The following is a 55,084-nucleotide window of genomic DNA, read 5'->3' on the forward strand; positions in this document are numbered from 1 at the left end:
AGTTCCGTGAAATTGTCCTCATGTTCGCCATCATCAACATAGAAAAGCTCTGTGAGCCTCTCTAACTACCATTCAGAAGCTATTCAACAAAGCAGTTCTCTTCCTGCTGAGCGAGATTGTAGTACTCTCGAATGTACTCGGTGACGTCGTCGTACAGCTTCCGCTCGGCTGGCGACATGTCTACCCCGAGCGCCTCGATGTTTTTCTCGGGAAACATGCGAGTCCCGTCGGTTTCGTACATATCGTCCTTCAGCCGACGGATCATCAGGTCGTCCAGTGCGTCGGGATTGATCTGAGATTCGTGGCTGAAGCGGTAGGGATCAAGCAGGCTAACGAGGAAGTAGAACTGGTCAGACTTCCCCTTGTGGGGTGTCCCGGTCAGCAGCAGGAGCGCGTCGGAGTTCTCGGCGACGGCCTCACCGACCATGTACCGCTGTGTGCGTTCGATCGAATCGTCGCTGGACCGCCGGGCAGTGAGATGGTGTGCTTCGTCGAACACGGCGGCATCCCAGGGAACGTCGAGGTTTCGCAGGGCCTCCAGCATGTCGTCCTGCTTGGCGAAGTCGATGGAGGTGATGATGAGGTCCTCCTGTAGCCAGACGTTCTGATTCGGGTGGGATTTTCGGTGTGAGCGGACTGTCTCGCGGTCGTAGATGACGAAGTTCCGATCGAACTTCTCGCGCATCTCCTCCTGCCACTGGACGACGAGCGGTGCAGGAGCGACGATGAGCACACGCTGTGCGCGCTCGCGGGCGATGAGTTCTTCGATGACGATGCCGGCCTCGATGGTCTTCCCGAGCCCGACTTCGTCACCGATGAGATATCTATGGTCGTACGAGTTCAGAATCTCGTAAGCCGCCTGGACCTGGTACGGTTCTATCTCAATACGGTTGTTCGTCAGCGACAGGAAGCGGTCGTATCGGTACGCGAGGTCGAGGCGGGTCGCACGTTCTCGGAGGTCGTGGTGAAGCGGGGCATCGATCTGTTTCGCTGCCAAACGGTCAGCGATGGAGTCGATCCGCTCAATGTGGGGAAGTCCACTGGGCAGTTTGCGAAGCTGTCCTTCTGTGGTGTAGACGTGGAGGAGTTGCCCTCCATTCGGGCGGTCCTCGATTTTGGTGATTTCACCCTGCCCGCCGGCGAACTTGACGTGGTCACCGACCTCGAAGCTAGTCATTTTTCATCCATGAGGGACCTGATTTTATTATGAAGTTCTCGGAAGGCTTGCTTAGACCTTGCTTTGCTACTTTCGCCCACAATATTCACCTTTCCAGACCGGAATATCATTATTGTACAATCAGCTTGGTCCGGTGTATACAAGACCGCGGCAAGGGAGTCCGGGTCATACTCAGTCCTTTCTAAGCCCAATCCCACAGAAATCGAACTTAATTCCAGCTCCATACCTAAATCGCCAGAGAGTACATAATTACAGATTTCAAACTCTTGTAGGTTCACAGAGCACTGGGTAATCTCAGACAAGATACTTATCATATTTTCCTTTGAACAATTGACTCCTTCCCTGGACTTAGAGCCAGTAACAATGAATTTGCCAGTACGGTAGAGGATTGCCAAGCCGTCATCAGTATATAAATATAGGCCAGGATGCATCTCCGGTTCATACCGAGTATTTCCAGTCAAAGAAGTAGCTAAATAGTTTAAATCAAACTCCTGTTCCAAGAGGCCAACAGCAACGATATTCACGGTTTTTAGGTTATCCATTTGGGTGGTACGTGTGATTTGGCGGTTTCCAACTTTATACGACTAAACCCCTTCTTGCACCGTCTTAATCTTGTCTTCAGAGAGCCCATAAAGCTCGTAGACTCGGTCGTTGATTTTTTGTTCTAATTTTTTAACTTCTGTTTCTAATTCCTTATATTGGCTCTTCTTCTTCCTGAAATTGCGGAAGGAGTCTTCAATATCCTCGTATTCAGGAAGGGTGAGTTTTTCAAGACGGTTGATAGGGGAATTCGTCTTAGTCGCCTTCTCACGGAACCCAGCAAACCCATCTCCTTTCTCAACGGCGTACGGGACAAATTCCTTCAGAAGATCCTCACGCTCTTGGTCAATTCCTACGAACTCTAGCGCAGCAAATTTTTCTGTTTCGGTGTATCCCCATTGATCAGTTTCGTAATCGTCGGGCTCCTCTGGCTTGTACCTCGCTGATGCGTATACAGTTGTTTTTGTGTCTGCTGAGGCGACATGAACGTCACCAATACGAAGACTGTCCTGATCTTTGCTTGTGGCGCTTAGGATTGTATCTCCGACGCCCTTAGGCGGTTGATACCCTGGAATATCTTGTAGAGATGGACCCCACGAATAACTACCTAAATAATCAGAGAGATTAACGTTGATCTCGCTCATTTTCTTTTTATTCTCTAGGATGTTATCCACAGCACGGATTATTTCTTGATCTACATCTGTCGGAACTTGGAGTTCATGTAGAAAACCCGTTTTGTAAGCCCGAAACCCTCCTCGTTTCTGAGGTGAAATACCTCTGTAAATGAACTCTAGAAGTTCAGAATTTAATAATCCAAGTAGGAATTTTAGATCATAATCCTCAGTAACGCGTATGCTCTTCACCTTCGTATTAAAGTAGTAATTTTTGTCACCTGTATCTGCAGTAAAGTTACTCTTATCGGAGATCTCGGGTGTCAAAATCTTGGGGTTCTGGTAAATGTCGGAATGCCTCTCACACCAGAGTTCATACCAATTCCGATTCGAATTCATCACATGAGTCCGACTTCGAACTTTCTCCTCATTTTCTTTTAAATACTCCCAAGTATTCGGGAACTCAGTTTTCATTCGTCTTTCTGGGATAACCTGATTATTTTCATAGGGGTAGATCGATTTTAGATCCGTTTTTGGAGGTTCGTACCGTTTGACATCTTGACCCTTCAAGACTGGTTTTAGAATTTCTTCTTCAAGATTATATTCCCCCACGGTTTCAGGGTCCACGAAATAGACTTCATCCTTAGATGTGTCAATACCTTGGGATATAGACTTAGTTACATTATCCAAGGTGACAAACTCACCGCTCATCGAGTCAAGTACATTTGCTACTGGAGCAGGAATTACGTCCCACGGCTTTTTGGAGAGTTCTGAATTCTTGAGTGTATAATTCTGCATTTCTTCTCGATCAAGAGTTTCGTAATTATTTGAATCAGGGGTATAAACTACAAACTCATCATCATTAGCTGAATTAGATAAAGAAATTATACATACGTAGTTTGTCGCTTCACCGAACACCTGAACATCGGATAGTTCAACAATTTCGGTTACGTGGGAGTGTTCGCTGATGACCTTTCTGAGACCTTCCCCGTAGGGCCTTCTCAAGAACATGGATGGCTGTATGTATGAGATTGAACCATTACAGATCTCGATTCCCATTTCTGTGAATAGGCAATAAATATCCCAACGTCCAGTCGTCGAATCATACTTTGTCTTAAAGTATGATTTTTGGAAGTCATTGAGAGACCGAGAACGAATGTAAGGGGGGTTTCCAATTACTGCGTCAAATCCGGATTTGTCCTTTTGACTACCATCGGTACCATAGAATACCTCAGGATACTCAAGCTTCCAGTGGAAGTAGTAGTCCTGTGATGCCCATTTCTGAGCCGTACGGAACCATTGCATCCCTTCAATTTCTTTCCATTTTTCATCCTCATCCAAAGCAGCAGCCATTCTCTCGTAGGCATCACTAGGTATCTCACCTAAGCCAAAATCGGCTGCTGTAGCTACATTTGCTATCGCCTCAAGTCGCTGCCGAAGCTTGTTCTGTTCGAATTCGTCGTACTTGGACTCCATCTCCTTGACATCCGCGAGTTCCTGGTTCTCGATGGCGATGAAGTCCTCGTAGATTCGCATCAGCTGCTCCATCGTCCCCTTCCGGGCAATACCGAAGTCTGCGAGCGAGGCGTTCTGCCCGTCGCCACCGCTATCTGACTCCAGTTCCTCTATTTCCTCTATATCGCTCCCAACGAGTGAATTCCCGGTCTTCAGATGGTGGTCAAGGAACGCGAGCGGTTGTTCGGCTGCAAGAGTCCGAAGCCACAGTGACACCTTCGCTAGTTCCACAGCGAGTGGATTTAGATCCACACCGTAGATACAACGCTGGGCGACTTGCCGGCGTGCCCAATTGATATCGTGCTCCTCATCAACCGTCTCGATACCTTCTTGTGCTGCCTGCTTTTCTTGGGCGTCAATGATCTCACGGGCCAAGTAGTCAACCGCGCTAGTGAGGAAGTGACCGCTCCCCATCGCTGGGTCTAAGATCCTCAGTTCGAACACTCTTTCAGCGAATTCAGCAGCGAATCCCCCTTCATCGAAGGCACTTTGACCGGCAAGGTCCATTCGAATGTCTTCGACGAGCGGTCCCAGCGTGTTCTCAACGATGTACTCTACAACGTACTCGGGCGTGTAGTACGATCCAGTGGCTTTCCGTTCGCCGCTATCTGTCGTAAGGTACACTTCATCTTCCTGCACGACAACGTCGTCGTCCTCATCAGCGCTTACATACTCACCATCGTCCAGCGCCAAAGGCTCGTCAGCAACGTTTAATTGATACTCCAGTAGTCCCTCGTAGATACTTCCGAGGTGACGGACGTCAAGTGAGGAGTAATCGACGAAGATCTTTCCGCCACCGTTGCCGTTCTTGCTCCGCGTCAGGAGTTCAATGACCTTCGCCAGGTAGGCATCACCGGCCGTGTGTTCGGCGAGGAATCGAGCTTCCGGGCTGTCGTCTTCGTCGGGATCAGTCCGGAACAACCCGCCGTTGTACGCCGGAATGTAGAGATCTTCTTCTGGGATGCCTCGGGACTTGCTTCCTTGGTCAATGAGCTTGAACAGCTCGTCCAGTCGGTCCCAGAGGTTGTCTTGCCAGTCGCGGTACTTCGGATCACCACTGTCGATCTCCTCGGCGACCTCCTGCTTGAGCGAGTTCAGGCTGTATGAGTGTTCATAAATCTCGTTGTCAGTGTCGAGGAGGTCACGACCCTCGGCTTCTGCGTACAGCACGAAGATGAGCCGGTACAGGTAGATGAGCGAGGAGTCGTGAATCAAGTCGAGGTCGTCCTCACTAAGGTCGTTATCGGGGTACTGTAGGAACCCCTCCGATAAGATCTTGATCGCCTCGTAGATGTTGTCCTGTAGGTCCTCTCCCAACTCCTGAGCGAAGACGTTGGACTCGTCGTAGACGTCATCGAGAAAACTGTCCCCGCCGGCGTCTTCGAGGAACGCCTCGTGTCGGAAGAAGAGGTAGAAGTACTTAAAGTCCTCAAGATCGCCCTTCTCAATGATAGCCGGGAGATCGACCTCGTAGTAGGAGTCGAGACGGTGGCTCGTGGGACCGTAGTAGAGCCGCCACTTCTTCCCGTTGGTCAGAACGGCCCACCGAGCAGGAGTCTCCTGCAGGTAGACGTGGATCTGGTAGCTCGGGTTCTCGAAGTCGCGTTCGTGTTCGCCGCTGCCGCGCGTATCGAGCGGACGTCCCCATCGCTTCGCGTCGGCGACAGCAGTCGCGTTCTTGTAGAAGTCTCCACCCTCTTCCCGCCGCTCGAACGCTTTCCGGGCGGCATCCTCGGTTTCGAAGAACCCGTAGTCCGGGCGGCGCTGGGTGCGACTGGTACTTTCCTCGACCTCGAAGGGGATGCCCAACTTCCTGAACATCGGCCGGATGAACTTCTCTTCCAGCTGCGACTCGTTGCGCTTCGGGGCAGTCGCCTTTTCGCGCTCCCAGAGGTCTTTGATGTCTTCGTATGCAGCTTCCAGTTTTTCGTCGCTGACCTCGTCCCATTCCTCCGTTTCGGGGAGGTGCTCGTCGAGGTAGTGGTTGGAGAACAGGTCCCGGTTCGTGCGGTAGGTGAGTGCCGTTTGCATGTCTTAAACTGGGGTAACGATGAGGAATTCTTCGGAATCCTTGCTGTCGATCAGTGCGTGTGCGACTTCCTTGGCGTCAGCGACGTCCACTTCGACGTCGTCGCCGATGTCCAAGCCGAGTTTTTCCAATTCAGACCCGGAGACGTTGATCCGGCCCGAATTCCCGGTGTTTCGACCGACTTGTTTCCGGGTCATTTTGATAGCGTGACGTATCAATCGAACCCATATAGTCTTTACTTAGTCTACGAAGTGATCGTAGAACCCCTTTTGAGAGAGTAAAATCAGAAGGGGATTGATGCGTAGATAAGACGTGGAACAAAGAGGTAGAAGTGAGCTAAACACTACGTAGTCGCTGCTCGCTCGCACTGTTTCGCACTTACAACCAGTTGCTCAGAAATCTCTAGCCACTCTTCCTCCGATGCCACGTCTTCTTCTACGTTTTCCACTACCGCGTCTACTACTTCTTCCGGCTCATACCGAGCCCAATCATACAGATTGTTGATCTTCAAATCTTGTTTAATATCCTTGTATGCTCCGTTGAATGCGTCCTCCTGTTTTGGAGTGGCTTCAACAAACACATTTGCAGGAATAGCAGCCAGCAATTCGTTCACTTCCACCTTTCTACCCAGCAAGTTGTCTATCGCAGTCTCAGTAATAGCACGCGACCCCGTCCCAGTCTCAAGGAACTCGATCAGATCTAGTTGCTTCTTTGCCTCGTCTGGCACGATAGCCTCTACATCACTCCGCTCAGGTTCATACGCTGGGTCGGTGATCTCCAGTTTATATGCAGTAACGAATCCAGACTCAATCTTATTATCAGGTATGAATTTGAGAACGTCCTCAAGAAACTCGTCGGCAGAAGAAAAGTGGCGCTCAGTGAAGATGATGTGGAACGTAAGCTTGATAGCCTCAGGTAGATCAGAAACCTCACTTTCGTTGCCTTTTCTCCCGAAATCAATGTGGTTTGGGTACTTGTCTTGCAGAGTCTCTCTGAGTTCTGGACTCTGATATTTTGAGAGGACGCCTCCCCATGACATCAACAGATAGGCATCCCTATTCTCGAATTCAGAGCGTACTCGCTGCTTTTCTTTCTCAATCAAATCGTGAACGTCTTTGGCGACAGCTGATTGGTCTAATTCACCTCGATCGACCACTTCGATAATGGTGGAGAATAGTTCTTCAGAGAGCGCATGACGATCGCGGAAGGGCAGGAAGCTTTCAATGAAAGCCGAGTAATATTCATTCAGGTCGTCTTCAGGTGTGCCAGTTAATGGATCAGCATAGAGTGAGTGGTCATGATGAATCGCATCGTAAGCGTTTCCATAGGCAGTAAGAAGCCATTCAGCGGTTTCGTTCTGCTGTTCAAAATCGCAGCTTGAGGTCGATAGAGCACGAGTGATTCCTGATTTGATGTCGTGAATTGTCTCCCCGGTTTCCAGAGAATCACCTGCTTTGACGTGTTCACGACAGAAAACAAGGATGAGACGGATTTTCTCTTCATCTTTAGATTGTTCCTCAAACAAGATATTAGCGATGCGCCGGTAGCCATCTCGCTTAAATAGTGAGGTTTCTGTAGAAATCTCGTCGGCCAATTGTTCTCTAACCGCAGGACTGGGTCGGAGTTCTTCGTCCATTGCCAGTTCGTCGAACGCAATTGTTTCGAAGTCTGAAACAATCTTCTGGGCTTGTTGGATGTCTTTTGTCTCCTCCCCAAATTTAACGAGGAAGTCAAAAGCAACAATACGTTGGGCGAGATCGTGAAGAGTACACTTAGTGGCTCTGGTACCTGGTTTTACAATTCGATGCCAGATCAAGGTTCCGTGCGTAATGCCGGATTCTTCAATGCGGTTATATCCCCACCAAAATCCGAGAACGGAACAAACCACGAGAACTATGGTTTCTTCAAGTGTCAGTGATATCACGTTGTACCTGATGTTGAGATACAGTGATGTGGCGAGAGTAACTGCTGCTACTTCAGCTGAAAGGCCAGTAAGCGGATTTTCTCTCTTCATGTGTTGGTGGTGTTTTCTCAGCCCAACACGGGCATACTGACAGGTACGAAATCTGTGATTATAGGTGTTCTTCTAAAATCTGAGCTAATTGACTATTCAGTGATAGCTACAAGGATTTCTTCCCGAAATTTGTGTCCTCTGAGCATGATGCGGAAAGTTGCTATTGGCGAAGGATCGAATTATCACATTAATTCTTGTTTCAGTTTTTTCGATACAGCTCTAGAATCCCGTGTGTCCCGCGCTGATCCGGGCGATTATAGTACTTTCCCTCCAATTTATCCTCCTCTTCATCGTACTCCAGAATAGCAGACCCGTAGTGTGGATCCAAGTCCTCATTCGTCTGGCTGCCTTCATTCCAATAATTGTACGACAATGTGGGCCAAGCTTTCTCTTTTACTAAGATTGTTGCTGCTCGGCTATACGACGGTGATTCTGGCCCATCCAGTGTTACAAGGATTTTGTCCCACGTTTGGTCAATGTCGATACTGGTCTCCTGTTTCGTCAACCCATCTATCTGCTGACCCGTAGTGACAATCTGATCCTCAGGTATAAGCTCTTCATCTGCCGATGTGTAGAGATATCCTTTCCACGTCCCGTTCAAGTCTGGAACAGCAACCAGTCCGTGGTCGTGCAGTAAGTCCCACTTCCAGAGATACTTTGTGAACAAGAGATAAAGAATTGTGGATATAACACCTAACGACAACCCGAGGATAGGTCCGAAGAGTTCTATGGCACCAAGATAAATTACCGCGGTGAGAATGCCGATGAGGATGTATCGACGGTGGCGATTGGTCTGATCAGTGGAAAAGTTGTGCATTCTTTTTCTTGTCGTACCAGTCGTTCCACATCTCTCGAAGCCGGGTTATGAGTTCGTTTGCTTCGGTTGTATTCCACTGTGTGTTGCTGTCACCAAATAACGGCTCCATTTCGGAGACCTGATCAAACTCGGTGAAGTCTGCATTTTGGAGATGCGTGAGCGCTTCATCAAAACGATCTGACCGACTAGATCGTTTTAGAATGTCCTCCGGGACATTATAGATGAGGCATTCGATGCCGTACGAGTGAGCGCTGATCGTCCAAAATGTATCAAAATGGTCGTTGTAGTAGTCTCGGGCGTTCTTGAAGATTCGTACAGTCTCTTTGTAGTTGCTATGCTTGTCGCACCCGTTTTTGTAGTGTTCTGTCGGGTAGTTAATGATGATTTCGTCAGAGAAACGTGGTTCGAAGGCCATCCCGGAAATATATTCTCCCTGTTCGTAACCCGGATAACTGGTATAGTACCGGTGTTCGATACATGGGACGAGATCAACATCTACACTGAGTCGATTACTTTCACTGTTGATTTCGATGGCCTTCCCATTCCACGAGATGTAACTGCTATCGAACTGTTTCGTGAGCCACTGCCAGACGTCGTCTGCAAACTCGTCGTATCCGTAATCAGGTGTGCCATGGTGACTATGATACAGTTCTCTTTCGTCGTCATCCAATTCGGATAGATCTCGCGTCCATGCCGATGTGAGTTTAGCAATGATATCGACGTCGCTACTCCCATAGGTGTGTGTGGTATTCTTGTATGACCCCTGTCGAAGAACGGTGAAGGAGCCGTCGCTTTGCTTTACCGGGGATCGATCCATAGTAAGTAACCACTCGATTTTATCGGCGGCCTCTTTGGATCCTTTGTCAGCACCTGTTTTGTGCCAGTCGTTGAACTTTGATTCCGGAATAGGCATTATTTGTTTTCCCTCCGGGATCCAACTGTTCTCATTATCGAGACTATTAGTTTGTAACCTACTTAAATGATTTCCTACCTTTGTGGAAGTGGAAGTTGCCGCGTTGTAGCTATTCTCTTGGGTTTATCCTGTTCTTCCCTACGAAGGATAGGGCTAAAATTCGAATATATCTTTACCGGTTAGGTCAAAGTAGTCATCAGCTGATTGAATATGCGAACTGTTCTCTGAGGACTAAACCCGCAAAATCGAGGACACTACCCCACTACAAATCCGTCGATAGTTGTGCGTTGATTAGACTACCTGCATTCATGATCGCCTCATGAACTGCCGAACGAATTTTCTCGGTCGTAACCTCGTAGGCATCTTCCACATCGTTGGGTTCCCAAGTGTGCGTGCGATCGGCGTCGGTGAAGAACAACGTCACTAAAACGTCACGCTCCGGATCGGCCTGCATCAACGAGGCCGCGTATGCCATCACCTGTGGCTCATGGTGAGCAGCGCGTCGATCGAGGAACTCCTCAATAGTTTCGTCGTCCCCCTTCCGATCCGTCTTGTAATCGACGACGTGGTACTGGTCTGGTGTGACGACCAGGTGGTCGATGTATCCCTGGAGTTCGCCGTTCGGGAACGTCAGTTCGATCGGGAACTCGTCGTACGTGGCCAGCGTCTCACTCTGTTCGTGAAGATCCTCGACAAACGTGATCGCACACTCGGCCGCACCTTCGATCGCATCGAGATCACCGCTACTCGCCTGAAGTATCTCATCTGAATCGACCGATCGTTCCTCTGCGAACACCTGTTCGATAAACGATCGCCACGTCTGGCGAGGCGGTCGGACCTCACAGAGTCGATGCACTGCCTGACCGAAGAACGCTGCCGAGATGCCGGGCTGTTCGTCCGACGGCGATCGGTCACTCGTCTCTCGCGTCTCCGCTTTCTCCGTCGTAGTTGGTCGAATGCACCGCTCGACGTCGTCCACCGTTAGCTCCACGCTCCCGTCTTCGAGTCCGGTGAGGGCAGACGGAGAGAGCCTAATTTCCCAGGGAAGTTCGTACTCGTACCTGGATCGCTGCGTCTGCGGCTCGATCTGCTCGACGTCGCCGTCGTACGTTCCGGTAACGGGCGGGAGTCGAACGGTGAACTCTCCTGTTCCGGTTTCACCGTCGAGCTGGTAGTCTAACTCCGTCGTGAATCGACCGTCCTCTTCGAGTTTGGTCCAGGACTCGACGGCGTCGTCCTCGACGCCGAACAGCGTCGGCTGGATCCAGTCGCGCATCGAACCTGCCTCCGTCGGAACTGGCGGCGTGACTCCCGTCTCGCTGTCGCTATCGCTCGTGTGTTGACCGGTAAGGATGAGGTGGTCTTCGGCTCGCGTACACCCCACGTACAGGACTCGCTTCTCCTCGGCGCGCTCTTCGGCTCGACGTCGCTCTCGTGCGATGTCACGCAACAGCGTCCCCTCGTCGTCCTCACCCCAATCGCCTGGGACGTTGAGGCCGAGGACTGGTCGCCGTTCGCCGTCGATCGGGACGAGTTCGAACTCGACAGAGCCGTTGGCAATCCGGCCGCGATCCGTGAACCCCTTGCTGACTCCGGGGACCACGACGACGGGGAACTCCTGACCCTTCGCCTCGTGGATCGTCATGATTCGAACGCCGCTTCCCTCCGCAGCGACGTTCGCCTCCGCCTCGGTCCGACCCTGTTCGGATTGCTCGTTCAGCCGAGCGACGACACGGTCCAGACTCGGGACGCCGGCGACGTCGAATTCCCGGAGCTTCTCGCGGAACTTGTCCACGTTGGCGACGGCGGCGACGCCTCGCTCGTCGGCGGTGATCGACACGAGATAGCCGGTTTCCTCGACGATTCGATCGGCGAGTTCGACCCAGCTTCCGACCCGCGATCTGGTCGTGCTATCAGCCGTTCCAGCGTACTCTCTCCAGCGTTGGATGTCCTCCGCGACGCTCCGTACATCTTCCACGTCGGTGGTTCGAAGGTTCTCCCACAGCGACGTTCCGGGTTCGTGAACGCGGGCGATCGTCTCGTCCGATAACCCACACAGCGGTGATCGGAGCGCAGCGTACAACGTGACTTCGTCGGACGGGTCAGCGAGCGCACGGAATAACGAGACGAACGCCCGGATCTCCGGCGTCTCGAAAAAGCCCTCGCCTTTCACCACCGTGTAGGGGATCGAAGCCGCCCGTAACGCGCGTTCGTAATCCTTCAGATCGCTCCGCGAGCGAATCAGCACCGCAACGTCGTCGGGTTCCACCCGACGGCCACGACCGTCAGATTCGACGACGTTGGTTTTGTCACCCGAGTCGGCATCGTCAGCAGTGACTCGAACGTCCCCGTTCAGCAACTCGACGAGCCGACTGGCGATCGCGGTCGCTTCGATGTCGGCCGGCTCCGACTCCGGCAGCTCGTGAAGATCGTGATTCGGTTTCAACAGGCGATCGCGTAGATCGTCGTCCACGGGAACGGGCACGTATTCGACGATGGGATCGATTTGCTGGTTGTTCTCTCGGCCAGCTCGAAGCGGCCCTGCGACCGCTTCGAACGGCTCCTGCCCTCCGTACTCGAACACGTGGTCGAACAGGCCATTGATCGCCCCGAGGGGCTTCGGCAGCGTCCGGAAGTTCGTCGCCAGCGGTGGGCCATCGTCGGGCGTACCGTGTCGTACGTTCGCGGTTCTGAGGGTGTCTCGGGCGGTATCGAAAACGGTGACGTCGGCGTCGCGGAATCGATAGATGCTCTGTTTCGAGTCCCCGACGATGAACACGTTATCGGCGTCGAACGGACGGCCAGTAGACGAATCCCGCACAGTCGAACTGCTGACCAGTGCCTTCACCAGTCGCCACTGAAGATCGTTCGTGTCCTGGAACTCGTCCACCATCACGTAGTGCAGGTCGGATCGCAGGCGTTCGACTTCGGTTTGGTCTCCGTTTTCGAGAAAGTCGATCGTGAGTCTGATCAGGTCGTCGTAGTCCAGGACGCCACGTCGTTCCTTTCGACGATCGTATCGGTCGAGAGCCGTTCGCGTGAGAGAGGCGAGCGACCGCAGGAGTTCGTACGCCTCTCGGTCGGGCGCGATGTCCGAGTCGATCGGCTGTCCGGCAGGGCCCACCGCGGCGAGCACTGCCGTCATCGCCTCCGAGTATTGAGCCTCGACATCGCCGCTCCCGGTTCGGAAGCCCTTGTTCCCGAAGTACGTCCCCTCGGCGTACGCTTCGTTGTCACCGTTCGTGAGCGCGTCGCAGAGATCGATACACAACGAGAGTCGTTCGAACGGAGTGAGCGATTCGACGGGGACGCGGGATGCTCGGTCGAACCACTCTTGCAACGGCCGTCCAACGCTTTTCATCGATCGGGTTCCGATTCGATCACACACGGCGTCGTCTTGGAGTATCTCGCACAGCGTTTCGACGTCGCTCATCACCTCTTCGAGCATCGTCTCGGGATCGGCGGAAAACGGGTGAATCGAGACGAGGAAGGCTTCGTACTCGGTTTCGTCCTCAAACCGATCGAAGTCATCGATCCATGCCTCGGTCATTTCGCGTTCCGAGATGAGTCCGCTGAGGACCTCCCCGAGTCTCGATCGATCGAACAACGGCGCGAGCGTCCGTACTTCGGGTGGCTCCTCTTCGATCAACTCCGTGACTACCGTGGCCGCGAGCAATCCGGCGTCGTCCTCCTCGATAACCTCGAACTGGGGATCGACACCCGACGTCGAGATAGCGTATTCCTGGAGGATACGATTACAGAAGCCGTGGATCGTGTGGACGTAGCTCGATTCGACGCCGTCGGCGGCGGCGCGCCACAGTTCCCATCGATTCGGATCGTCGATCTCGTCGAGGTGATCGCGGAGTTTCGACCGGATGGACGCTTTCAGGTCCTCTGCGGCGCGCTCGGTGAACGTCGTGACGACGATTCGTTCGGGAAGCCGCCGTGCCTCCTCGGGATCCGAAATCCGTGTAATGTCGTCCGGAATTCGGTAAGAGGGTTCGCCATCGTCTACGTCTTCGGCCAGTGTTTCGGGACCATCGATGTGTGCCCGAAGAATCGTTACGTAGCGCTCGGTGAGTGTCGTCGTTTTGCCCGTCCCGGCCCCTGCCTCGACGCTCACGTTTCGGTCGAACGTCCGCGCTGCCGCCTGCTGCTCTGGTTCGAGCGTGAACGCGTCGTCGTCGCTCACTGTTCGTTCACCCCCGCTGTCGGAATATAGTTCGGAACGCCATCGTCGATGATCGTCTCGTGGATCTCGTGGCGACGGTGATGGCGAACGTCACACGCGTCGCGGTAGTCACAGTATTCGCACCCGGCCGAATCCGGACCGAGAATGGTCGGGATGAACGTCCCTTCCCGTACCGCCGTCGCAACTCGTTCGATACGGTCACTCACCTCCTCGCGGAGGAACGCGTGGAACTCCTCACGGCTCTCGAATTCGAGGGTCCGATACCGACGCAACGGATCCTCCGTCTCGTGTCGGTAGTAACTCGCGTCGTCTTCTGCACCGATCGTGCCCGCCCAGTACGAGATCGACGAGTCAGGATCCACCTGATAATATGACGCTCCCACGGCCTCCCCGTCGAGCGCCTCTTCGGCCATTAGAAGGTACGCCGTGAGCTGGAACGCGTACCCGTCGAGTGTGTCCCCTGTACTCGGCGTGCTTCCCGTCTTGTAGTCGTACGCCACGAGGCCACCGTCCGCCGTGACGTCGATACGATCGATCTTCCCGTGAAGACTGACGGAACTTCCAGGAAGCTGAATCGGATCGGGCGAGATCACGTTCGCATCGGGATCGTCGGCGTCGATCCCGACGTGCGCTTCGAAGTACGTGGGCTGTGCCCGCGTCGCCGACAGCGCCACCTCCGCATCGAGGAACCGCCGGAACAGCCCCGCGGGTCCGTCCGGATCGCCGTGAGCGTTCCCCTCTACTTCGAGTCCATCGAACAGCGATTCGATCCACGTTCCGTGGAACACTGTCGGATTCGCGTCCAGGTCGTCCAATCGCTCGACGGCGACGTCGTACAGAACGGCCTGTGCCTCCGAGAGTGTCGCGTCGGTAACCGATCGATGGCCGGCGGCGATCCACTCTCGGTAAAACGTTTCGAGCACGTCGTGGACGTAGTTCCCGGCGTCGAGCGCGTTGGCTTCGATCGTGATTTCCTCGTCGGCATCGATATCCAGAACCGAGTTCATGTAGAATTTGAACCCGCAGCCAGCGTACGTCTCCAGCCGACTCGGACTGAATGGCGCGTTCCTCTCGCGGAGCTCTCGAACGACCTCCGATGTCACGCGCCCATCGAACTTTCCGACCTCCGCTCTAGCACGTGCCGAGGCGAGTTTCACACCGCGTCGGAGACGAGACGTGACGTCGGCCTCGGGTATCTCGATGTCGAACGCATCGGCGTCGGCGTCGATCTGATCGTAATTGATCCCACCCGTTTCGAGCGCTTCCGCGAGCGATCGATGAACGTCTTCTCTGCTCGCCGGGGGAGCAACGTAGCGCTCCCTCGACTCCGTTTCAGTATCGCTCACCCGCTGGAGTTCCTTCAGAACGTCAGCCGGAACGTACGGGTCACCGTTCGCGTTTCGTTCGGGTCTGGACAGGTGGAGTTGAGCGTCACTGGCCAGTAACAGACCGAACGTGTACCGTGCCTGTCGGACGGGATCTGCGGACTGGAAATCCACGTGAGATTCGTTAAGTCTCCGCGTAAACGCGAGACGTCGAGCCGGCGACGGAGTATGATCGGTCGTCAATCCGGGGATGAACACGTGTGAATAGGGGTTCCACGCCGCCTCGGTCGGACTACACACCCGGACGCTTCCGGACGCCCTACCCACGGTGTTCTCGACCGTAACCTGTTCGAGCGCTCGTCGAAGCCCTTCAGCGTCATTTTCGCCGTCCATCGAGGCCAGAGAGTCACACACTTGCGCGGAAAGGGTGAGGGCGGACGTCTCACGGGCACGTTCTCGCTCGGAAAAGGGAAACTCGTCATCGAGTTCGAGACCACTCGTATCGATTGGAACACCGAGTGATTCGAACAATGCCGCTCGTGCGCGCCCATGATCAGAACGCTCGGCGAACCGCTCGCACGATGTTGCGACTGCCTCGACGATCTCGTCGGCAGGTGAGTCGAGATGCGATTGAAGCGCTTCGATCCGGGTCGATTCCAGTCGTCTCGCTTCCCGGATAATCTCGCTCACGCTACCATCGTCGGAAGGATTGACGAGCGGGTTTGCTAGCAGCCGGCAGAGCGGTTCCTGCCGATTCGGCTCAGTGCCGAGATCCAACGCGGCCTCGAACAGTTTCCCGGTCGTCGTCGCAAAGAACGGTCGCGGGAGATCGTAATTCACTGGGACGTCCGCTGCGTCGAGGGCTTGCCCGATCCGTTCCGCGTACGTATCTGAGTCATACACGGCGACACAGATTTCGTCGGGATCGACACCTTCGGCAATCAGCGAGCGTATCTCGCGGGCGATTCCACTCGTCTCGTGTCGAACTGTTGGGTACGATAGAGATTCGACGTCGAGTTCCGTGGTTCGTTCGGACGGTGACGGTGAGCCAAACCGATACAAACGTCTTGCGACATCGGTACTCGTGGACTCTACAGCGGTCGATGAATCATCTGATCGCTCAGGTGGCTCGAACCCGAGTGACTCGTACCACGTGTGAACCCGTGCAAGCGCTCGGTCAACGCCACTCGGAACCTCCGAGTCAGTCACCCGGGCGCAGACGACGGCGGTATCGTACGTCGAAGCGAGCGTGTCGATCAGATCCCGTTCGAGCGGCGACAATGTCTGGAATGCGCCGACGATCACGACGTCCGTGGCAGAGAGTACAGCAGAACACAACTCATCGCCATTCAGAATCACGTGCGCGTATCGTTCACTCCGAAACGATTTGCGCTGCTTCAACGAATTCTCCCGAACGAAGTGCACTTCCTCAACAAACGTAGAGAGCGGTTCGACGAGATCGTCGAGCCCGACTTCGTTCAACCGCTCCACCACTGCCTCCGGCGTGTTTAGACCAGCGAACTCCAAAAGCGAGAGGAGCTCTTCGGCTTGCTCGATGAGTCCAACGGTTGGACTGTCTTCGGTGAATAACGGATTCTCGGGTGTATCGATACGCGTGAGAGCCGTTTCGACGATCCAACGGCGTTCTTCACTCGATACGTAGGTCGATTCACCCTCGTTAGTCGATGCTTCGTACAGTCGGTCAACGATGCCGTCGAACGTCGTAAGGTCTACCGCCAATTTTGAGCCGTGTTCCATCCACGATTCGGCGACCGTCTCCCTATCCACCTCTGGCGGGCAGACATACATAACCGAATGCGGGAGCCCCGATGCTCTGTTTACGGCCCACTGAAATGCACTGCTTCTTCCTCGATGTGTGTTGGCGGAAGAGAACAGACAGCGAGTTGCCATTGCATGGAACTCGTAGATCAGATACCTGAATCTTCCGGCGATGGTGAGATACGGCCTTTGTCTAATTTGTACTCTGCCGAAAGAAGCAGATCCTAACGGAAAAGGTATACTTCAGCGTCATTCAAACTGCTGTGGGATCCCTGTTTAAGCGCTTTATCGGCAAATTTGGAGTATGGAATCTTGCATCCGGTGCCGAGAGGCAGTTTCAATGCCCGAAGCGAACTACTGCGGGAACTGCGGTTTCCCCGTTCTTGCAAATCCGAACGAAGAGGAAGTTAGAGAACTGGCGCAGCAAGAGGAAAACGGGTTCCTGGACGGATTCGATATCAGGACCATCCTCGATGAGATGAATGGAAAGCAGAAACCTCCATCAGAAGCCTATCAATGGTATCTCGAAGAGTGCATAAAGAAGGCGCTCATCGACATCGCAATTCTCCAACAGTGGGATTGGTTCGATACGGATCACATCTCAGGACTATTCTTCCAGGAAGATCTCTTTGAGGAGGACCCATCAGATGATGCAACGGAGGATTTTATCCTTTGGGCGCGTATCTCGGCGTTCTTCTATGAAGCGATGCAACCAGAAGGCCTCGAACTGAGTATTAGAATGGGAGCACTCTTTGCAGATGGGTTAGACCCTACCGATGATATTGATGTTACAATAGAAACAAATCCGGGTGACGATACAGAACAAAGCTCGTCTGGGCCGACTTCGTAGCATTTCGCCTTCTATTGGACCCGAGAAACACACGATTCTATCGATGGCCACTGTATATCATGCTCTTCAGCCAGTTTGTGATACCACTCCCGAGAATCCAAGATGTTTTTCAAGGTCCCAGTGGAATTGATCTCTGTTTGTTCGATAATATCCCGATAACTGAACCGAGGGCTCTTCGATTCTGCCATCCTGATCGCTAGTAGTGCATCCGGAAACTGATCTGGGTCCGGCACGAGATATGCATTTTCCGAGTCGTACTTTGTTCCCCAGCGAGGCCGCCCCTCATCGTATCCCTTCTCACGCCGCCGTTCCAGTGCTCGTTTCGCTTTTCGGATCTCCTCCTCTTTCGTCTCACGCTCGATGCGTCGATGAATGTCGAACGTGAGATCATCATCCGCAACATCGCCAACGTAGACGATCTCGGCGTCTCCTTGGTTACAAGAATATTGAATGATGGTCAGATAATTATCGCGGCAAATCCGACGGTCATCAAACGCGACGAGGTAATCGAATTCGCCTTGCTCCAATCGGTCAATTACGTCGAGAACGTCCGGATTTTGATCTAAGAGCCCACTGTCGTCCTTGCGCGACATCGTACTGAATCCCGTATGAACGCCGAGATCGAGGCAGACTACCTCTTCAGCTACCTCGTGTGCCAGTTCGAGAACCAGTTCGCGTTGCTCCTCCAAGCCGATATCGTCGTCAGAGCCTCTCGATTTTCGAATCCATGCCAGTGCCTTACTCATCGGTTTGACGGGATGTAATTTGAAGTTCGAGTTTGTTCCGTGAAGCGATGGACCACTCCGCATCAGCGCCGGCTAAATCCATTGCGTCACCGATTCCTTTGTCGATTGTCACCACATATTGACCGTTGGATTTGAGCTGAATCTTTGGCATCTGTCTATACCGTTATTTCTAACGGTAGAACTAAAGGTATTTCGGAGTGTTCAGGAACTCCAGGTTTCCTGAACAAATCTTCTTACAGGGCTCCCTCGTGAGTGAAGACTCCGCGGCTCTCTGCGGATATCGCATTTGGGAGATGGTCCACGCCGGAGTCATTCGAGAAACTCGTCTTGAGAGAACTGCCTATGGCTCTTCTCTACCACAGAGTCTTAATTTGCCAAGAGGTGAATAAACGAGTATGGACGAGATCGAGGCGGAGAAGATCAGGACATACGAACGGTATCGGTGTGGCGAGATCACGGAGCAAGAGGTTCGAGAAGCACTTGGCGACGAGACTATCGATGCGATGCAGGCTGATGTGGAAGCGTTCAAATCGGCGATGGAACTCGATACGAGCGTGGTTTTTGCCTGCGACGACATTGAATGACTCTTCAGCTTGAGCAGGAGACTCGACGAATTCGTTTTGAGTAGACCCTATTGAATTACGCAGATCGGAGTCCCAACCCGACTCAGGGTAGTACAGAATAGCTCGACTGCATTTGGCTGGCTATGTTCGATCTCGACCGAAAGTTTATTCGGGCCGCTAGCGTACCCTCTTCCAAGAGATCAGCAATGTCTACAAAATCCCATTCTCTCAGTGAGGCGGTTCGCATTGCTGAATCGGTGACTGACGAGTCGATCGAAGATCGACTCATTCCGACACTCCGTGATAGTCTCGATGACTCGGCCAAAGCTCGTGTACTGGGCTTGTACGAAGATGGTGAGATTTCAGAGCAAGCCGCACGTCGGTTGCTCGGTGACGATGATTTCGAGGAGAGTCAATTAATGGCGAGTGGGGCGGACTCTCTTCTATCGGGAGACACGAGTCGGTTCGTTGACTAAATCTAACACGTTACTATCTTCCCCGTTCCTATGGCTGATCGTTCTGTCCACCCGATACTCGCAGACACTGATGCACTCATAGCGTATGCGAGGCTTGATTGCTGGGACGTGATCCGGTCACAATTGTATCTCACAACAACGAATGTCTGTTATAGAGAGCTGCTCGACCACACGGATCTTTCGGGTGGAGAAAAATACGATGCTGATGCAAAGGCCAGAGCAGATGCAGCTCAGCGAGTTTTAGATGCGATCGAAGACGAGACGTCAACGATCACACGAGAATTCTGCGGACAATCGGGGATCACACTGGGTGAACATAGTCTTCCGCCGTTAGCAAAGCAACATTCGGATACGGTTGAAGCAATCCTGATGATGGACAAAGGCAACGAGGATCGCGCTGAGGGAGGCCGCGCCTACATTCAGCGAAAGCTGGACCTTGAAGAGTTAGGAATCGAATTGCCATCATTGGGCGTGCCACTTGGGATATTGGCGAAAGAAGGATATCTGACGGAAGACGAAGCGTGTTCCGAGATCAACGAGCTTGCTGAAAAAGAGGGTTGGAAGAGTCGAAGTGCATTAGAACGTATTTGGAAGAGTGTCCCGTTAGACTGCGATCAAGAACCAGACTTCTTGTAATTGCTAACTCTTTCTTAACTGAACGAAGCAATCCTACGCGAGAAGGCCGCGAACACTCGTCAGCGTACCGGTCACTAAATATACAAATAGTTTTTATACTGTATCTACTACCCAAAACCGGCTGAAATCGCCCCCCGGTGTTGCAGCACCGGGGAACAGACGCTGCCAAGGATGACAGCAAAAGACACTAATCGTGTCGGGAGTGATAACTCTGTCTCTCGGCCGGCCGAGGAGACGGAGATCGTTACCGAACACGATACACAAAGCAGACGAATTGTTCGCCACGCACGGAATAGCGGAGGCTCAACGACGCGGAGAGACCTCCTTATGAAGACCGATCTCTCCGACGATGAACTGGACGGTCTACTTAGACGGCTCGCAGATGGCGGTTACGTTGACCTGATCGGGGAAGCGGAACGCGAAGCGATCGTGTTGACGTGTAGCGGGGAGCATCTCGCCGGGGGGTTCCGATGACCGGAATCGATCACGGATACGCCATCCCCATCGACCCCAATGATGCGTTCAAAGCGGTCTCGAACAGCCGGCGACGTCGGATTCTACTCTCACTCGCCCAGTCGGAGGATCCGCTTACAGCCTCGGAGCTGGCCCTCGAAATCGCGGCCATCGAAAATCTCGTCGATCCAAGCGAAGTAACGAGCGAGCAGCGAACCCGAGTGTACATCTCGCTGATTCAATCACATTTGGAGACGTTGGATGAGTTGGGGGTTGCCGATTACGACGAACGTGCGAAGAAGGTCTCACCAACGGATGCTACACAACCGATCGCGCGCCACATCCGCGAGATCACGACCGCGTGCTACAAGCCGGAGGGTGCGTGCGAATGACGAGAATTTCGGAAGAGAGACTAACCGACGAGATGGTCGTCCGGAATCTCACGTACCAGTTCGACCGGACACTCCAGCTCCTGGAATGCCTCGCCGCTGATGGGCAGGAGGGCGATCCGGAAGTCTGCGTGATCGGATCGTACTCGAAGAAGAAACTTGAGGCCGCTGCCGAACAGGCGCTGACTGGCTGGTCGCTTCCGGAGGATACGACATGTAGTCAGTGTGACCGCGGGCTCACGGCGCACAGGCCCGTAATGATTCGCGCCAGAAGACCGCTGGAACTGCTGACGTGGTACCTCGATCAGTGCGTGTGCGACGAGTGCGACGTACCGCTCGATCCACGACCGGATGGACTGGACGTGATCGCTTCCGCGTGGATCGCTCCGTGGGATGATCCAGAGAGCAGAAGGCCACTGCTGTTGAGCGACGTCACGATTGAGGAATCGAGCGGAACCAACTACGAAACCGGTTCAAACGTGGAGGGGACCGATGGGACGCAGTGACGGATACCGTACGTTCCCCACCAGCGTTCGGAAACAGATCCTGAAACGGGACAATCATCAGTGTCAGGTCTGTGGGCGGCTCGGCCCCGAGCGCGGTGGAAACATCGACCTCGAAGCCCACCACATGCAGGAGGAACCGGAGTTGATCGATCGGGATCATCCCGACAACGGAACGACGATGTGTATCCCATGTCACCACTTGGTGACCCACCGGACGACTACGGACGATCTTCCGTTCGACATCGACGACGTCGCCGCCGAAGTCAATCTTCTCTACAAGGACATCGAGATCCTCGTGTACCTGTACGAACACGGGCCAGCGACGACGAGCGAAATACGCGAGGCCACGAGTGGGTCTGCGCGAACGTCGATCATCGAGCGGCTCTGGACGCTCATGTCGATCGATCGGGATGTGGACTCGTTGGATGGTCCGCTGATCGACAAGGATCTCGACACAGACGAGTGGGGGTATCCCGACGACATCGGAAGGACCGTCCGCGGGCGAATCCCGGATAACGAAGAGGAATTGGTGGATCGGCTGCGGGACGAGTTGCTCCGACGGCTTCTCGACGCCGGCGTGAGTCGATCGACGCTCGCGTTGTTCTTCGGTCGTTCTCGGCGAGCGACGTTCTACATCAGCAAGCGTGCGGGCGCAGTTCGCGTGCCGTTCGACGACGACGATCATCCTGGAGCGCTGATGGACGAGGACGAGTTCGAACGAGTGGTCGATGGAATGGGACGGTTGTTCGAAGAGATTGGTTCGAAATGACCGATAAGTATTCTATATTGACTTGTGTAGGAATGAGAACGAACCAATCGTGTCGGGGCCGACGGATGGGAGATGCATATGTACGTCACCAGGAACTGACGAAGCGATTAACCCTTCACGTGGGGGACGAGGAACACTTGTTCGAGCGAGCACGTTGCTGTTCACAGCCGACAGAACTCGTGGTCGCACCAGTGGAACTTCACCGACGGAACGTTCAGCGCCGGCTTCGTGAACGAAACGCACCGAAGGACGCGTTCGCGTTCGATGACCCGGAAGGGGTGAGCAAAGGAATCCTGAGTGCCGCTGGCGAACCGAACAAAGCGATCGATCGTATCGACCGTCTCGCACAGGTCCGGTCCATACTGACTGAGCTGGCTGAAGGGGATATGGACCCCCTCTCGCTCCCGCCGGGAGTGTCGTCACACGATTCACGATACATCGAACAGATCCGTACAGAGGTGGAAGCGGTCACCAACTTCCATCCAGAACGAATCGAAGTGTGGAAACACGCGGCTGACGGTCTGTACGCGCCAATCGATTCGGAAACCGGAGAGATCCTCAATCTCGCGCTCGCCGTAGAACGTAGGCTCCAGAACCGAACGGCGAAGGCGACCTCTGAGACGGACCTCGTACGGCGAGCGACACGAACCATCGTATCGTCGAGCGGCTCAGCGTGGACTGAAGCGTATCCGGAAATCGAACGCGTCACATTGCTCGGTCTGAGCGGCCTCTCCGCACCGCACGCGGACTTGTTACACGCGCTGTTAGCGACGACGTCGATCGACGTTCACGTCCACTTCCGCGAGGGTTCGGGAGCATACCTGAAGAGGCGTATGCCCGCACTACTCGACATCGAGGGGCCTGGACAGGTGGTGTTCGAATGACGATCTCAGAACGACTGAGACTCTCTCGCCCGTTCGATCCGCCAACGGTTCCGACAGTTGAACTCGTGTCGCCAACGCGGCGAGAAGAAGCTCGAAGCGCTATGGCGATCGTTGCGGAGCTGCGCGATCGGGACGTCCCGATCCGGGATATCGCAGTCGTCGCCCGAGATCTCGACTCGTACGAACAGTCGCTCTTCAGAGCAGCCATCCAATACGGAATTGCGCCCGTATTCTGGAGGCAACTCTACGTCACGAGGACGCGCCCGTACGCGCTCGTGGAATCAGTCTGTGAGGCACTCGACGCGGACGAACTCGACCGGAGAACGCTGCTTCGTCCGCTCGAACATCGATGGGCGCCATCGAACGCGCCATCCGACGACTGGCCGGTCGATCCGGCGACGCTGTACCGAGTGAAACACGCGCTTCCCCAGGGTGCACGCCCAACCGAGGAGTGGATTGAGGTGTTGGAAACGATCGACGACGCCGACGCCCGTTTCACGACGTTCGTAGAGTGGCTCGCCGACGTTCCGGAGCCGAACCCGGAGACCGTCACGTCTGTTCTCGGCGACGTCGTCGAAGCGTACGCCGATCACGGCCTCGCGGTGACGAGGGAGAGCGATTCGCCAGCGCTGCTCGATACCGAGACCGACGCACGGGCGGTCGTCCGCGGACGAACACTCGTCCAACAACTTCGCCACAAATTCGCGGATCGACTCCAAGAAGAAACGCTCGAACGATCCTGGGGCGATGTCGCCGATCTCGCCAACGTGATCGCCACCCAACGCCCGGGGCGACGCGAACACTCCAACGCTCGGGCGCTGGACATCCTCGAAGCTAACGACGTATGGATGCTTGACGTCCAGTACGTGATTGCCGTCGGGATGACCGCTGACGAGTGGCCACGAGCGACTGAATCGGTGGTTCCACCGGAGTTCCAGGAAGTCGTTCTCCGAGGCGACGATGACACCTCGAAGCTCGCTCCTCGAACGGCGTGGACGGACGGACGTGACCGCGACCAGTTCCTGGACGTGTTCCGAGCTGCTGGAACGGGCGTAATACTCACGCGCCACACCCAGACGGTCGATGGTGACGACGTCCATTCGTCGCCGTTCCTCGATCATCTCGATCTTCAGACGGTCGCCGAATCCCACCGTCAGCAACTGCTGAGCACGAATCGAGAGCTTCCCCCGGAAATACAGGACTTCCTCGAAGAACGAGCGGAGGCGACCGCCAATGAGTGAGCCCAACGACGATCCGATTCGGCTGAAGGGCGCACAACGCGAGATTCGAGGTGCCTACTTCGACAACGAGACGGGATTGTTCACTCTGAATTGCGTCCCCGGTTCGGGAAAATCGGTGGTCGCACACCACCTTGCTGCGGAGGACGTTCTTCGTCGGTACGTCGCAGGCAGTCCGACGCCGGAGCAGCACGTCGCGGTCATCTCGTTCAACCGGGACGAGGCCGCCGCGATCGTTCCCGAAATCTGTGACCGGCTTCGAACGATCGTCGAACATGAACTCGTTCCGGCGGCAACCGACGTGAGCGACGACGAACTGGAGTATTTGATCCAGCGCGTTCGTCAAGCGCCGTACGTCGGAACCATCGACAGTCTCCTTCGAGGCGTGCTCGTAGAGATCGCATCAGATGCAGGGTTCGAGGAGGTACCCGCAATCGGGAACGAGGCACTCCTGACGCAGGTCCACGTCGAGTGTTACGAGACACTTCGTGACGAACCTCAGTATTCGACTCGCCTCGAACAGTTGGAGGCTGCCTACCCCGACGGGGAGTACGACGACAGTGTCGCCGAAATGCTCGTCCGGGCCGTCGAGTACTGTCGTGACCAGCAACTTACGACGTCAGCGTTCCGGTCAGAACTCGAACTGACGCGGGAGTCGGTGTACGCGGAAGGCGAACCAGAGGCGTTCCGCGATGTCGTCGCAGCAGTCGAACGTTGCGTTGATGACGAGAGTATCGGGGAACGAGTCCGCGAGGCAGTCGAAGGTGAGGATCGAGACCGTGTCGTAGAGGCGGATCGAACCCTGTACGAAGCGTGGTGTGCGCGTATCGACGACTTCTGTACAGTACTCTCGGCGTACCGAGATGCCTATCGAGAAGCGATACGAGAGCACGGCGTCGTTTCACACACCGACGTCGCGTTTCTTGTGGCCAGGTATTTCGACGACGCTGCGGACGCAACAGCGTCTCTCGAAGTGTTCGACGAGATCGACGAACGACATCGGGAGCGTATTCTCCAAAGGCATCGTGCCCGATTGAGAAGCGTGATCATCGACGAGGCGCAGGACGTTTCTGCGATCCAACACGCAGCGCTCGCTCACCTCGTCACGCCCGAGACGCGCGTCTGTGCGGTCGGTGACGCTCTACAGGGGATCTATCTCTGGCGGCATGCAGATCCGTCCTGGTTCGAAACGGCGACGACGAGCGGAACGTACCTCGGCATTGACTGGGACACGCACGAGAATCGGACCGCGACGACGACGTACCGATGCGTTCCGGACGTCGCCACGGCGATCAACTCGATTTCCGAACCGGTGTTCTCGGACCCGTCGCGCGGTGATCTCGGTACCCTCGATACGACGTTCTCTCCGCTGGAAGCTGCGCGTGACGGGAGCGACGAGACGGCGGTGCATATCTCCTCGTTCACCGGCGTCGGTACCCCCGGATCAGCAGACTGGGCGAACCCCGGTGACGGCGTCGGCGAGGCGAATATACTGGCGACGCATCTCTCGCAGGGACTTGTCGACGGGACGTTCGCTGACGATACTGGCACCCCATTGGGGATCACTGTCCTCTTTCGGAAGCGGGCACGAATGAGCGATTATGAGGCGGCATTCGCCGCAGAGGGACTCCGCGTGCGGAACGCGAGTGAGTCACTGTTCGACTGCCCCGCAGTCAGTACGGTGTTCGACGTTTGTGACTGGCTCGTTCAACCAGGATCTCCTGACCGAACGAGAACACTCATCACCGAATCCGCTCTGGGAATCGGCACACTGGAAGGTGCCTTCTCCGATCACGACTGGCGTCTCAACGGTGTACTCGGCGACGACGACATTCAGTCGGACCTCACCGAGGCACAACGACGCACGCTAACCGGTCTCGTCCATCTTCGTGATCAGCGCGACACGTCCGAAATGCGACCTGCCGGGGCGTACGTCGAAGACGTCGTCGAGGCGCTTTCGCTCAGAGCGGATTCGAACGGCTACTTCACGGACACTGATTCCGAACAGCGCGTCGCAAACCTCGACGCCCTCGTCGAGACAATCGCTCAGTGGGTAGGTGACGATCACTCCACTCTGGACGACCTGATCGAACTGGTCGCTCCGTTTCGAGAAGAACCGGATGACGGCCCACCGCAACCGAGCACGGCGGGTTCCGAATACGACGTGGAATTCCAAACAGCGCATCGATCGAAAGGCGACCAAGACGATGTCGTCGTCATCGCAGATCCAGGATTTGACCTCTGGGCACCCGGTCCGCACAATCAGCGGTTCATCGCGCAAGGGTCCATCGTGGGCCTCGCCCCGCCGGAGAACGTAAATCTCCCTGAAGAGATCACCATCCCACCGTTCGAAGGTGGCCTGTTCGATCCGGCGAATAGCTGGGATCGTGATGCCGGACTTCGATGGGTGAGCGCATTGTGGTGCGATTTGGTCACCGATTCAGCGGGAAGAGACGGTCTCGTCGGTACCGAACGGCTCTGTCAGGTCGCCAGAAACGAGCGCGCTGAAGGATGGAGACTGCTATACGTTGCACTCACCCGTGCGCGCGATCACCTCGTTATCCCGCTTCCACGGTCAGTTCTGACTACTGACCGGCATCGTGATCGGTGGCTCGATACCATTCGAGATGAACTCAACTATCAGGGAGGGACTGACTCGTATACGCTGTCGGTTCCTGATACGGATCCGAACGGCGACTCGATCGAAATCGGCGTTAATGACGTCGATCTATTCGCGCGACGATCAGATGTGCGAGAGCCTACGCCGGACACGGACGTCGCCGTTTCTCAACCTCGTCGTGATCGACTCGACCCGTGGATTCCGAGATTCGTCAACCCTAGTACGATGTATCCGCTGACCGAGGGTCAGGATGAGTATCTCATCGCTCACCTCCTCGGAGACTCGCTTCACACCGAGACGAACGACGTTCCCGACGACCTCCCCTTAGAGTTCGATCGATTAGGTCCCGGTGAAGTCGGGACGTGTCTACACGACGTCCTCACCGAGTTAGTAGAGTGTGACGTTCCTGAAAACTCCTTACGAAGGATGAACGACGACGTTCGGCGAGTGTTCGACGAGAAGGTCAAGGAGATGGCACCCAAGATCGGGTCTGACGAACGCGAGGGATTGTGGGCGTTCTTTGCGGTGGTTCTAGACGACTTCCTCGCGTCAGACCTCTGGGAGCGAATCCGTGATCCTCAAACCATTACAACCGTCGAACAGCCGATCGACGGACTCAGCACGATCGATGGCGTCGAGATCGAAATTCATGGCGAAGCGGATTTCGTCGTCGAACTGCCCTCGGGTGAACGGCACGTGACCGACGTGAAGATTACACTGACGGACCAAACGCCGGAGACACGACATCGGTACGAACTCCAGGTGGCAGCCTACTCGTACCTCTTTGAACAGCAGGAGTGCTCGACAAAACCCGTGAATCGGGCAGTGGAGACCTTCGGGGTTGAGCGTGACACAATCAAATCAGGGTGGCCGTCGGAGATTATCGAACGGAGACTTGCCTCTCTGGTTCGACAGTAACAGTCTGCTATGCCCTGTCTCACGGCTGACCCTTTTCCCGCAGACGCTCATACAAGGGGTGCATGACGAACCCGAATGCCCTTCCATCGGCCGATAAAGCCCTCAATACGGACGCCTACTTCAGGCTCTATCAGGGCGCGCTCAGGATTGAGGATCCCAGTGCTCGGCTCGCCGCCTGCTACATCATCCTGCTCGCTGGCCGACTTGGCCTCCGCCTGCAAGAGATTCAGCACCTTCGTGAGGAGTGGATCGACTGGCGGCGCGGCGAAATCAAGATTCCAAGCTACGACCCCTGCGGCTGCAAACGGTGTTGGCTCACTGCCCGCGACATCTGGGGCCGTCGCGGCCTATCGGAACTCCAGGAGAAAGGCGAGTGGGCTGACGACGTTAAGTGGCGAGACCTGAATGCAGACGCCCGCGATACCGTCGTTGAGAAGGCGAGCTACTGTCGGCCGGAGACGCTAGAGGACATCCTCTATAGTGAGCGGTGGGAGCCGAAATACAACCGGTCAGCACGCACCGTCCCGTTCGGGTGGTCTGAACGCATCACTGCATGCCTCATGACCTTCTTCGACCACAATGACTGCCTTCAACACCAGCGGTACTCGGTGAGCCGGTTGATTACGAAAGCTGCAGAAAACGCTAACGGCTTGGACCCTGATGAGCTGTCTCCCCATCCGCTTCGCGCAACTGGTCTCACGTTTCTCGCGGATATCTCGGTTGACCCGAAGATGTTGTGCGACCTTGCGGGTTGGCAGGATATTCAGACTGCTGCCCGGTACCTGCGGGAGAGTGGCCGCATTACCAGCCACAAGGTGTATTCGCTGTTAGGAAAGGAAAACGAAGCGCCACCGGTCGTGCCAGCCGAGCCCGAGTATCGGTTTCCAGTCGTGATGAATCCGATCCCATTCGAGGGAGAGCCGTTCGCGCCGATCACGCCAGACGGATCTCGGTTTGACCGGGATGTCCGGCTTGCCCGCCACCACGAGCAACGTGACACTCCGATTCGGCTTGTACATCCGCGCAAAGCTTCACTCCCCTACAACTATGCCGGCTTCCCTGATGTGGACGAGCTAAGTTACGACCCCCGGAAACACGATCTCCCTGGCCATTTGGATTGGGATTCTGACCGCGTTCAGTTCGATGATGGCCGGCCCGTTACGACAGCGACGACGCTTGCAGACCTTGCAGACCCACACCGTGTGGATCCAAGCGAGCATACGCCACCGGAAGAGTACCGTGCGGAGACAGTGGACACACGGCTGTCAGACTATTTCGACGAGGATCACACCAACGACAGGATGGCAGCGGCGACGTTCACGGGCGTTGCCGCATTTACGGCTAGTGCTGTTGGGGAACGGCTTGGTCGAGAGTGGACCGAATACTGGACGGTTGGCGAGGGCGCTGCCCCAGATGCGGGACGACTGGCGAAAGGGATGGCTGCGTATCTCGTGCTGGTTGTGTGTCCGCTGTCGTTAAATCTCATTCTTCTCTTTCAGTAGACGCACTGGCGGGGTGCGCGCCAAGCCCGTTTCGGCGAAAAACATTTCCGTAAGGAAATCACCAGCGGTGCGGGGTAGTACGATATGGCGCACACCACTCTTGAAGTAACCAGATCCGACTTGCACCGAGGTAATCATTATCACTTGATAGAGACCCAAGATAGGTTCATCACAGATTCGGCACGGCATCACGGGCAATAGACACCGATGGTCTGATCGATCTGGGCAGGCAAGCTGCGGGCACACCGGCGAAATCGGTTTGACGTTCAATCACGTCACAACGACCATGACCAACGACAACGATGATGATTGGACAGAACCATATCCAGACGACATAGACGGCGGGTGGCCGGACGAAGACATCGAGGTACCGTTTAATGACAACGCCGCCACGGAGCGCTGGAAGGAACCGTACCCCGAGTGACTGGCGATTGAATCCTGTTCACACCACCACATCAGCTGCTCCTAGTGGTGTGGAAGCGATCTGGTCAGGCAAGCAACAACCATCGACCCTCAACGACGAGGGAAAGATTGTCAACGGTGGACAAAACGACCGTCCGACTCACACTCAGCGATTGACGATTCCAACTAACTCAACGACGAGCGCGAGCGCGAAGACGATCCCAACAACCCACAGAGTCCACGCGGGAGCAACGTCTTGAATGACCATGACCGCGACGACCCCGGTCACGAGCGCCGCGACAGTCCTGGTCCATCGCTGCCGCGCGTTACTGGCGATTTCGCGTCCGTGCACCGTCATACCTAATGGTTGCTCACCGCTCGAATCACTATAATCTGTCCCGTCCAGACAACCCCGACCGAACAGTCCAAGAAGCCACGATTCGAACCGGCGGACGACTACGGGACAGCGGACGCCTCCTCATTCCTCGAAAAGTAGCCTCGATAAGCCGCCGCTGCCACGTGGTTTTTCTCTTAGCTAAAGACGGATCGGTCCGTAAATGATACTTCAACGACGCGTACGGATTACGACCAGCTCTGATCGTCTTGAGTCTCGGGAATATGTTTGAACCAAATCCCGAATAATTCGGTGATGAAGAATAACCAGATGTCGCTACTAACGGACTTTGCGAAGAGAAGAAATCGAACGCCGCGGTGGCGTTCTACAAATGTTCTTACTCTTTGCCAAACATCTGGCGCATCATCGGATGCATCTCCATCATCTGCTCTTCCGCGATCTCCTCGTAGAGCTTGTAGGTGATGGAGACTGCCAGCAGCAGTCCGGTCCCGGTGACCGAACCGATGGTACCGAGCATGTTCGCCATGACGGCGAGCAGGCCGACCAGCGCGCCGCCGATGACGGTCACCTGCGGGATGTACCGCTCCATGACCTTCTCGATGACGCCGACGTTCTGTCGGAAGCCGGGGATCTGCATCCCGGAGTTCTGGATCTGCTTTGCCGTCGCTTCCGGCCCCATGTCCGTCGTCTCGACCCAGAAGATGGCGAAGACCGCGCCCCCGACGATCATGAACGTCAGGTCGAAGGCGACGCGAATCAGCACCATCCAGACCTCGGCCGTGATCTCGCCGGTCCACCACATCCAGTCGTCGGGGCTGTAGATCGGGGAGACGTAGTAGAACAGCCCGCTGACGGGCTGGCTCTGGTCGTAGACCCCGAGCCACGGCAGTTCCTGGCCGAACAGGATGATCGGGCCGGCCTCACGGTCCGGACCGAGGGTGAACATGATCTGTCCGATGAACTGAACGTTCGCCTGCAGCGCGCGAACGAGGATCATCGGCAGGACGCTCGCGTAGATGAGCTTCACGGGGAAGCGACCGCGAGCACCCTTGACCCTGGCGTGGCTGAGCGGAATCTCGACGCGGACCGACTCCGCGTAGACGACGATCCCGAAGATCAGGACCGTCGTGAACAGCGCGAGGAGCTGTCCGCCGTCCTGCGAGAGCAGCACGAACAGCCCATCACCGGTGAGCACCGAGCCGACGGCGACCTCGTCGGTGAAGAGGATCTGGTACCAGCTGTAGAAGAACCCCTGAGGCGTCGGCGAGATCAGCCCAGAGACGAGTCGCTGGCTCACGCCGGCGACGATGAACAGGCCGATACCGCTGCCGACCCCCCACTTGCTGACGACCTCGTCCATGTACAGGAGGAGGACACCGCCAGCGAAGATCTGGAGGAACATTAGTACCTGGACCTGCGAGCCGACGAACTCGAGCCCACCGAGGACTAACTGATCCTGGGCTGGCAGGAAGCCGCCGGCGAACACCATCGGAAGGGCGGTCAGCGCCGTCATGACGACGACCAGCAGCTTCTGGAGGCCCTGGTAGAGGACCTGGTCCCGAGGGTCGTCGGTGTCGAGCCCGAGCAGGTTCGCACCGCCGAGCAACTGCATGACGATGCTCGCCGTGACGATCGGTCCGATACCGACCTGCAACAGCGAGCCCTGTGACCCGGCGAGGATCGCGCGGAACTCTCCGAAGAGGTCTTGCCCCCCGGCCGCGCCGAGGATCTCGATGTTCGTCAGGAAGAAGTACAACACGAGGATCCCCGCCGTCCACGCCAGCTTGCGCTTGAAGGGGACGTGCCCCTCCGGACGCTTCACTGCGGGCATCCGCGTTAGGACCGGTTCAGCGGCTTCCTTCCATCCCATACGTTAGTCCTCGTTCTGTTCGTCTTCGTCGTCTTCGGCGTCGGCCGCTTGCTCCTCGGCGCGCTGCTTTCCGCGCTCGGAGAGAACGGCTTCGCCGCCGGCCTCCTCGAGTTTCTCCTGTGCGGCCGCGGAGAACGCGTCGGCCGTGACCTCGAGCTGGTTGCGGACCTGTCCGGAACCGAGGACCTTCACGACGTCGACCTCGTGGCCGTCCTCGACGATGTCGCGCGCGTCGAGACGGTAGCCACCGTCGTCGAGCTCTTCGGCCTGCCCCTCGGCAGCGTAGAGGATCGCGTCCTCGTCGAGCTTCTGGACGTCGATCTCCGCGACGTCTTCGCGGATGTCCTGGGGACGCTTGAAGCCGTGCTTGCCCTTCGGTTCGTAGTTGTGGAACTCGTGTTTGCTACGGCCGGCGCGACCGCGGCCGCCACGGTGGCCCGCTCCGCGTCGGTTCTTGTGGGAGCCACCGCCGTGCGTGCGCGATCCGCGCTGGCGTCGTTTTTTGCTCGTCATGGTTATCGCATCGATTCTAAGAGGTCGTTGATTTCCTCGGTTGTATGCTTTCCGAGTTGGCCGCCCTCGACGGTCGGCTTCTTGATCCCGTCGTGGCCGCCACGTGGCGGGTGCAGTCGCAGCGTCGGCGACAGCCCCTCGTCACGAAGCGTCGTCTCCTCGGCGAGCAGCGCCTCGGCGAGCGCGTCGAAGTCGTCGTACTCCGTGTTCTCGGCGAGCCACTCCTCGTCGACGTCGGCCTGCCGGCCCTCGAGGGGCTCGGAACGGCGCTCGAGCAGCGTCGCGAGCACGTCGGCGCTCGGTTCGCCGTGGGCGACGTAGTCGTTGACCTTCGTCACCATCCCCTCGTACGTATCCGTCTCGGGGACGAGCGCACAGTGGTTGACGCCGTGAATGTTCAGCATCTCCAGGGTGTCCTGGACCTTCTGCTGACGGTTCACTTCGCCACGAACCTGCACGACTGCCTTCATTGTTCGCTCACCTCGGCTTCCACGTCGGATTCGGCTCGCTCGCTACCCTCACGGAGACCGCCCGGGTGACGCGACTGGGATGCGTTTTCCAGGGCGTTGAACGTCGCTTTCGCGAGGTTCACCGTGGTTCGGGTGTTGCCGTGGCTCTTGGTCCAGGCGTTCTCGATGCCGGCCAGCTCGAGCACCGCGCGAACGGTGTCGCTGGCGGCCAGCCCGAGCCCTTCGGGGGCAGGGATGACCTCGACCTCGACGGAGCCGGCCTTCCCCTTCGTCCGTCGGGTCAGCGAGTGGGGCCGGTCCGAGCGGTCCTCCCAGGAACCGGAGCCGCGCGGGACCTTGATCATGTTCAGCTTCGCGATGCCGATCGCCTTCTGGATGGCAGAGCCGACCTGATCGTCCCGACCTTCCGCGTAGCCGACGTAGCCGTCGCGGTTGCCCACGACGACGACGCAGCGGAACTTGACGCGGCGCCCGGAGTCGGTCATGCGCTGGACCATGTTGATGTCCAGCACCTCGTCTTCTAGCCCCGGCAGGAGCTGGTCGACGAGTTCGGGCTCTTTCAGCGGCAGGCCCGAGTTGAGGGCGGCCTCCATCGTGTCGATGTCGCCCTCCTGGACCTTCCGGCCGAGACGGGTGACGGGCTGCCAACCGTCGTCGTTGTAGTCGTTTGCGCTCATTCTAGGATCGCCTCTCGTACCTCGTCGAAGTGTTCAGGGAGTTCGGTTGCGTCGAACTCGCCGCTGTACAGCGGCTCGTCGAGCTGTTCGGCGTACTCGGCGATGTGTTCGCCGCGAGTACGCGACCAGTCCGCGAGCACCGCGTCGTTGTGCGGGATCTCGAGGCCAGCGTCGATCGCGCCCTCCTGGACGGCGAACACCTTGTTGCCGGGCGTCGCCGTGTTGAGGCCGATGTCGAGGACTGCTTCCTCGAGGCCCGCTTCGACGGCGCGCGTGCCGGCCAGCAGGCCGGTCAGGTACGCCGCAGAAATGTTACTCGTGGGTGCGTCCCAGCCGTACTCCTCGAGATCGCTCGAGTGTGCGCTCGCGAGCGTCTCGTCGCCCTGTGGTCCGGGGACGATCAGCTGCGCCGTGGTGTGCTTGTTGCTCTTTCGAGCGACGAGGCGGGGCTTACCCGACTTCAGCAGGCGCAACCTCTGATGGTAGTCCGTCCGGACCTCACGGCGACGCCGCATCGGAACGTTGTATCGTGGTCCTGTCGCCATTATTGGTCACCGTAGTTTTCGTCGATGTAGTTCAACAGGTACCGGACGCTACGGAACTCCCCACCGCCAGCCTTCTTGTAGAGCTCGCGGTACTGCGTGGGCGTGATCTCGCCCTTGTCTCGGAGTTCACGCAGCTTCCGGCGCTGTGCGCGGATCTTGTTCTGCCACTCCTCTTTCTCGTTCTGGCGTGCGCCCTTCTTGCCCTTGCGCTTGCCCGGGCCATTCTGGTGGCCGTAGGCACGTTTCTCGTTGCGCTCTCGGGCGCGACCGCGGGAGTTGCCCTTGGCGTCTTCGGCCTGGATGCGACCGTCCTCGACGAGTTCGCGGATCTCGTCGCGGGTGATCGCTTCGGCGATGTCGGCCTGGGCGTCGGGGTCGAGCCAGACGCGGTTCTCGCCGACGTCCAAGACGTCGGCTGCGAGTCGCTTCTGTGCGGAGAGATCAGTCATCCGTTTCCACCTCCACTTCTTCGTAGGTCGGGTTCAGAACGCGGACGCCCTGTTCCTCGGCCTGTTCCTCGATGCGCTCGCGCTTGCGAGCACCGACCGAGGAGGCGATACGGACTGCCTCGCGGGAGCCGTCGACGCCCTCGAGGTCGTCGACGTTTTCGACGTACACTTCCTCGAAGCCGCTGGGGTGTTTGCCCCGAACGGCCGTGGGCGTACGGAAGCCGGCTTCGACTTTCGGGCCCTTGCCCTTGACGCCCTTGCGCTGCTTCGAGAGCTGACCGCGAGGGCGACGCCAGGATTCCGGCGTCCGCTTTTTCATGTGGTAGTCCTGCCGGTTGAACTGCGGCTTGCCCTCGCTTTTGCGCCGCTCGAGGAGGCGTTCCTCCTCTTCGGAGAGCTCGGGCGTCTTGTCGACGAGCCCGCGGGGCTGCAGTTCGGTCTCGACGTCCTCGTCGGGTTCCGCTTCTGCTTCCGCCTCGGGGGTCTCGTCTTCGATCTCGGCTTCGGTCTCCTCGGAGACCTCGAGGTCGCCGACGTCGGCCTTGATACGGGCCGCCAGCGCGTTGCCGATCCCGTCGGCCTCGGCCAGGTCGTCCTGGTCGGCCTCCTTGACGTCCTCGATGGACTCGTAGCCGGCCTCGCGCAGGGCCTCGGCCTTGCTCTCGCCGACGCCGCTGATGTCCTCGAGTTCCTGCGGTTCGTCTTCGGCTTCAGCGTCCGGTTCCGATTGTTCGTCTGCCATCTATTAGACACCCCCCTTCGCGGGTTTCTGGGTGATGTAGACCCCGTCCTGGAAGATACGCGTGTCCTTGCCGCTGACACGCGTCAGCTGCTCGATGTCGGCCGCGGTCTGGCCGACGTCTTCCTTGTCGGGGCCCGAGAGGACGATCTGCTCGTCGTCGACGGTGACCTCGGTGTCACCGTGGATAGTCGTGCGTCGCGGTGCCTTTTCGCCGAGGAAGTTTTCGATGACGACGTCGTCGCCCTCCACGCGGACCTGCATCGGGAAGTGGGAGTAGAAGACTTCCATCTCGTACTCCCAGCCCTCGGTTACGCCGTGGAACGCGTTCTCGATGTGGCTCTCGAAGGTGCCGACGGTCGCGTTCGTCTTCGCGTCCTCGGCTTCGCTTTCGATTACCACGCTGTCGTCTTCCACGTCGACGCTCACGTCGGGGTACCAGAGGCGTCGCGTAACGCTGCCCTCCGGTCCGTCGACGGTCACGTCGAGGTGGTCTTTCTCGACGGTTACGTTGTCGGGGATTTCCAGTTCGACTCGCATGATTAGTAGACGTATGCGATCACCTGGCCCCCAATGCCCTGCTGGCGAGCCTCGTAGTGGCTCATGATGCCGTTGCTCGTCGTAACGACGAGCGCGCCGAAGTCCCGAGCGGGGAGGTATCGCTTCTCCCATTTCTCGAACTCGTCGGCGCCGACACTATAGCGGGGCTTGACGGGGCCACACTCGTTGATCGCTCCTTTCAGTTCGACCTCGAACTGACCGGCTTTGCCGTCGTCGACGTACTCGAAGCCGTCGATGTACCCGCGGTCGTAGAAGACCTCGAGCACGCTGCCGATCTCGTTCGAGGCGGGCGTTACCTCGTGCGTGAGATGCCCCACGCTCTCGGCGTTGTCGAGCCCCGAGAGCGCGTTGCTGAGTGGGTCGTTGCCTGTCATATTATCGGTACTTCCTGAATCCCATGTCGCGGGCGATTTCTCGGAAGCACTGGCGGCACAGGTTGATGTCGTACTTGCCGACAAGACCCTGCTTGCGGCCACAGCGCTGGCACTCCTCGATCTGGCCGGTACGCTTTGCGGCGTGCTCGCCGGTCCGGTCGGCCGCGTCGGCTTCCGGTTCGGATTCCGTCTCTGGTTCTGATTCGCTTTCACTCATCTGCGGACTCCTCCACGGTTGCATCGAAAGTCGACTCGAGGAACGCGACCGCGTCCTCGGTCGTGAGTCGGTGACTCGACGGGATCGAGCGGGTCGCCTTGTCACGCTTGGCGATGCGGTAGCCCGGACGGACCAGGTTGACGGTCACGTCCAGCCCGTAGATCCCGACGTTCGGGTCGTACTCCTGGCTCGGGAACTCGGTGTGTTCCTCGATCCCGAAGCTGAAGTTGCCCGTGTCGTCGAACTGCGACTCGGAGATCTCCGCGAGGGGCAGAGCCTTCTCGAGGAACTCGTGAGCGTCCTCGCCACGAAGGGTGACCTTCGTGCCGATCGGGTCGCCCTGGCGAATGCCGAAGTCGGGTTCGGTCTCTTTCGCCTGGGTGCGGACGCTCTCCTGACCCGTGATCTCCTCGATGATGTCCTCGGCTTTGCCGAGTTCGCGGCCACCCTGACCGACGCCCATGTGGACGACGACCTTCTCGACGCGTGGCTCGCGCATCTCGTGGAATCCGGTATCAGCTTCGCTCATTCGTCATCACCCGTGCTCACGGTTTCACCGTTCGCGTCTTCCGAGGACGAGTCCTCACCCGTGAAGTTCTCGTCGATGACGACGACGTACTCCTCGACGGTCTCGAACTCGCCGTCGTCCGTCGAGACGGTGACGGTGTTCGAGCCGCTGCCCAGCGTCACGTCGATGTCCTCGATCTCGCCGATCTTGCCGCCGTGGTTGCCACGAACGGCCGTCACGAGGGCGCCTTCCTCGTAGGGGAAGTGCGCGACGATCGACTTGTCCTCGTTGTCGACGACGATCGAGTCCTTGGTGCTGTACTCGCCGCCGTCGCCCTCGACGAGGACGTTCGTCCCGTCGTGCAGCGTCAGCTGGGTGTCGCCGCCCGACACCTGCTGTTTGCCCTCGATCTTGCCGAGACGGCTCTCGGCGGCGTCCGCGTCGATTTCGGTCAGCGCGAGCCGACCGCCCTCGTCGGGGAAGACGCGGTAGTACTCCTCTCGACCGGGGAACGCGATGATGTCGAAGATGCCGATCGGACGCTGCTCGTCGTTGATCGGCTCCCCGTTGACGAGGATCGAGTCCTCGGAGAGGGCGTACCGTGCTTCCTTCGTCGAGTCCACGTAGCCAAGCACGTCCCGCAGGAGGACGACGAGCGGCACGCCTTCCTCGCCGTGGGGACCGGCGCCGGCCTTGACCGTGAACACGTCGGTCTTTCGCTCGACCGGCCAGGTCTTCGGGACCGACAGTCGTTTCTGGTGTTTCGTCATTCGCTATCACCTTCGTTTTCGCCTTCGAGGCGTGCTTCGCGACGCTCGTCCTCCAGGTCGAGCTCCGTGATACGGACGTTCGACGGGTCGAGCGGTCGCGGCACTTCCTCGCCGTCGGCCGTCTCGACGGTAACGTCCTCGACGTGGATCGTTCCGTCCTCGAGGATCGCGCGGACGACTTCGCCTTCCTCGCCGGCGTGGTCGCCACGCATGATCTCGACACGGTCGCCCGCGTTGACACGGGTGCGTCGGGTGTCGTACTCCTCGCGGAGCTCGTCGGAGAGCGTCGCGTGCAGCTGCTTCTGTCGCTTGTGCAGCGGTGCACGCTCGGTCTGCGTTCGCTGTTTGTGGGGTTGCTCCGTCATGGTTCTATACGATCATCGTCGCGGTGGAGGCGATCGCGCCGAAGCGTTCGGCGACTTCTCGAGCGATCGGCCCCTTGATCTCCGTCCCGCGGGGCTCCTCGTTCTCGTCGATGATGACCGCCGCGTTGTCCTCGAACTTCAGTCGGGTGCCGTCGGGCCGGCGGATCGACTTCCGCTGGCGGACGATGACGGCCTCGAGGACCTGGCGGCGCATCTCGGGGGTACCCTTGGTCACGGAGACCGTGACCTTGTCACCGATCCCCGCCTTCGGCTGGCGGTTCTTGGTGCCGTGGTAGCCCGAGACGCTGACGACCTTCAGTTCGCGTGCGCCGGTGTTGTCGGCGCAGGTGACCAGCGAGCCCTTCTTCAGACCCTGCGTGACGTCGGCTTTCATCGCCTCCATCACTGATCACCCTCGGTTTCCGTAGCGAGGTCCTCGTCGGAGAGGCCCGGCTCGGGTTCGGTCTCGCCGGTCAGCTCCGCGACGTCCTCGGCGGTCGCTTCTTCGGTTACTTCGACGACCACGTGCGATTTGGTCTTCGACAGTGGTCGGGTCTCTGCGATCTTGACCGTGTCACCGACCGAGAGCGGCTCGAGCACGCCCGGCACGTGGGCCGGAATGCGCGAGCGTCGCTTCATGTAGCGGTCGTATTTCGGAACCGCTACATCGTACTCTCGTTCGACGACCACGGTCTTGTCCATGTCCGTCGAGACGACCTGCCCCTCGAGGATCTGACCTCGAACGGACAGCTCGCCGTAGAACGGACACTTCTCGTAGTCGTATTCCTCCGGGTTTTCGGGTTCCGGAGGGGTTTCAACGTCTAGTCCTATTGCCATGGTGAATCACCATTCGTTTCCGTGCGTCGGGCGGGTCGTGAGAGCAAGCGCGATCCATCGACCGTAACGTAGGCCACGTCCTCGCCGGCAGCGCGGCGGCGGTTCGTCGAACCGTCGCCGCGACAGCTGGCGGCATCGCCGTCAGCTCGGTCTGCGGTGTCCGATCGCTCGGTCTCCGCAGGTTGAGTGTCGGCCAGTTTGGACGCGGTCCCCGACCCCTTCTCGAGGTCGGCGGCGTCATCTGTGATCGCGAACTCGAACGTCGAGCCCGATTTGGGCACCATCACTACCCGAGACTCGCCGTCGTCACGGTCGGCGGCGACGCCGCCGTTCCACCGTTCCGCCTCCGGCGGAACGCAAACCTCGATCGAGAGGGTGTTGGTCGTCTCGATGACGACCCGCCCCTCGAGGCCCACCCGCGACTCGTCGTCGCTCTCGACGACGCGGACGGGGAGCCCGTTGAGTTCGTGTCGTGGCAGGGTCTCGGGTGTCAGTGCCATTTGTGTATTACTGTTCGTCTTCGTCCTCGAAGTCGCCTTCCTCGGTCTGGATCGTCTTGATCCGCGCGATGGTCCGGCGAAGCTCGCCGATGCGGCCCGGGTTCTCCGGGGCCCCACCGGCCGCGAGGACGGATTTCTGGTTGAGCAGTTCGGTCTCGAGCTCCTCGAGTTCCTCCTGCCGTTCGGCAGGCGTCATGTCGCGGATCTCTTCGACGTGCAGGATCGCCATCAGTCGTCACCTCCCTCGGACTCGTCTTCGTCTTCTTCCATCTCGGCGACGAGTTCCTCGGCTTCGGCTTCGACGTCCTCTTCGAGCTCCTCGAGTTCTTCCTCGACGTCCTCGTCGCCGCCGGGGACTTCGACCTCTTCGAACTCCTCGTCGGCGTCGTCGGCGTCGACTTCCTCTTCGATGACCTCCTCGACGACCTCTTCGTCGAGGTCGGCCTCGTCGGCTTCGGTCTCCGGGGGTTCGTCGGCCTCCGCGGCCTCGGCCCCTTCGGCCCCTTCGGGCTCACCCTCGAGGAGTTCCTCGACGCCTTCGGCCTCGTTGGCCTCGACGGCCTCGGGAACGACTTCCTCGGGATCGAGGTCCTCGTGGATCTCGAAGTCGTCGGGCAGCTGCGCGTTCGGCGGGATGATCTTCACCGTGACGCCGATCGTGCCCAGCTTCATGACGGCCGTCGCCTGCCCTTCGTCGACGATCTCTTCGGCGGGCTGGCCGTTGTGCTTGATGTAGCCGCGGTTGAACTTCTCGACGCGCGAGCGGGCGCCCGTGACCTTCCCGGAGAGGACGATCTCGGCACCCAGTGCGCCGGCTTCCATGATCCGGTCGATCGTCGTGTGACCGGCCTTCCGGAAGTACCAGCCACGCTCCAAGGCGTTTGCCAGGCGGTCGGCGACGATCCGTGCGTTCAGGTCGGGTTCGTCGACCTCCTGTACGTCGACCTGGGGATCCTCGAGGTCGAACTTCTCCTCGAGGGCGGTCGTGACCTTTCGGATGTTCTCGCCGCCTTTGCCGATGACCATCCCCGGCTTCTCGGCCTTGAGGACGATCTGGGTTCCCATCGGCGTCTTGGCGACGTCCATGCCACCGTAGCCCGCGCGGCCGAGTTCTTCCTGGAAGAACTCGTCGATCTGGGACCGCTGCAGGCCGTTTTCGATGAACTGTTGTTCGTCAGCCATTAGTTGTCACCCTCCTCGTCCTCGGATTCGGTGTCGGTGTCGGTGTCGACCTCTTCGACGACGATCTCGACGTCGACCTCCGGCGTGTTCCACGCGGAGGCACGCCCCATCGCGCGGGGCTTGCGGCCGACCGACTCGCCGACCTTGTGAGCGGCGACGTGGACGATCTCCATCGACTCGCCGTCGAAGCCCTGATGGTCGGCGTTGGCCTCGACGTTCTCGAGCAGGTCGAGGAACTCGTTCGAGACCTTCTCGGGGTACTTTCCTGCGTCCCACCCGTCGATGTCGGAACGGTGTCCGGCACCGGCGTTGTGGGACTTGAACGGGACCGACTGTTCCTCGTCGATCACGTCCTGGAGGTAGGCCCGGGCCTCGCCGACGGTTCGGCCCTTGATTTCGCGGGCGACCTCCTTGCTGTGCTTGTGGCTCATGTGACGCTCCCGGAGCATCGCTTTCGCGGTCGCGTCCGGATCCGCGTCGACTGAGTAGTTGATTCCCATACGATGATCACTTCAGTGGGACGAACTTCGAGGAGCGAGTCGCGCCGATCCCGGCCTGTCCGTGTTCGACGGACGTGCGGGTCAGCTGGAACTCGCCGAGATAGTGTCCGATCATCTCGGGTTCGACGTAAACGCGCTCGAAGGACTGTCCGTTGTGGACTTCGAAGGTCAGTCCGACGAACTCCGGCAGGATCGGCATGTCCCGCAGGTGAGTTCGGATCGGCGCGTTGGCGGTCTCCTCCTCGCCTTTCTCGCGGGCCTCCTCGAGAAGCTTCTGCTTCTCGACGGAGAGACCGCGTTCGATACTTCGCCGCTTTCGTGCGGGTAGCAGTTCCGCGACTTCCTCGAGCTCCATGTCCTGCAGCTCGTCGAGCGTGTGACCGCGGTAGGTGAACTCACCTTCACGGCCGGTTCGGTACTCCTGGCTCATTTGTTTCCACCTCGACCGGTACGGCGCGAGGAGATGTCACCGACCTTCCGTCCCGGCGGGGCGTCCCGCGAGACGGATTTCGGTTTCCCGGGGTGCTGTCGACCGCCGCCACCGAACGGGTGATCGACGGCGTTCATCGCGACACCGCGGACGCGGGGCCACTTCGTGCCTCGCGCTTTCATCTTGTGGTGCTTGTTCCCTGCCTTGACCATCGGCTTCTCCGTGCGACCCCCACCGGCGACGACGCCGATGGTGGCTCGACACTGCGGATCGAGGCGCTTGACCTCGCCGCTTGGCAGCTGGACGACCGCCGCGTTGCGGTCGTGGGTGATCAGGTCCGCGTTGACACCCGAGGCGCGGGCGAACTTGCCGCCGTCGCCCGGGTTCGCTTCGACGTTACAGACCGGGACCCCTTCCGGGATCTCCGCGAGCGGGAGCGTGTTGCCCGGCTTGATCTCGGCGGAGACGCCGACCTGCAGCTCCTCGCCGACCGTGATACCCTCGGGGGCGAGGACCAGACGCTGGTCGCCGTCCTCGAACTCGACGGCGGCGACGGGCGCCGATCGCGCGGGGTCGTGTTCGATGTCCACGACCGTCCCGCGGACGAGGTCGTCGTCTTCCTCTTTCTTGTGATCGAGCTTCGCCTTGTATCGGTGCGACGGGGCACGGAACGTGGAGGTACCGCGACCGCGTCGTTGTCCGAGAATGCGTCGTCCCATCGTCAGAACACCCCGATTCGCGAGGCGACTTCCTGTGCGTCGTCGTCCTCGGAGAGTCGAACTGTCGCTTTCTTCTTGCCCTTCATCGTTACCTGGGTGTTGATGTCGTCGACGGAGACCTCGAAGCGCTCCTCGACTTCGTCCCGAATTTCGGGCTTGGTGGCGTCGGGGGAGACGACGAACTGGAGCTTGTTCTCGAAGTCCATGTCGTTCATCGCCTTCTCCGTGACGAGCGGGTGCTCGATGACCGTACTCATCGTTCGGCCACCTCCTCGAGAGCGCTCTCGGTCCAGACCGTCAGTCGACCCGGCTGTGCGCCGGGCGCGAGGTCTTCGGCGTTGACCTCCGCAGCCGTCGCGACGTCGGCGCCGGCCAGGTTTCGAGCGGCACGGGACGGGCCCGTCTCGCTCGAGGTGACGAAGAGGATCGACGTGGGCTCCTGGTACTTCCGACCGCGGGTCTTCCCGCGACCGGAGCGGACGCCCCGACCCTCGTCGGCGCGTTCGACGTCGGCCTCGAGACCGGTGGCCTCGAGGAAGTCGACGACTTCGCGGGTCTTCACGAGGTCCTCGAACTCGTCGTCGACGACGACGGGAAGCTCGAGGTCCTCGTCGAACTCGTGGCCGCGCTCGGCGACGAGTTCGGCGTCGGTCGTCGCAGCGATCGCGCTGCGGACGGCCAACTTCCGCTCTTTGGTGTTCATCGATTCGGTCCAGTCCTTCTCGGCCTTCGGCGGGTGGGCCTTGCGTCCCTTGACGGACTGGGGAACGCGTCGTGCGCGTCCGTCCTGTCGTGGGACGTGGGCCATCCCTCGGCCGCTGCCGAACGATTCGGCCGGCGTTCGGAGGCCGGCGAACTCGTCGGCACCGTAGTCCTGTTTCCGGTTGGCCTGGGCGGCCTGTACGGCGCGGGCGATCAGGTCCGGGCGGTACTGCGTCTCGAAGACCGCCGGGAGATCGACCGAGCCCGCGTCCGAGCCGTCCAGGTCGTATACTGTTGCTTCCATATGTTATCCCTGGTTGGATGCGGTGGAGACGTACCGAACCTCGGGATCGAGGCGCGGCTGGTCTCCGGGTCGGATCGCCGGGCGGAAGCGTACGAGACGCTTCTCCGGCCCGGGGAGCGAGCCCTTGATCAGCGCGTGCGGCCCGTCGACTTCGCCGTAGTTGACGAAGCCGCCGTCGACCGTCGCGTCTGCGCCCTCGCCCATGTCGACGAGGCGCTTGTTGAGTTCCGTCCGCTGGTGGTAGCCGGTCTGGCCCTGCTGTGGGACCGTCGACCGGACGCGGGACGGATTCCAGGGACCGAGGTTCCCGATGCGGCGGCGCCATCCCTGCCGGGCGTGTTTGCCCTTGCGCTTCTGGACGCCCCAGCGCTTGACGGGACCCTGGGTCCCTTTCCCTTTCGTGACGCCGCTTGCGTCGACGTACTCGCCGGCGCGGAACACGTCGTTCATGACGTGTTCGCCACCGTCCTCGAGCAGTTCGAGGCCGAAGTCGACGCGTTCGTCGACGGAGCCCCCGCCGATGCGGGTCTCCATGACGTCCGGCTTCTTCTTGGGCACGGACGGTACCTCGCTCGGTACCGTGTGCGTGATCGCGCGAACGTCGTCGACGCGCCCGTTCTCGAGCAGTCCGCGAAGCTCGTCGGCGGCGGCGTCGCTGTCGTAGTCGTCGCCGGGGAGGTCCAGGACGCGATCGAGTTCGGGTGCGAACTCGTCGGTCCAGACCTCGGTTACGGGGTTCATTCCGTACGGCGTGTCTTCGTACGCACGCAGGGCGACGGCGCGCATCGGCGGCGTCTCCACGATCGTCACGGGGACGGTCTGTTCCATCCCCTCGGTCGGCGAGTTCGCTTTATCGTCGACCATGACGACGTGGGTCATGCCGGCCTTGTAGCCCGCGAAGCCCTGGAGCGTCGGCTGTCCGTCAGTGTCCGGCCACGAGTTGAAGCGCGGAACCTCCGAGGAGGCGCGCTTCCGTGGACCGAACCCGAGTGAGCCTTTCCGTGGTGCGTTTGATTGTGGCATTCTATCACTCTCTCAGTGAGAGGGGAGCGAGCGTGGCGAACACCGCTTCTTCGGTGCGCACCACGTCGCTTCCCTGATCCGGAACCGTGTTTAGCCAGAGGTCGAACCCCGGATCGGCCGGTGTGGGTTCGACTCCGTCGTCCGCGTCGGAATCCCCTCGATCCGATGGATCCGGATCGACGGCGACGGCGGACGCCTCGATTCCGAGGATATCCGGCAGCCCTCTCTCGGGCGCGCCGAAGGCGACGGTCAGACCGTCGTCCTCGATGCGTCCGGCCAGCGTCTCGAGCCGCCCCACGGTGAGTTCTTCACCGTATCGGGAGGCGGCGATGCGGACGCCGGCGTCCTCACGGCCGAGTGCTGCCGATAGGTCCGTCCGCTCGACTGAAAGCCCCGGAAGGGGGCGATCGACGAGCTTCGCTCGGACCGGTCGTCGCGAAGAGATCCTGACGGTCACGCGCTCCCCCTCTTCGACCTCCATGTCAGGAGGCGTGTTGAGGGAGATCGGGTGTTGCATGCCGCAATTGACCCGGACGCGCCCTTCAGGTCCGACCTCGGTCACGATCCCTTGTCTTAACGACCCCGAATCGTTCGATTCGGAGCCGGTCCGTGACACGGCGCGGAGCGGCGGCAAGACGCCGACGTACTCCAGTTCGTCTCGCATCCCCCAGGCCTCGTTTCGGAGGTAGGGGGGCGTTGCGGCGTACCGCAGGACGGTACTGACGAACCCGTCGCCGAACCGCCCTGTTTCGCCATCCCGATCGGGATAGACGATCAGGCGATCGACCCGGTAGATCGTCGCCGCGCGGGCGACGTATCCGAGCTTGCGAGTTGCCTCGCGTTTGTCCTCGGCTTCCCGGGTGAGCGACGACGGCACGAGTACGCTGACGGTCATGCCGTGACGCTTCGGCGCCGCGTCACTAGACTGTAGCGATGTATTGCGGATAGGGTCTTAAAAGGATAGCGGATTCGAATACGGCTGTGAACTCCTCACAGCCCTGAATTCGTGGGGAACGGACACATACCGGTCACCGATAGAAGGTCGGGTCCCGGCGACCCGTTCCGGAAGGGGAACAGCTCCCGGACTCGGGGATCGATCGTGGAGCGCGGCCGGCAGATCGCGGCGATTGGGGGCGATTTTCCGCTCGGCCAGATCACGTACGTCTCGGAGCCGGAGAGGTGCACGTCCCGGGGGTGACGAACGACGTTGGTCGGGGTGGATCGACACGCCGCCGATGCACTCAGTGACGAAGCCGGTCCCCCGTCGAGGCCAGGCCGGGATGGAGACGTCCTCGTCGTAGAAGCCGGACGAAGTGTCGCAGCTGTACGGCCCGTGGGATATTCGTGCGCGCCCGCGTACGAGTATTCGTGAGGCGGTCCCCGTTCGCTCCCGTCCGGTTTCGCCCGTCCGTCGTGTGCGAACGGGATGTGACGACTGTCAGCGGAACCGTCCCCCGGTTCGAGCGGCCAAGGGCCACGTCTCGGTCACCGTTGGCTGGTCCAAAACGCCCTACGCTATCGTGTTCCACTGTGTCTAACTCCGATCGATTCGCAACCCTTATACATCCCTCCGACAGTAGGTGTAAGTGCAGCAGGGCGCTGGTAGTGTAGTGGTATCACGTGACCTTGCCATGGTCACAACCTGGGTTCAAATCCCAGCCAGCGCACTTCTCTGAATCCAAACTCACGAGCGACTGCGATTCGGATAGCGTGTCGTGAGTACACCTACATTCGGGAAGTCGCCCTTTGATTTGAACGAGAGAGGACCCAGCGGCGAACGGGGCGAGGCGACCGTCTTCGCGGTGTTCAAATCCCAGCCAGCACACTTCTGTCGCGACCAATCTACGAGCGACGGCGATCGATCACGGAAGCATCCGAGAGGTTACGATCCGCCGTAGTCGCGAGCGAGACCGTGTCTCGAGTCCGATCGACGTGGAACGACCGCCCGGCCGACTCGAGGCTGTTACGGGGCTCGAGCATCCGGATGAGCCCGCGGCCCCCAGCGCTCGTCCGGTCGTCGTCACCGACCCCTAGCCGTCCGAGTAGTTCACGAATGAATACTGATGTAGCAGGCGGTTGGCTTTTATGCCAGAGATAACTATGGATCGATAGACGATTGCCCACCAGATAGCAATGCAGACCGAAACCCCACTCCCCGATGACGCGGACGACCTGCAGTACGACCAGCGCAACGACAGGTACGTCTTCCACCACGACACCGACGGCCCGGCGACGATCACGACGACGATCGTCCACGCCCTGACGTCGATCACCGAGACCGACGTCTCCCAGGGCGAGTTCTCCCTCTACGACAGCATCGATCCCGACGCGCTCGACCGCCTCTTCCGACCCAAGGCCGACGGCACCGAGCGCACGAGCGGCCACGTCGCGTTCACGGCCCTCGATCACGAGGTCTACGTCTACGCGAACGGCGACGTGATTATCTACCCGCCGTCGAACTGAGGGGTCGTCCTTTTCTTTTTCATATTTACGTTTCCACGTGCCCGCGTGAGTCGCATTGCCCGCCCATTTAGAACCGTGGCGGTCCTTCGTGGACGTATGACCGTCATCGCACTATTGAGCGTCGCACCGGTGATCGAGGATAGCATGGCCGACGACGTCGCGGACGCCGTCGCGGCCCTCGAGGAGTACGACGTCGAGTACGAGACCAATCCGATGGGGACGGTGATCGAGGCCGACGACGTCGGAGAACTGTTCGCGGCGGCCCAGGCGGCCCACGAGGCGGTCGACGCCGACCGGGTCAGTACCGTGTTGAAGATCGACGACAAACGCGACCGCGAGACTACCGCGTCCGAGAAGGTCGACGCGGTCGAGGAGGCGCTCGGCCGGCCGCCGACCAACAAGGACGGGGAGGGCAGCTAGGGTGGCTTCAGCGGACGAACCCGCCGGAGGGAAAACACTCAACTCCCGGCCGGCCCTGCTCACGCGTATGGAACGAACCACGATCGACGTCAGCGGGATGTCCTGTAGCGGCTGCGAGGAGAACGTCGTCGACGCGCTCGAGGCGCTGTCGGGGGTCTCCTCCGCGACGGCCGACCACGAGGCCGGCGAGGTACAGGTCGAACACGACGACGACGCGGTCGACGAGGCGACGATCGGCAACACGATCGAGGACGCGGGGTACGAGCCCGCGGTCTGAGAGAAAACAGACGTCGGCGGCCGCGGAGCCCCTCGCGAGAACTGACAAACTGTTTTACGCCGGAGGCTGAAGGACGGCCATGGAGAGTCTGAACCGGATGGCGATCGAACTCGTCGACGAGGCCCTCGAGTACGCCGAGGAGCTGAACGTCGGCGGCTACGACCTCGAGAACGAAGCGACGGTCCTGGACTTCGGGATCGAGTTCGACGGCGGCGTCGAGGCCGGACTGCTGTTGACCGAGATCCAGACGGCCGGGATGGCGACGCCGAGCCACGAACTCGGCGAACTCGGCGGCGCGCCGATCCCGTACGTGGAACTGACGACTGACCAGCCTGCCCTCTCGCTGCTGTGTTCCCAGAAGGCCGGCTGGGAACTGACCACGGAGGACTTCGAGGGCCTGGGCAGCGGCCCCGCGCGGGCGCTGGTCGCCGAGGAGGACGAGTTCCGCCGGATCGGCTACACCGACGCGTTCGACCTGACGGCGCTGGCCGTCGAAACCGACGAGTTACCGACCGAATCGGCCGCAGCACAGGTCGCGGACCTCGCGGAGGTCGAGGAAAGCAGCGTCTTCCTGCTTGCCTATCCGACCGCGAGCACCGTCGGGAGCATCACCAACGCCGCGCGCGCGGCCGAACTCGCGACCTTCCGCCTGTCTGAACTGGGGTACGACCCGCTGGACGTCGTCTCCGCGACCGGCCGCGCGCCCGTCGCGCCCGTGGCCGACGACGAGGCGACCGCCATCGCGCGCACGAACGACGCGATCGCCTACGGCGGGGTCGCCCACCTCACCGTCCGGGAGGACGCCGACGTCTTCGACTCGATCCCGTCGACGGCAGCCGAGGACCACGGCCGGCCGTTCGAGGACGTGTTCGACGACCTCGGATGGGAGTTCGACGAGGTCCCCTCGGACCTGTTCGCCCCCGCGAAGGTGACCGTCGACGTGATCGGCGGCCCGACCTACGTCTACGGCGAAACGGACGAGGACCTGCTGGTGGAGTCGTTCGGCCTGTAGCCGCGATGGTCGAGTTCGATCGAGACGACGCGGTCGACGGCCGGCTGGAATCGCTGCTCGAGTTCCTGGAACTCAAGGACGAGCGCCGCACCGGCTGGGTGCTCCGGGGCGTCGAGGGGCCGGAGTCGGTGGCCGCCCACACCTGGGGGACGGCGACGCTCTGTCTGCTGTACGCCGATCACGAGGCGGTCGACGACGCCGTAGACCGCAGCCGAGCGGTGGAGATGGCACTGGTTCACGACCTCGCGGAGGCGCGCACCGGCGACGTTCCGACTCGCGCCGAGCAGGGGCGGGAACGGCTCTCCGACGCCGAGAAGGAACGGGCGGAACGGGAGGCGATGACCGCGCTGCTCGTGCCGTTCGGACTCGAACTCGAGGTCGAGGACGCGGGCGGGGGCGTGGGCGGAGGCGGAGGCGGGGACGACCCCGCGAGCCAAAGCACGGGCGAGGACCTCCTCGCGCTGTGGGAGGAGTACGAACGCCGGGAGACGCCGACCGCCCGGTTCGTCAAGGAGATGGACCTCCTCGAGAACTGTCTGCAGGCGCTCAAGTACGAACGCGAGGATCGCTACGAGGCCGACGGGGACAACGAGCACTTCGACGAGTACGACGACTTAGACGAGTTCTTCGCGACCGCGGCGCCGCGACTGGAGACGTCGTTCGGCGAGCGACTGTTCGAACGGATCAGGTCGGCATACGAACGGGAGATCGGCCGGGACTGTCAGCTGTAAGCGGACCCTGGCCCGTCAGTCCATCGGGTGGACGTCGGTCACCGTTCCGACGCCCTTGCTCCGGCCTTCGCGGAAGACGAACTTCTGGCCCTCCTCGACGAGGTACGGGCGGAACTTGAACCGGACGGTGGTCTTGCCGGTGTCGCCGGGGAGTAGCCGGCCGTTCTCGGGGTAGAACGCGGCGGCCTCGCCGATCGTCTCGAGGTGGACGACGGGTTCGTAGCCGTCGCCGATCCGGGTCGGGTGGTTGAGCACCATCACTTCGGCCTCGAACTCGCGGACGGGATCGGGGTCGGCCTCGCGCGGGAGCAGGACCATCCCCCGCTCGATGGCGCTTTCCTTGATCCCTTTCAGCGCGATGCCGACGATGCGGCCCGCCTGGGCCTCGTCGACGCGGTGATAGTGCATCTCGATCGAGCGCACCTCGACCTCGTGGAACCGGCCGTCGGACATCGGCCCGATCAGTAGTTCGTCGCCGGCCTCGACCTCGCCGGACATCACCGTCCCCGAGGCGACCGCGCCGACCCCCGTGACGGAGTAGCTGCGATCGACGTACATCCGGAACTCGCCGTCGTCGTGGGCGGTCTTGGGCAGCCGATCGAACAGTTCGTCGAGCGTCTCGAGGCCCTCCATCGTGATCGCGCTGGTTTCGACGATGGGGACGACGCGCTCGCTGATCTCCTCGACGGCGGCGTCGACGCCGTGGCGCGAGACCCGCAGGGGCGACTTCTCGACGTCCCGAAGCAGGCTCTCGACCTCGCGTTCGACCTCCTCGACGCGCTCGTCGGAGACGGCGTCGGTCTTGGTGATCGCGACGATGGTCGGGAGGTCGGTCGCCAGCAGGACGCCGAGGTGTTCCCGCGTGGTCCGCGTGGGACCGTCGTCGGCGGCGACGACCAACAGCCCGTAGTCGAGTTTCTGCCCGACGAGTCCCCGGATCGTCGTCCGGAGCCAGGGCTCGTGGCCGACGGTGTCGACGAACGAGACGAGGCGGTCGGCCTCCTCGACGACTGCCGCACGATCGGACTTGCGGTTGGGGTTGCGGACCCGGACGGGGCCGTCGTCGTCGAAGCCGTAGACCGCATACGAGAGGTCGGCCGACAGTCCGCGTTCGACCTCGTGGGGCTGGACGTCGAGGTACGATCGCGTTGCGCCGTCGCCGTCGTCCGGCTTCCCCGTTACGAGCGAGCCGACGAGCGTGCTCTTCCCGTGGTCGACGTGGCCTGCGGTGCCGATCACGACGTGTTCGTCGTCGGTCTCGAGGACGCCGCCTTCCTGGATCAGTGCGACCCCGACCAGTCCGTCCTCGATTCCCCACGTCTGGACGTCGTCGATGTGGGCGTCGGCCTCCTCGGCGAGCAAGGAGAGGACGTCCATCGTCTCCGAGAAGGTATCCGGATCGACCCCGGCCAGGCCGCCGTCGTCGGTGACGCCGACGACGTAGGTCGCCTCGCCGTCGCCGGAGAGCAGTCGGTGTCGCAACTGCGCCGCCAGACTTTCCCGTCGTCCACCCTCGAGGTGGACGTCCCGTGAGAGTCGTTCCTTGAATTCGACGCTGCCACCGTCCTGTTCGCCACGTTCCAGGGCCCGCTCGAGGAGGGCCCGGTCACGGCTCATAGGGGCCGGTAACGGCCCACACGGCAAAAGCCTTCCCGTCTATTGGTACCTAATGTCACACTAACGCCGCGTATCAGCCAGTTTCGCTCCCGAGAGATGGGGACACAGGGGGAGACGAGTCCACTCGGCGGCCGGGCACGGATCGTTCCGGGCCCGGTTTCAAGACGCTCGAGGACGTACTGCGGCCATGAGCGTCAGCGGCCTCTGCCAGATCTGTGAGTCGCGACCCGCCGAACACCGGTGTGATAACTGCGGGACGCTCGCCTGTGATCCCCACTACGAGGAGGGAAAAGGCCTGTGTGCCGACTGTGCGTCCCGGGCCGATCCCCGTCCCGGCCAGGATCGGGACGACGTCGACGTCCACCGGTTCTAACGTGACCTCGATCGAGGACCACCTCGCGGAGTCCCTCGGCGTCGGCGAGACCGTCCGGGTCGTCCTCGAGGAGCGGGACGGTCGGCTGGTGGCCGACCACCCGCGGGAGGAGAGTCCGCTCGACATCCTCGTCGAAGACCGGGAGCGACTCGAGGAGGGGGTCCCGGACGAGTCGCTCGAGAGCGGGGTCGAGGTCGAAATCCAGGAACGGATCGTCGACGGCCGCGTCGTGGGGCAGATCGTCGATACGGCCGACGGGTCCTGATCGCTGCTACCGGTACCGGTTCAGCCGCTTCTTGAGCCGTTTCGCTGCCCGTTCGCTCGCCTTCGCGAACTCCTCGCCCCGGTCCTCTCCAGCGAAGATGATCCCCCGCGAGGAGTTGACCAGCCCGACGCCGTCCGCGAGGCCGTACTCGACGGCCGCCTCGGCGTCGCCGCCCTGTGCGCCGATGCCCGGCACGAGGAACGGGAGGTCGGGCACCTGCTCGCGTAAGTCCTCGAGTTCCTCGGGTTTTGTCGCGCCCACCACGAGGCCGACGTTGTCGTTCTCGTTCCACAGGTCCGCGAGCGCGGCGACCCGTTCGTACACCGGTTCGCCGGTCTCGAGTTCCAGGTCCTGGAGGTCCTCGCCGCCGGGGTTCGAGGTCCGACAGAGGACGAAGACGCCGGCCTCCTCGTCGGCCAGGAACGGCTGTAGCGAGTCCCGGCCCATGTAGGGGTTGACCGTGATCGCGTCGACCGTCTCGAGGATCCGTGCGTACTGGCGGGTCGTGTTCCCGATGTCGGCCCGCTTGGCGTCGAGCAGGACTGGAACACCTTTCCCGTGTGCGTACGCGACGGTCTCCTCCAGGGCGGCCCAGCCGTCCGGATCCTCGTAGAACGCGGCGTTTGGCTTGAAGACGGCGGCGTGTTCGTGGGTGGCGTCGATGATCCGCCGGTTGAACGCCCAGCGGGGCAGGTCGTACTCGTGGAGGTGGTCCGGGATCCGGTCGAGGTCGGGGTCGAGACCGATGCTGACGACGCTGTCGACCGTCCGGATCCGGTCGTGGAGCCGATCGAAGAAGTTCATGCGATGTTGCACTCGAGTGGACTCCCGACCGTCGAAAAGGTTGCTATCCTGCTGGCGACCCGACGTGGGCGGCCGCTCGAGCGAGCGATCGGTGCAGTCTCATACGGATTGCTGTAACTGTTTACCGGTGCAACCGCAGGACGGTCGTGGTTGCGCCGGTAATGACTTACAGCAGTCCGTATCAGGCCTCGAGCAGTTCGACCAGGTTGTTCTCCGGATCCCGGAGGAAACAGATCGTCGTCCCGCTCTCGGTCGTCCGGGGTTCGCTGATCGTTCGGACGTCGTCGGGCAACTCGCGGTAGAACGACTCGAGGTCGTCGACCGAGAGGCCGACGTGGACCGCGCCGGGCTGGTTGAGACCGGCGGCCGGCGAACCGCGGGCCTCGGGGTCGTACTCGACGAGTTCGATCCGGGAGCCGTCGGCAGCGAGGTGGGCGAACCGGGCGCTCGCGTCCTCGACGTCGACGGCCGCGGAGAACTCCTCGCCCGCGACCTCGAACCGGTCGACGACCTCGAGACCGAGCGTATCGCGGTAGAACGGGAGGACGGTCTCGAGGTCGCTGACGGTGATACCGACGTGGTGGGCGGCGGGGTCCTGTCGTGCCATGCCCGGTCGTGGAACGAGTAGCTACGAAAAACGTTCGACTCCGGGCCCGCGCTCGTCCCCGATTCCCACCGAGTCCGCGAGTCCGGATCGCCGGAGTGGCCGTTCCGGTCCGTACCGTTATCTCCCTGGCGAACGACGGTCCGGTATGCCCCGCGTGGCCCTCATCGCCCACGACGAGAAGAAACCGGATCTGATCGAGTTCGCAAACGACAACGAGGACCTGCTCGACGAGTGCGAACTGATCGCGACCGGAACCACCGGAAAGCGACTGCTCGAGGAGACGGATCTCGACGTCGAGCGCAAGGCGTCCGGGCCGCTCGGTGGGGACCTGATGATCGGCGCGGAGGTCGCGGAGGGCGTCCTCGACGGTATCGTTTTCCTCCGGGATCCGCTCCAGGCCCAGCCCCACGAGCCGGACATCTCCGCGCTGTTGCGGATCTGTGACGTCCACGAGACCGCGCTCGCGACCAACCTCGCGTCTGCCGAGTACCTCGTCGAGGGGCTGGCGGAGTGAGCGGCCCCGGCAGTAGTCAGCCCGCAATCTCGTCTGAAGCTCACAGTGGGCCCGTCGCGCCTTTTATGATCGTGGCACCGCCTCGTATCACCATGACCATCTACGAGAGCGACCTCCCCGGCGTCGGGAAGAAACACGAGGTCGAACTCGAGAACGGGGAACGGCTCGTCATCGTGACCCACAACACGGGGAAACGAGAAGTGTTCACGAAAGCAAACGAGGACGCCGACAGCGAGAAAGTGTTCGAGGCGTCGGATCGGCTCGCCCGCAAGATCGGGACGATCCTCGAGGGAGCGTACTTCCAGCCGGTTCGGACCGACCGGGTCGAGACGATGCTGTCGGACGAGACGTTCATCGAGTGGTACGGGGTCGACGACGACGCCCAGCTGGCGGGCGTCCCGATCGGGGACGCGGATATCCGGGAACGGACCGGGGTCTCCGTCATCGCGATCCAGCGCGACAACGATCTGATCTCCCCGCCGACGCCCGAGACCGTCATCGAGCCCGACGACACCGTCGTCGTCATCGGCGAACGGGAGGACTGTCGCGAGTTCGAGCGACTACTCTCGAGCCCGGAGTCGGAGTAATCGCCCGATGCTGATTACGTCGGAGGTGAGACCGAGTGGCAGCTGAATCGACCGCGCTGATCGACGCTGGAGTGCTTTTCGCCACGGTGGCGCTCGCCGGGGTGGTCGCGAACCGGATCAACCAGTCGGTGATCCCCTTCTACATCCTCGGCGGTATCCTCCTGGGTCCGTACGTGCTCGGCGAACTCCCCGAAGTCGTCGAGGACGTCGCCGGCCCCGGGATCGACCTCTCGCTTTTCGGCTACGACCTCATCGAGGCGGTCGGTGCCGTCGCGCTGGCCGAGACGGACTTCATCCACCTCGGCGCGGAACTGGGGATCGTCCTCCTCCTGTTTTTCCTCGGCCTCGAGTTCAACCTCGAGCGGCTGATCGCGGCCAGAGACAGGATCGGCAAAGCCGGCACCGTGGATCTCGCCATCAACTTCGGCGTCGGACTGGTCCTCGGGTGGCTGCTGTTTCGCGCGTTCCTGCCGGCCTTTCTCGCCGCCGGAGTGGTCTACATCTCCTCGAGTGCGATCATCACGAAGTCGCTGATCGATCTGGGCTGGATCGCCAACGACGAGGCCGACCCGATGCTCGGAACGCTCGTCTACGAGGACCTGTTCATCGCGGTCTACCTGGCGATTGCGACGGCGCTCGTCATGGGCGGCGGCGACGTCGGCGAGGCGCTGGGACAGATCGGCGTCGCCGTCGGATTCATCCTCGCGTTGCTCGTGGTCGTCTACGTCGGTACGTCGTGGTTCCAGCGGAGCCTGGAAACCGACTCCCACGAGTTCCTCGTCCTGCGGGCGCTCGGGATCACGACCCTGGTCTCGGGTGCCGCGCTCGCGCTCGGCGTCAGCGAAGCCGTCGCGGCCTTCTTCGTCGGGATGGCCTTTTCGGCGACCGACCACGTCCACGACCTCGAGAACCTGCTCGAACCGGTCCGGGACACCTTCGC

At 59.7% G+C, this 55,084-nt stretch carries 60 protein-coding genes, 1 tRNA gene and 1 pseudogene (1 of these 62 cut by a window edge); 22 read left to right on the forward strand and 40 right to left on the reverse strand.

The window, feature by feature from the left end; translation table 11 throughout:
* Nucleotides 1–94: 94 nt before the first annotated feature.
* The 9 genes and pseudogenes from BM113_RS18030 to BM113_RS18070 form a co-directional block, all read right to left on the reverse strand.
* Nucleotides 95–1,177: pseudogene (locus BM113_RS18030) on the reverse strand (DEAD/DEAH box helicase); the annotation flags it as partial.
* A complete protein-coding gene (locus BM113_RS18035) occupies nt 1,174–1,719 on the reverse strand; it encodes a TATA-box-binding protein (protein WP_089789420.1) in 546 nt (181 codons plus the stop codon). The pseudogene BM113_RS18030 and the gene BM113_RS18035, both read right to left, overlap by 4 nt.
* 42 nt (nt 1,720–1,761) lie before the next feature.
* Nucleotides 1,762–5,874 (reverse strand): class I SAM-dependent DNA methyltransferase, encoded by a 4,113-nt coding sequence (locus BM113_RS18040; RefSeq protein WP_089789421.1) that lies wholly within the window; start codon nt 5,872–5,874, stop codon nt 1,762–1,764.
* A gap of 3 nt (nt 5,875–5,877) precedes the next feature.
* Nucleotides 5,878–6,069, reverse strand: coding sequence for a hypothetical protein (locus BM113_RS18045; protein ID WP_089789422.1), 192 nt, complete (start codon nt 6,067–6,069; stop codon nt 5,878–5,880).
* A 146-nt stretch (nt 6,070–6,215) separates the two neighbouring features.
* Nucleotides 6,216–7,886 carry a hypothetical protein gene (locus BM113_RS22005; protein ID WP_143095857.1) on the reverse strand — a complete coding sequence of 557 codons (1,671 nt, stop codon included), beginning with the start codon at nt 7,884–7,886 and terminating at the stop codon, nt 6,216–6,218.
* A gap of 199 nt (nt 7,887–8,085) precedes the next feature.
* Nucleotides 8,086–8,703 (reverse strand): Cap15 family cyclic dinucleotide receptor domain-containing protein, encoded by a 618-nt coding sequence (locus BM113_RS18055; RefSeq protein ID WP_177209214.1) that lies wholly within the window; start codon nt 8,701–8,703, stop codon nt 8,086–8,088.
* Complete coding sequence (locus BM113_RS18060; protein ID WP_089789424.1) at nt 8,684–9,616, reverse strand: nucleotidyltransferase-like protein; 933 nt, start codon at nt 9,614–9,616, stop codon at nt 8,684–8,686. Before BM113_RS18060 ends, BM113_RS18055 begins: the two co-directional genes overlap by 20 nt.
* 262 nt (nt 9,617–9,878) lie before the next feature.
* Entirely contained in the window at nt 9,879–13,808 is a 3,930-nt protein-coding gene (locus BM113_RS18065) for a UvrD-helicase domain-containing protein (RefSeq protein ID WP_089789425.1), read from the reverse strand.
* Entirely contained in the window at nt 13,805–16,921 is a 3,117-nt protein-coding gene (locus BM113_RS18070; RefSeq protein WP_177209215.1) for a PD-(D/E)XK nuclease family protein, read from the reverse strand. The genes BM113_RS18065 and BM113_RS18070 overlap by 4 nt, the downstream gene beginning before the upstream one ends.
* 331 nt (nt 16,922–17,252) lie before the next feature.
* Between BM113_RS18070 and BM113_RS18075 the strand changes: the two genes are divergently transcribed.
* On the forward strand, nt 17,253–17,762 hold the full coding sequence (locus BM113_RS18075) for a hypothetical protein (protein ID WP_089789427.1): 510 nt from the start codon (nt 17,253–17,255) through the stop codon (nt 17,760–17,762).
* Nucleotides 17,763–17,773: 11 nt separating this feature from the next.
* Here the strand turns inward: BM113_RS18075 and BM113_RS18080 are convergent, their stop codons facing one another.
* Nucleotides 17,774–18,508 (reverse strand): serine integrase family protein, encoded by a 735-nt coding sequence (locus tag BM113_RS18080; RefSeq protein ID WP_089789428.1) that lies wholly within the window; start codon nt 18,506–18,508, stop codon nt 17,774–17,776.
* Between the two features lie 395 nt (nt 18,509–18,903).
* Here BM113_RS18080 and BM113_RS18085 point away from each other — a divergent pair, with 395 nt between their 5' ends.
* The 7 genes from BM113_RS18085 (at nt 18,904) to BM113_RS18115 (ending at nt 23,184) form a co-directional block, all read left to right on the forward strand.
* Complete coding sequence (locus tag BM113_RS18085; RefSeq protein WP_089789429.1) at nt 18,904–19,092, forward strand: DUF8065 family protein; 189 nt, start codon at nt 18,904–18,906, stop codon at nt 19,090–19,092.
* Between the two features lie 485 nt (nt 19,093–19,577).
* Complete coding sequence (locus BM113_RS22010; RefSeq protein ID WP_143095858.1) at nt 19,578–20,183, forward strand: hypothetical protein; 606 nt, start codon at nt 19,578–19,580, stop codon at nt 20,181–20,183.
* 327 nt (nt 20,184–20,510) lie between these two features.
* Nucleotides 20,511–20,657, forward strand: a complete 147-nt coding sequence (locus tag BM113_RS22530; RefSeq protein ID WP_218149971.1) for a hypothetical protein — start codon at nt 20,511–20,513, stop codon at nt 20,655–20,657.
* On the forward strand, nt 20,654–21,028 hold the full coding sequence (locus BM113_RS18100; RefSeq protein ID WP_089789432.1) for a DUF7344 domain-containing protein: 375 nt from the start codon (nt 20,654–20,656) through the stop codon (nt 21,026–21,028). The genes BM113_RS22530 and BM113_RS18100 overlap by 4 nt, the downstream gene beginning before the upstream one ends.
* Nucleotides 21,025–21,531 (forward strand): hypothetical protein, encoded by a 507-nt coding sequence (locus BM113_RS18105; protein WP_089789433.1) that lies wholly within the window; start codon nt 21,025–21,027, stop codon nt 21,529–21,531. The genes BM113_RS18100 and BM113_RS18105 overlap by 4 nt, the downstream gene beginning before the upstream one ends.
* The gene (locus BM113_RS18110; protein WP_089789434.1) at nt 21,518–22,300 is read left to right on the forward strand and encodes an HNH endonuclease; all 783 of its coding nucleotides are present in this window, start codon (nt 21,518–21,520) and stop codon (nt 22,298–22,300) included. Before BM113_RS18105 ends, BM113_RS18110 begins: the two co-directional genes overlap by 14 nt.
* Before the next feature lie 119 nt (nt 22,301–22,419).
* Nucleotides 22,420–23,184, forward strand: coding sequence for a hypothetical protein (locus BM113_RS18115; RefSeq protein WP_218149972.1), 765 nt, complete (start codon nt 22,420–22,422; stop codon nt 23,182–23,184).
* A 281-nt stretch (nt 23,185–23,465) separates the two neighbouring features.
* Here BM113_RS18115 and BM113_RS22430 read toward each other — a convergent pair whose 3' ends face one another.
* A complete protein-coding gene (locus tag BM113_RS22430; protein WP_177209216.1) occupies nt 23,466–24,335 on the reverse strand; it encodes a hypothetical protein in 870 nt (289 codons plus the stop codon).
* 82 nt (nt 24,336–24,417) lie between these two features.
* On the opposite strand from BM113_RS22430, the gene BM113_RS18125 reads away from it, so the two are divergent.
* The 3 genes from BM113_RS18125 (at nt 24,418) to BM113_RS22435 (ending at nt 29,886) form a co-directional block, all read left to right on the forward strand.
* On the forward strand, nt 24,418–27,960 hold the full coding sequence (locus BM113_RS18125; RefSeq protein ID WP_089789437.1) for a UvrD-helicase domain-containing protein: 3,543 nt from the start codon (nt 24,418–24,420) through the stop codon (nt 27,958–27,960).
* Between the two features lie 62 nt (nt 27,961–28,022).
* On the forward strand, nt 28,023–29,462 hold the full coding sequence (locus BM113_RS18130; RefSeq protein WP_089789438.1) for a site-specific integrase: 1,440 nt from the start codon (nt 28,023–28,025) through the stop codon (nt 29,460–29,462).
* Between the two features lie 286 nt (nt 29,463–29,748).
* Entirely contained in the window at nt 29,749–29,886 is a 138-nt protein-coding gene (locus BM113_RS22435; protein WP_177209217.1) for a hypothetical protein, read from the forward strand.
* A gap of 144 nt (nt 29,887–30,030) precedes the next feature.
* Here the strand turns inward: BM113_RS22435 and BM113_RS18135 are convergent, their stop codons facing one another.
* From BM113_RS18135 to BM113_RS18260, 26 genes are all read right to left on the reverse strand, one after another.
* Nucleotides 30,031–30,222, reverse strand: a complete 192-nt coding sequence (locus tag BM113_RS18135) for a hypothetical protein (protein ID WP_089789439.1) — start codon at nt 30,220–30,222, stop codon at nt 30,031–30,033.
* A 373-nt stretch (nt 30,223–30,595) separates the two neighbouring features.
* A complete protein-coding gene (gene secY, locus BM113_RS18140) occupies nt 30,596–32,089 on the reverse strand; it encodes a preprotein translocase subunit SecY (RefSeq protein WP_089789440.1) in 1,494 nt (497 codons plus the stop codon).
* Between the two features lie 3 nt (nt 32,090–32,092).
* Complete coding sequence (locus tag BM113_RS18145; RefSeq protein ID WP_089789441.1) at nt 32,093–32,602, reverse strand: uL15m family ribosomal protein; 510 nt, start codon at nt 32,600–32,602, stop codon at nt 32,093–32,095.
* A 2-nt stretch (nt 32,603–32,604) separates the two neighbouring features.
* Nucleotides 32,605–33,072 carry a 50S ribosomal protein L30 gene (locus BM113_RS18150; protein ID WP_007141950.1) on the reverse strand — a complete coding sequence of 156 codons (468 nt, stop codon included), beginning with the start codon at nt 33,070–33,072 and terminating at the stop codon, nt 32,605–32,607.
* Nucleotides 33,069–33,749: a 30S ribosomal protein S5 gene (locus BM113_RS18155; protein WP_089789442.1), complete on the reverse strand. Its 681-nt coding sequence runs from the start codon at nt 33,747–33,749 to the stop codon at nt 33,069–33,071. The genes BM113_RS18150 and BM113_RS18155 overlap by 4 nt, the downstream gene beginning before the upstream one ends.
* On the reverse strand, nt 33,746–34,294 hold the full coding sequence (locus BM113_RS18160) for a 50S ribosomal protein L18 (RefSeq protein WP_089789443.1): 549 nt from the start codon (nt 34,292–34,294) through the stop codon (nt 33,746–33,748). Before BM113_RS18160 ends, BM113_RS18155 begins: the two co-directional genes overlap by 4 nt.
* The gene (locus BM113_RS18165; RefSeq protein WP_089789444.1) at nt 34,294–34,743 is read right to left on the reverse strand and encodes a 50S ribosomal protein L19e; all 450 of its coding nucleotides are present in this window, start codon (nt 34,741–34,743) and stop codon (nt 34,294–34,296) included. Before BM113_RS18165 ends, BM113_RS18160 begins: the two co-directional genes overlap by 1 nt.
* The gene (locus BM113_RS18170; protein ID WP_089789445.1) at nt 34,736–35,485 is read right to left on the reverse strand and encodes a 50S ribosomal protein L32e; all 750 of its coding nucleotides are present in this window, start codon (nt 35,483–35,485) and stop codon (nt 34,736–34,738) included. Before BM113_RS18170 ends, BM113_RS18165 begins: the two co-directional genes overlap by 8 nt.
* A 3-nt stretch (nt 35,486–35,488) precedes the next feature.
* Nucleotides 35,489–36,022: a 50S ribosomal protein L6 gene (locus BM113_RS18175; RefSeq protein WP_089789446.1), complete on the reverse strand. Its 534-nt coding sequence runs from the start codon at nt 36,020–36,022 to the stop codon at nt 35,489–35,491.
* 2 nt (nt 36,023–36,024) lie between these two features.
* Complete coding sequence (locus tag BM113_RS18180; RefSeq protein ID WP_007141956.1) at nt 36,025–36,417, reverse strand: 30S ribosomal protein S8; 393 nt, start codon at nt 36,415–36,417, stop codon at nt 36,025–36,027.
* A gap of 1 nt (nt 36,418) precedes the next feature.
* On the reverse strand, nt 36,419–36,634 hold the full coding sequence (locus tag BM113_RS18185) for a 30S ribosomal protein S14 (protein ID WP_007141957.1): 216 nt from the start codon (nt 36,632–36,634) through the stop codon (nt 36,419–36,421).
* The gene (locus tag BM113_RS18190; protein WP_007141958.1) at nt 36,627–37,163 is read right to left on the reverse strand and encodes a 50S ribosomal protein L5; all 537 of its coding nucleotides are present in this window, start codon (nt 37,161–37,163) and stop codon (nt 36,627–36,629) included. Before BM113_RS18190 ends, BM113_RS18185 begins: the two co-directional genes overlap by 8 nt.
* Nucleotides 37,160–37,912 carry a 30S ribosomal protein S4e gene (locus BM113_RS18195; protein ID WP_089789447.1) on the reverse strand — a complete coding sequence of 251 codons (753 nt, stop codon included), beginning with the start codon at nt 37,910–37,912 and terminating at the stop codon, nt 37,160–37,162. Before BM113_RS18195 ends, BM113_RS18190 begins: the two co-directional genes overlap by 4 nt.
* Nucleotides 37,909–38,277 (reverse strand): 50S ribosomal protein L24, encoded by a 369-nt coding sequence (rplX, locus tag BM113_RS18200; protein WP_089789448.1) that lies wholly within the window; start codon nt 38,275–38,277, stop codon nt 37,909–37,911. The genes BM113_RS18195 and rplX overlap by 4 nt, the downstream gene beginning before the upstream one ends.
* Nucleotides 38,278–38,281: 4 nt before the next feature.
* Complete coding sequence (locus tag BM113_RS18205; RefSeq protein ID WP_006671111.1) at nt 38,282–38,680, reverse strand: 50S ribosomal protein L14; 399 nt, start codon at nt 38,678–38,680, stop codon at nt 38,282–38,284.
* Nucleotides 38,680–39,114 carry a 30S ribosomal protein S17 gene (locus BM113_RS18210; RefSeq protein WP_089789449.1) on the reverse strand — a complete coding sequence of 145 codons (435 nt, stop codon included), beginning with the start codon at nt 39,112–39,114 and terminating at the stop codon, nt 38,680–38,682. The genes BM113_RS18205 and BM113_RS18210 overlap by 1 nt, the downstream gene beginning before the upstream one ends.
* Nucleotides 39,105–39,614: a ribonuclease P protein component 1 gene (locus tag BM113_RS18215; RefSeq protein ID WP_089789450.1), complete on the reverse strand. Its 510-nt coding sequence runs from the start codon at nt 39,612–39,614 to the stop codon at nt 39,105–39,107. The genes BM113_RS18210 and BM113_RS18215 overlap by 10 nt, the downstream gene beginning before the upstream one ends.
* A gap of 7 nt (nt 39,615–39,621) precedes the next feature.
* Nucleotides 39,622–39,843, reverse strand: coding sequence for a 50S ribosomal protein L29 (gene rpmC / locus BM113_RS18220; RefSeq protein ID WP_089789451.1), 222 nt, complete (start codon nt 39,841–39,843; stop codon nt 39,622–39,624).
* Nucleotides 39,843–40,796 carry a 30S ribosomal protein S3 gene (locus BM113_RS18225; RefSeq protein WP_089789452.1) on the reverse strand — a complete coding sequence of 318 codons (954 nt, stop codon included), beginning with the start codon at nt 40,794–40,796 and terminating at the stop codon, nt 39,843–39,845. The genes rpmC and BM113_RS18225 overlap by 1 nt, the downstream gene beginning before the upstream one ends.
* Nucleotides 40,796–41,296, reverse strand: coding sequence for a 50S ribosomal protein L22 (locus BM113_RS18230; protein WP_089789453.1), 501 nt, complete (start codon nt 41,294–41,296; stop codon nt 40,796–40,798). The genes BM113_RS18225 and BM113_RS18230 overlap by 1 nt, the downstream gene beginning before the upstream one ends.
* A gap of 7 nt (nt 41,297–41,303) precedes the next feature.
* The gene (locus tag BM113_RS18235) at nt 41,304–41,726 is read right to left on the reverse strand and encodes a 30S ribosomal protein S19 (RefSeq protein WP_007141966.1); all 423 of its coding nucleotides are present in this window, start codon (nt 41,724–41,726) and stop codon (nt 41,304–41,306) included.
* Nucleotides 41,723–42,445: a 50S ribosomal protein L2 gene (locus BM113_RS18240; protein ID WP_089789454.1), complete on the reverse strand. Its 723-nt coding sequence runs from the start codon at nt 42,443–42,445 to the stop codon at nt 41,723–41,725. The genes BM113_RS18235 and BM113_RS18240 overlap by 4 nt, the downstream gene beginning before the upstream one ends.
* Before the next feature lie 2 nt (nt 42,446–42,447).
* A complete protein-coding gene (locus BM113_RS18245; RefSeq protein WP_089789455.1) occupies nt 42,448–42,702 on the reverse strand; it encodes a 50S ribosomal protein L23 in 255 nt (84 codons plus the stop codon).
* Nucleotides 42,699–43,451, reverse strand: coding sequence for a 50S ribosomal protein L4 (rpl4p, locus tag BM113_RS18250; RefSeq protein WP_089789456.1), 753 nt, complete (start codon nt 43,449–43,451; stop codon nt 42,699–42,701). Before rpl4p ends, BM113_RS18245 begins: the two co-directional genes overlap by 4 nt.
* A 3-nt stretch (nt 43,452–43,454) precedes the next feature.
* The gene (locus BM113_RS18255; RefSeq protein WP_089789457.1) at nt 43,455–44,474 is read right to left on the reverse strand and encodes a 50S ribosomal protein L3; all 1,020 of its coding nucleotides are present in this window, start codon (nt 44,472–44,474) and stop codon (nt 43,455–43,457) included.
* Between the two features lie 4 nt (nt 44,475–44,478).
* Nucleotides 44,479–45,369 (reverse strand): putative RNA uridine N3 methyltransferase, encoded by an 891-nt coding sequence (locus BM113_RS18260; RefSeq protein ID WP_089789458.1) that lies wholly within the window; start codon nt 45,367–45,369, stop codon nt 44,479–44,481.
* Between the two features lie 701 nt (nt 45,370–46,070).
* On the opposite strand from BM113_RS18260, the gene BM113_RS18265 reads away from it, so the two are divergent.
* The 6 genes from BM113_RS18265 (at nt 46,071) to BM113_RS18290 (ending at nt 49,377) form a co-directional block, all read left to right on the forward strand.
* Nucleotides 46,071–46,141: transfer RNA gene (locus tag BM113_RS18265), tRNA-Gly, on the forward strand.
* Between the two features lie 466 nt (nt 46,142–46,607).
* Nucleotides 46,608–46,937, forward strand: coding sequence for a HalOD1 output domain-containing protein (locus BM113_RS18270; RefSeq protein ID WP_007141973.1), 330 nt, complete (start codon nt 46,608–46,610; stop codon nt 46,935–46,937).
* 96 nt (nt 46,938–47,033) lie between these two features.
* Complete coding sequence (locus BM113_RS18275) at nt 47,034–47,357, forward strand: MTH1187 family thiamine-binding protein (protein WP_089789459.1); 324 nt, start codon at nt 47,034–47,036, stop codon at nt 47,355–47,357.
* A gap of 67 nt (nt 47,358–47,424) precedes the next feature.
* On the forward strand, nt 47,425–47,634 hold the full coding sequence (locus tag BM113_RS18280) for a heavy-metal-associated domain-containing protein (protein WP_089789460.1): 210 nt from the start codon (nt 47,425–47,427) through the stop codon (nt 47,632–47,634).
* A gap of 79 nt (nt 47,635–47,713) precedes the next feature.
* Nucleotides 47,714–48,646, forward strand: a complete 933-nt coding sequence (gene mch, locus BM113_RS18285) for a methenyltetrahydromethanopterin cyclohydrolase (protein ID WP_089789461.1) — start codon at nt 47,714–47,716, stop codon at nt 48,644–48,646.
* Nucleotides 48,647–48,651: 5 nt separating this feature from the next.
* A complete protein-coding gene (locus tag BM113_RS18290) occupies nt 48,652–49,377 on the forward strand; it encodes an HD domain-containing protein (RefSeq protein ID WP_089789462.1) in 726 nt (241 codons plus the stop codon).
* A 15-nt stretch (nt 49,378–49,392) separates the two neighbouring features.
* On the opposite strand, the gene BM113_RS18295 is transcribed toward BM113_RS18290, so the two are convergent.
* Nucleotides 49,393–50,994 carry a GTPBP1 family GTP-binding protein gene (locus tag BM113_RS18295; protein WP_089789463.1) on the reverse strand — a complete coding sequence of 534 codons (1,602 nt, stop codon included), beginning with the start codon at nt 50,992–50,994 and terminating at the stop codon, nt 49,393–49,395.
* Between the two features lie 187 nt (nt 50,995–51,181).
* Between BM113_RS18295 and BM113_RS18300 the strand changes: the two genes are divergently transcribed.
* The gene (locus tag BM113_RS18300) at nt 51,182–51,367 is read left to right on the forward strand and encodes a hypothetical protein (protein WP_089789464.1); all 186 of its coding nucleotides are present in this window, start codon (nt 51,182–51,184) and stop codon (nt 51,365–51,367) included.
* Between the two features lies 1 nt (nt 51,368).
* The gene (locus tag BM113_RS18305; RefSeq protein ID WP_089789465.1) at nt 51,369–51,632 is read left to right on the forward strand and encodes a hypothetical protein; all 264 of its coding nucleotides are present in this window, start codon (nt 51,369–51,371) and stop codon (nt 51,630–51,632) included.
* A gap of 6 nt (nt 51,633–51,638) precedes the next feature.
* Here BM113_RS18305 and pyrF read toward each other — a convergent pair whose 3' ends face one another.
* Nucleotides 51,639–52,436 carry an orotidine-5'-phosphate decarboxylase gene (pyrF, locus tag BM113_RS18310; RefSeq protein ID WP_089789466.1) on the reverse strand — a complete coding sequence of 266 codons (798 nt, stop codon included), beginning with the start codon at nt 52,434–52,436 and terminating at the stop codon, nt 51,639–51,641.
* A gap of 181 nt (nt 52,437–52,617) precedes the next feature.
* On the reverse strand, nt 52,618–53,043 hold the full coding sequence (locus BM113_RS18315; protein WP_089789467.1) for a VOC family protein: 426 nt from the start codon (nt 53,041–53,043) through the stop codon (nt 52,618–52,620).
* Nucleotides 53,044–53,188: 145 nt separating this feature from the next.
* Between BM113_RS18315 and BM113_RS18320 the strand changes: the two genes are divergently transcribed.
* The 3 genes from BM113_RS18320 to BM113_RS18330 form a co-directional block, all read left to right on the forward strand.
* A complete protein-coding gene (locus BM113_RS18320; protein WP_089789468.1) occupies nt 53,189–53,557 on the forward strand; it encodes a methylglyoxal synthase in 369 nt (122 codons plus the stop codon).
* Between the two features lie 92 nt (nt 53,558–53,649).
* Nucleotides 53,650–54,144 carry a cation:proton antiporter regulatory subunit gene (locus BM113_RS18325; RefSeq protein WP_089789469.1) on the forward strand — a complete coding sequence of 165 codons (495 nt, stop codon included), beginning with the start codon at nt 53,650–53,652 and terminating at the stop codon, nt 54,142–54,144.
* A 35-nt stretch (nt 54,145–54,179) separates the two neighbouring features.
* Nucleotides 54,180–55,084: the 5' portion of a cation:proton antiporter gene (locus BM113_RS18330; protein WP_089789470.1), read on the forward strand. Its footprint extends 415 nt past the window's final position; 905 of the gene's 1,320 nt are visible here — the first part of the coding sequence; it begins with the start codon at nt 54,180–54,182; its stop codon lies beyond the right edge, outside the window.

Origin of the sequence: Natronobacterium haloterrestre, assembly GCF_900112205.1 — an archaeon.
In the GTDB taxonomy this organism is placed as follows: domain Archaea; phylum Halobacteriota; class Halobacteria; order Halobacteriales; family Natrialbaceae; genus Natronobacterium; species Natronobacterium haloterrestre.

What these genes read in the sequence shown, in the direction of transcription:
- BM113_RS18260 (WP_089789458.1), bottom strand. Translation starts at nt 45,369, where the DNA reads ATGACCGTCAGCGTACTCGTGCCGTCGTCGCTCACCCGGGAAGCCGAG.
- BM113_RS18325 (WP_089789469.1), top strand. Translation starts at nt 53,650, where the DNA reads ATGACCATCTACGAGAGCGACCTCCCCGGCGTCGGGAAGAAACACGAG.
- BM113_RS18235 (WP_007141966.1), bottom strand. Translation starts at nt 41,726, where the DNA reads ATGAGCCAGGAGTACCGAACCGGCCGTGAAGGTGAGTTCACCTACCGC.
- mch (WP_089789461.1), top strand. Translation starts at nt 47,714, where the DNA reads ATGGAGAGTCTGAACCGGATGGCGATCGAACTCGTCGACGAGGCCCTC.
- BM113_RS18205 (WP_006671111.1), bottom strand. Translation starts at nt 38,680, where the DNA reads ATGGAGGCGATGAAAGCCGACGTCACGCAGGGTCTGAAGAAGGGCTCG.
- rplX (WP_089789448.1), bottom strand. Translation starts at nt 38,277, where the DNA reads ATGACGGAGCAACCCCACAAACAGCGAACGCAGACCGAGCGTGCACCG.
- BM113_RS18085 (WP_089789429.1), top strand. Translation starts at nt 18,904, where the DNA reads ATGGACGAGATCGAGGCGGAGAAGATCAGGACATACGAACGGTATCGG.
- BM113_RS18270 (WP_007141973.1), top strand. Translation starts at nt 46,608, where the DNA reads ATGCAGACCGAAACCCCACTCCCCGATGACGCGGACGACCTGCAGTAC.
- BM113_RS18130 (WP_089789438.1), top strand. Translation starts at nt 28,023, where the DNA reads ATGACGAACCCGAATGCCCTTCCATCGGCCGATAAAGCCCTCAATACG.
- BM113_RS18190 (WP_007141958.1), bottom strand. Translation starts at nt 37,163, where the DNA reads ATGAGCGAAGCTGATACCGGATTCCACGAGATGCGCGAGCCACGCGTC.
- BM113_RS18275 (WP_089789459.1), top strand. Translation starts at nt 47,034, where the DNA reads ATGACCGTCATCGCACTATTGAGCGTCGCACCGGTGATCGAGGATAGC.
- BM113_RS18295 (WP_089789463.1), bottom strand. Translation starts at nt 50,994, where the DNA reads ATGAGCCGTGACCGGGCCCTCCTCGAGCGGGCCCTGGAACGTGGCGAA.
- BM113_RS18175 (WP_089789446.1), bottom strand. Translation starts at nt 36,022, where the DNA reads ATGCGAGTCGAACTGGAAATCCCCGACAACGTAACCGTCGAGAAAGAC.
- BM113_RS18135 (WP_089789439.1), bottom strand. Translation starts at nt 30,222, where the DNA reads ATGACGGTGCACGGACGCGAAATCGCCAGTAACGCGCGGCAGCGATGG.
- rpmC (WP_089789451.1), bottom strand. Translation starts at nt 39,843, where the DNA reads ATGGCGATCCTGCACGTCGAAGAGATCCGCGACATGACGCCTGCCGAA.
- BM113_RS18160 (WP_089789443.1), bottom strand. Translation starts at nt 34,294, where the DNA reads ATGGCGACAGGACCACGATACAACGTTCCGATGCGGCGTCGCCGTGAG.
- BM113_RS18230 (WP_089789453.1), bottom strand. Translation starts at nt 41,296, where the DNA reads ATGGGAATCAACTACTCAGTCGACGCGGATCCGGACGCGACCGCGAAA.
- BM113_RS22530 (WP_218149971.1), top strand. Translation starts at nt 20,511, where the DNA reads ATGAAGACCGATCTCTCCGACGATGAACTGGACGGTCTACTTAGACGG.
- BM113_RS22010 (WP_143095858.1), top strand. Translation starts at nt 19,578, where the DNA reads ATGGCTGATCGTTCTGTCCACCCGATACTCGCAGACACTGATGCACTC.
- secY (WP_089789440.1), bottom strand. Translation starts at nt 32,089, where the DNA reads ATGGGATGGAAGGAAGCCGCTGAACCGGTCCTAACGCGGATGCCCGCA.
- BM113_RS18100 (WP_089789432.1), top strand. Translation starts at nt 20,654, where the DNA reads ATGACCGGAATCGATCACGGATACGCCATCCCCATCGACCCCAATGAT.
- BM113_RS18195 (WP_089789447.1), bottom strand. Translation starts at nt 37,912, where the DNA reads ATGACGAAACACCAGAAACGACTGTCGGTCCCGAAGACCTGGCCGGTC.
- BM113_RS18035 (WP_089789420.1), bottom strand. Translation starts at nt 1,719, where the DNA reads ATGGATAACCTAAAAACCGTGAATATCGTTGCTGTTGGCCTCTTGGAA.
- BM113_RS22435 (WP_177209217.1), top strand. Translation starts at nt 29,749, where the DNA reads ATGACCAACGACAACGATGATGATTGGACAGAACCATATCCAGACGAC.
- BM113_RS18300 (WP_089789464.1), top strand. Translation starts at nt 51,182, where the DNA reads ATGAGCGTCAGCGGCCTCTGCCAGATCTGTGAGTCGCGACCCGCCGAA.
- BM113_RS18210 (WP_089789449.1), bottom strand. Translation starts at nt 39,114, where the DNA reads ATGGCAATAGGACTAGACGTTGAAACCCCTCCGGAACCCGAAAACCCG.
- BM113_RS18245 (WP_089789455.1), bottom strand. Translation starts at nt 42,702, where the DNA reads ATGAGTACGGTCATCGAGCACCCGCTCGTCACGGAGAAGGCGATGAAC.
- BM113_RS22005 (WP_143095857.1), bottom strand. Translation starts at nt 7,886, where the DNA reads ATGAAGAGAGAAAATCCGCTTACTGGCCTTTCAGCTGAAGTAGCAGCA.
- BM113_RS18150 (WP_007141950.1), bottom strand. Translation starts at nt 33,072, where the DNA reads ATGAAGGCAGTCGTGCAGGTTCGTGGCGAAGTGAACCGTCAGCAGAAG.
- BM113_RS18125 (WP_089789437.1), top strand. Translation starts at nt 24,418, where the DNA reads ATGAGTGAGCCCAACGACGATCCGATTCGGCTGAAGGGCGCACAACGC.
- BM113_RS18080 (WP_089789428.1), bottom strand. Translation starts at nt 18,508, where the DNA reads ATGAGTAAGGCACTGGCATGGATTCGAAAATCGAGAGGCTCTGACGAC.
- BM113_RS18110 (WP_089789434.1), top strand. Translation starts at nt 21,518, where the DNA reads ATGGGACGCAGTGACGGATACCGTACGTTCCCCACCAGCGTTCGGAAA.
- BM113_RS18290 (WP_089789462.1), top strand. Translation starts at nt 48,652, where the DNA reads ATGGTCGAGTTCGATCGAGACGACGCGGTCGACGGCCGGCTGGAATCG.
- BM113_RS18040 (WP_089789421.1), bottom strand. Translation starts at nt 5,874, where the DNA reads ATGCAAACGGCACTCACCTACCGCACGAACCGGGACCTGTTCTCCAAC.
- BM113_RS18180 (WP_007141956.1), bottom strand. Translation starts at nt 36,417, where the DNA reads ATGACAGGCAACGACCCACTCAGCAACGCGCTCTCGGGGCTCGACAAC.
- BM113_RS18060 (WP_089789424.1), bottom strand. Translation starts at nt 9,616, where the DNA reads ATGCCTATTCCGGAATCAAAGTTCAACGACTGGCACAAAACAGGTGCT.
- pyrF (WP_089789466.1), bottom strand. Translation starts at nt 52,436, where the DNA reads ATGAACTTCTTCGATCGGCTCCACGACCGGATCCGGACGGTCGACAGC.
- BM113_RS18280 (WP_089789460.1), top strand. Translation starts at nt 47,425, where the DNA reads ATGGAACGAACCACGATCGACGTCAGCGGGATGTCCTGTAGCGGCTGC.
- BM113_RS18225 (WP_089789452.1), bottom strand. Translation starts at nt 40,796, where the DNA reads ATGGCTGACGAACAACAGTTCATCGAAAACGGCCTGCAGCGGTCCCAG.
- BM113_RS18240 (WP_089789454.1), bottom strand. Translation starts at nt 42,445, where the DNA reads ATGGGACGACGCATTCTCGGACAACGACGCGGTCGCGGTACCTCCACG.
- BM113_RS18255 (WP_089789457.1), bottom strand. Translation starts at nt 44,474, where the DNA reads ATGCCACAATCAAACGCACCACGGAAAGGCTCACTCGGGTTCGGTCCA.
- BM113_RS18075 (WP_089789427.1), top strand. Translation starts at nt 17,253, where the DNA reads ATGCCCGAAGCGAACTACTGCGGGAACTGCGGTTTCCCCGTTCTTGCA.
- rpl4p (WP_089789456.1), bottom strand. Translation starts at nt 43,451, where the DNA reads ATGGAAGCAACAGTATACGACCTGGACGGCTCGGACGCGGGCTCGGTC.
- BM113_RS18105 (WP_089789433.1), top strand. Translation starts at nt 21,025, where the DNA reads ATGACGAGAATTTCGGAAGAGAGACTAACCGACGAGATGGTCGTCCGG.
- BM113_RS18155 (WP_089789442.1), bottom strand. Translation starts at nt 33,749, where the DNA reads ATGAGCGCAAACGACTACAACGACGACGGTTGGCAGCCCGTCACCCGT.
- BM113_RS18320 (WP_089789468.1), top strand. Translation starts at nt 53,189, where the DNA reads ATGCCCCGCGTGGCCCTCATCGCCCACGACGAGAAGAAACCGGATCTG.
- BM113_RS18170 (WP_089789445.1), bottom strand. Translation starts at nt 35,485, where the DNA reads ATGGCAGACGAACAATCGGAACCGGACGCTGAAGCCGAAGACGAACCG.
- BM113_RS18185 (WP_007141957.1), bottom strand. Translation starts at nt 36,634, where the DNA reads ATGAGTGAAAGCGAATCAGAACCAGAGACGGAATCCGAACCGGAAGCC.
- BM113_RS18045 (WP_089789422.1), bottom strand. Translation starts at nt 6,069, where the DNA reads ATGACCCGGAAACAAGTCGGTCGAAACACCGGGAATTCGGGCCGGATC.
- BM113_RS18315 (WP_089789467.1), bottom strand. Translation starts at nt 53,043, where the DNA reads ATGGCACGACAGGACCCCGCCGCCCACCACGTCGGTATCACCGTCAGC.
- BM113_RS18145 (WP_089789441.1), bottom strand. Translation starts at nt 32,602, where the DNA reads ATGACGAGCAAAAAACGACGCCAGCGCGGATCGCGCACGCACGGCGGT.
- BM113_RS18055 (WP_177209214.1), bottom strand. Translation starts at nt 8,703, where the DNA reads ATGCACAACTTTTCCACTGATCAGACCAATCGCCACCGTCGATACATC.
- BM113_RS18215 (WP_089789450.1), bottom strand. Translation starts at nt 39,614, where the DNA reads ATGGCACTGACACCCGAGACCCTGCCACGACACGAACTCAACGGGCTC.
- BM113_RS18165 (WP_089789444.1), bottom strand. Translation starts at nt 34,743, where the DNA reads ATGACTGATCTCTCCGCACAGAAGCGACTCGCAGCCGACGTCTTGGAC.